Source organism: Natronocella acetinitrilica (assembly GCF_024170285.1).
Lineage (GTDB): Bacteria > Pseudomonadota > Gammaproteobacteria > Nitrococcales > Aquisalimonadaceae > Natronocella > Natronocella acetinitrilica.
The window spans coordinates 1-54,685 of record NZ_JALJXV010000003.1 but is presented as its reverse complement, the minus strand read 5'-3'; the positions used below and the strand labels follow the sequence as shown (position 1 = coordinate 54,685).

The following is a 54,685-nucleotide window of genomic DNA, read 5'->3' as shown; positions in this document are numbered from 1 at the left end:
CGGAGGCTGCGGCGGGCGGGCGTGCGCTCGAGGCCGGCATCGCACACCTCCGGGAGGGTGATCTTGTGCAGGCAAGGGCCGCCTTCGAGCGCGCAACGGGCGACGCTGATCCGACGGTGCAGGCGAAGGCCTGGGTGAACCTTGGCACGCTGGCGCGGGGCGAGGGTGGGCTTGACGCGGCGCGCGCAGCCTACATGCGGGCTGTCGACTGCGACCCGGCGCTCACCCCCGCCTACATGAACCTCGCAAGCCTCGCGCTTGCCGCCGGGCGCATGGGTGAGGCGGAGACGCGCTTCCACCAGGTGCTTGCGATCGATCCGGTTGCCGAGTCGGCGATTGCCGGTCTTGCCCGCCTGCTTTCGCTTCGCGGTGCGCGCGCGGAGGCGCTCGAGATGCTGACGCGCGCCCAGGCCGCCCACCCCGGGAGTGCGCGCATTGCCGCACAGCTCGCCGGTGAGCGCTTCCGTGCCGGGGACACGGCGGGGGCCTTCGCGGCGATCGCACCGATGCTTGAAGCGCCCGAGACGGCGCCAGAGGTGCTGGATGCCTACGCGCACCTGGCGGAGTCGCTTGGCGAAGTCGACCAGGCGGTTGCGCGGCTCGAGTCCCATCTTGCCAGCATCGCTGACAGTGCGCTCGCCCCGATGCCCGTCGCGGAGCATTTCCGGGCGCATATCGCGCGGCTTCGCGGGCTGTCCACTGGGGAGGGGGTCTGATGGGCAAGCGACGCAAGCAAACGCCCGGGCAGCGCATGCTCTTTACCGGTGTCACGGTGGTGGGCTCGATGCTCGCACTCGTCGGCGCCCTGCAGCTCTTCGGCTCGATCGGCGCTGGCGCCGAGCGCCTCCCCGAGGGCGCGGGCAGTGTGGTGATGACGGCCGAGGAGGGCGCCGAGTGGGTGCGCAGCACGCGTGGCGTGCCACTCCACGGGCCGCGCCGGGCCGCGGTCACCGTGCATGTCTTCAGCGACATCGAGTGCCCCGTCTGTCAGCGCTACGCGGGCATTCCGGAGCAGGCGGTCGATGGCCTGGGGGGCGTTGCCAACCTCGCCCACCGGCACTTCCCGCTGCCAGGCTTCGGCGAGCGCGCCAAGCGCCAGCATGTTGCCGCCTACTGCGTCGGCGAAACCGCGGGGGAGGAGGCGTACTTTGTGTTTCTTGAGCGGATGTTCGATGAGAGCCGGGGCGGTGGCCGCGGCCCGTCGCGCTCGCTCTTCGCCATCGCTGATCTCGCCGGCGCCGATCGCCCGTCACTGACGGCGTGCATGGAGGACCCGGCGAGTGTGCGCCAGGTTGAGAGCGATGTCGCGGCGGGACGGGCGATTGGTGTTCGCGGTACGCCGACCACCGTGATCGTCAACAACCGCAGCGGTGCCATGCGCGGGCTTGGGGGGCTTCAGGATGCCGCGGCCCTCTCGGCGGCCATCGAGGCGATCGCAACGGAGTAGGGCGTGCGGGGCGGCGGGTGACGCTGCCCCTTGAGAGCACACGGCACGACAAACGCGCACCGCCTCCGAGCGGTGCGCGTCCTTTTGCGCAGGCCTCAGGCGGCCGAGCTGCTTTCGGCTGCCTCTCCAGCGAGCGGCAGCGTCGCGCAAAGCGACAGCCAGTCACTGTCCTCGAGCTTGCTGAAAACCGTGGGCGCGCGCTCGGGTTCTGCGGCCAATGCCGCGTTCTCCGCCTCGATCGCCCGCAGTGCGGCAAAGGCGGCGAGCAGCGCCGGCTCGTCCTGGGCGAGGGCGCTCCAGGCCTCCCGAACGGGCGCGCGTGCGTCAATCGCAAGGCCGCTCTCCACCAACAGCCGCCAGGCCTTCAGCGCGAGTCCAAGGCGTCGCACGTGGGCGGCGACGAAGGCCGGCAGCACGGCCCCGGCATTGCCCTGGCCGTCTGCGACCAGCTTGAGCGGCCGGCCATTTTTCCTTGAGACCTGGTCGATGCCGCTCGCGGTGGCCTCGATCAGCCGGCGCGGCGCAGACTCCGGAGCCAGGAAGACGTTGCGGATCTGCGCGTGGCGGCCAAAGAGCTGTTTGTAGGTGTAGGCGCAGAGCGCCATCACCTGTGCGCGCTCACCACCATCGAGGGCAAGGATCTCGTCGCGAAGCGCGATGGCCTCGTTGGTGATTCGCACCATGGCGCGAGCCTGCTTGCTGTTCTTGTTGTTCTTTCTGCGGAGCATGGCGACCTCTCTTTAGTTTGAGTTTTATATAGTACCAGACTGGCCCTGCAAGGCCAGTGTCAGATTGCTTGACTTGTCTTTATATTGAAAGTATAATAAATCCATCATTCAATGGAGATCCGGCATGTCACAACAGAAGGTTGCCTACGCGGCCAGCACCGAGGCAGACGTCAAGACCCCCGAGCTCACAGTCGCCTGGCGGCGCGGCGGCAAGGCCCGCTACGAGTTCGCGAGCCCGGACAGCGAGAAGAAAACCGGGCTGACCCGGGCGGAGGACCCGCGGGTTCGCATTGCCGATATCGATGATGATGCGGCTGCGCGCATCGCCAACGCCGGCGTGCAGCGACGCTGCGCCGATGGCCGCTGCGCCCGGGTATTCGTCGCCGTAGAGAAGGGCGGTTGCGCGCCGAAGTACTGCCCGGATTGCCGCGGTCGCGTGCGCCGCGAGAAGAAAAGCCGTTTTCTGCGCCGCACCTAGTTCCCGCGTCGCTCCCCCTACTGGGCGAGCGCTTCCATGAAGTCCTGGTAGGTCTTGTAGGCGGCCACCACCGCATTGCCGGTCTGCTCGGCGTGCAGCTGATAGAGTGCCAGTGTCTCCGGGAGTTGCGGTACGAAGGCCGCACCCTCATCGAGGCTAAGGGCTGCGGGGTCGCTGATCAGCACCTGCTCCTCGGTGATGAAGTTATAGAGCACCAGCGCCTCGTCACCGTCAGCGACTGCCGGTGCTGCCACGAGGAAGAGGGCGAAGGCTGCCGCCAAGGCAAGGGGTCGGGTCAGTGCAGAAAATCCCATGATGCTCTCCTGGCTGTCATCGCCGCATCCGCGGCGAAGCGTTGTTTAATTGGATACCAACTATTGTCAGTGACGGCGCCCGGAAAGGCAAGGCTCGCGGGACTCGACGATCGCAAGCCCGGCGCCTCGCGCCTGCTCGACCAGCTGCCGCTCCCGGCAGACCGCGCGCGGGCAGAGCACCGCGGTGATCCCCGCCTGATCACCCCGCTCGCGCTGCCAGGCAAGCCGCCGCGAGAGTGCCTCGGGTGAATCGGCGCGCACGATCCGCAATCGATCAAATACGATACGAAAGCCCTGTCTCGCGAGCGGGCCGAGGACGTGCTCGACAAGACGTCGATCACCGGCAAGTGCCGCATCACTGATGTGCACCTCGCAGACGCCACCGGCGAGCATCGGGGATGCGCCCGCGAGCAGCCGCCTGACCAGGGCAGGGCAGTCCAGTCGCAGCACCGCGGCGGTTGCAGCGCTCATGTGCGTGCGGTGGTGGCGGGTGAGGCGCCACGCAGTGTCAGCGTCATCACACTTGCCGCTGCCGTGCAGGCCATGATCGCGAGCACGCCCGGGCCGGGCACACCGGCCTCGGCGAGCGCTGCGGCGATCATGCCGGGCAGGATCACCAGGGTGAGTCCGATGGCGCTCGCGGTCAGCGCAACCGGGACCTGCGCGCAGCCAACAAGGGCGCGCCGATGCCAGCGAACCAGGGGGGCTCGCCTGACACGCAGCGGCGCGCTGACCAGGTGCGCGTAGAGTGCCGCGGCGGCAAGCAGCAGCAGCGGCGAGGCGAGCAGCATGGCGATTGAGCCGTCGGTTGCCGCGCCTGCGCTCAGTGTCGCCTGCGCGCCTGCAACAAGCGCCATGGCGCCGAGCATGCCGGCGGCGGCCTTCAGCCAGCCGAGTGTGTGGGTCCGCATGGTCTCTCCCGGTTGTCTCCCCCCTCCGTCGTGGCCTGATTGCGTGCAGCCGGTGTCGACACGAGCCTGCGTCCCTGCAGTCACCGACCTATAAATAATATAGCATTATTTAATGTTTTCGTCAACCTCGCCGCTCTAGGCGTTGCTGACCAGCATGAGCGTGTCCCGGCGCAGGTAGTGGCGCAGGAAGGGCTGCCAGTAGTCCTCCCAGAACGCGAGTATCTCATGGGGGTAGGTGCTGACGGCAACCGGCCGTGAGAACACCTCCTCGATTCGCTCGATGTCGGCGGCCGTGGCGCTGAGGCCGTCGAAGCGCGTCATGTCGAAGAGTGTCGTGGCAAGGCGGCGCCAGCCGCGCTGCTGGAAGTCCTCGGCGCTCTCGAAGCGCTCGCCGCGCCAGTGGGCGATCAGCACGCGGGCAAGGCGCGCTTGCACGGGTGTGAAGCCCCACTCCGGGTCGTCATTGAGTGCGTCCTCGATCTGTCTCTCGTAGAAGGCAAGAGTCTGCTCGTAGTCGAGCGCGTCGGGCTCGCCATGGAGTATTTCAAGGAGCGTGTCCCGATCGAGGCATCTAAGCGCCGCGTCGAGGCATTCGCCATCCAGGGTGATGTCACCCTGGGCGTGGGGCGTGGCAAAGACAAGGCGCCTGGCGGCCTCGTGGATGAAGAACAGGCCGGATCCGGCAGCTGCGGTGACCTCAAAGCAGCTGGCGGCCACGGGCCGCGCGGTGGGTGATTGTCGCATGGTGGCTCCTCATGGTTTAAATAATTATACTGTTATGAAAGCCACACGTCAACCGACGGTGACGTCCGATGCCTGTCTCTGGGCTTCAAATATTAATAAAAAGAATATAAAATAATGTGCGTCCCGACGATGGAGCCCCCGATGCAACAGGACCAGCGCCCTGCAATACGCTACACGGCAAGGATCGGCGGCATGCTGCTCGCCGCGGCCAACCGCACAGCGCTCTATCCGGCAGAGCTCGCCGGCTGGGAGGCGGTCTCTGACACCGTGCTCACAGCCGCGCTTGAGTCGCTCGGCGAGGCGGCCTCCTCCCGGGTGTGCAGTCGCTTGCGTGCGCACTGGGCGCGCCACCAGCGCCGCCATCCGCGTGCTTTTGGACGCGCTTTTGGGCGCGTTGCCGGGGCGCTAGGCGGCCGTGATGGCCTCGCAGAAGTCGATGATGTGCTCTGCCAGGTCGGGGCCCTCGGCCGCGGAGAGGATCACCTGGCGGCCGTCGTCGCTGATCGCGAGGGTTTCGTCGCGCTCGATCATCGTGAACAAGGTGGCAAGGCGCACGCTTCGGAATGAGCGGAAGTCGAGGGTCACCGCCCCGTCATCGGCGATCACCTTGTGCACGCCTGCCCGGCGCAGCGCGGCACGCAGGTTGCTGATGCGAAGTAGCGCCTGGAGTGCCTTCGGTGGCTCGCCGAAGCGATCAGCGATCTCCTCAGCCAGGCGATCGACCTCATCCCGGTCCGCCACCGAGACCAGGCGCTTGTAGTAGCCAAGGCGAAGCCCGGGCTCGTCGATCAGCTCCGGGGGGATGTGCCCCCCGAGTCCGATCTCGATGGTGGCGGCATTGGTCAGGGACAGCCCCTCATCGATCTCCTCGCCGGCCTTCAGCGCCTCGATGGCGCGCTCAAGCAGCCGCATGTAGAGCTGGAAGCCGATCGCCTGAATGCTCCCGCTCTGCTCCTCGCCGAGGAGCTCCCCGGCGCCGCGAATCTCAAGGTCATGGGCGGCGAGCATGTAGCCCTGGCCAAGCTTGGTGGCCTCGCTCAGTGCCCGCAGTCGCCGCTCGGCCGTCTCGCTCAGGGCATCCGCACGGGTGAGCATGTAGGCGTAGGCCTGGCGGTGGGAGCGCCCGACGCGGCCACGCAGCTGATGGAGCTGCGCGAGGCCGAAGTTCTCCGCCTGGTCGATGATGATGGTGTTCGCATTGGGAATGTCGATCCCGGTCTCGATGATGGTGGTACAGAGCAGAACGTCGAACTCGTGGCGATAGAAGGCGCTCATGACCGCCTCGAGCTCGGCCTCGGCCATCTTGCCGTGGGCAATGCGGATGTCGGCGTCCGGGAGTAGCCTCGTGAGCTCCTCTGCCACCGCGTCGATGCTCTCCACACGGTTGTGGACATAGAAGACCTGGCCCTCGCGCTGGCGCTCACGGGAGACCGCCTCGCTCACAAGCGTTGCCGACCAGCGCTGTGCGGTTGTGCGGATTGACAGGCGCTTCGCCGGCGGTGTGGCAATGATGGAGAGATCGCGAATGCCATGCATGGCGAGCGAGAGGGTGCGCGGGATGGGTGTTGCCGTGAGCGCCAGCGCATCGACCTCGCCGCGCAGCTCGCGCAGTCGTGCCTTCTGCTGGACGCCGAAGCGGTGCTCCTCGTCGACCACCAGAAGCCCCAGGCGGGGAAGGCTGATATCGCCCTGCAGCAACCGGTGCGTGCCGATCAGAATATCCACCTCGCCCGCATTGGCCGCGCGCACGATGTGCCGGTCGGCACTGCGCTCGTCACTGCGCGCCAGCAGCTCGATCCGATACTCAAAGGAGGCGAAGCGCCGGCGGAAGGACTCGAAGTGCTGCGAGGCAAGCAGGGTGGTCGGCACCATCACCGCGACCTGGTAGCCGCTCGCCGCGGCGACGAACGCCGCCCGCATGGCCACCTCGGTCTTGCCGAAACCAACATCCCCGCAGACCACGCGGTCCATGGGCGTTGGCGCAATCATGTCGTCGATGATGTCGCTGATCGCCTGGGCCTGGTCGCGGGTTTCCTGGAACGGGAACTCATTGGCGAAGCGCTCGTACTCACCGCCCGGCTCATCGAAGGCAATGCCCGGTGTTGCGCGCCTGCGCTCATCGAGGCGGATGAGGTCCCGGGCGATCTCGCGCACGTGCTTCTGCGCCTCGGCCAGTCCCTTGATCCAGCGCTTGCTCTTCGCCGCATCGAATGGCGCCATTTCGCTGTTGGTGCCCGCGTAGGGCATCACCAGGTCAAGATCCTCCATCTTGACGAAGACCCGCGTTTCCGCGTCGTAGGCAATGGTCAGGAAGTCGCGCTCAACACCGCCGAAGGTGAGCGGCTCGATGGTATCAAGCCGCCCGACTCCGTTCTGGACGTGCACGATCGGGTCGCCGGGGGAGAGCATGTCGAGCTGGTCGTCGCCGATGGCGGCCTGGCCCTCGCTGCGATCGGCGTCCTTCTGGTAGATCGGCTGCCCGAAGATCTCCTTCTCGGTCATCACCAGAAGCCCCTGCCGCGGCAGGTAAAAGCCTGCCTCCATCGCGCCAATGCCGATGCCAACGCGCATGCTGCCATCCATGAAGTCATCCCAGCCATTCACCCATTCGGCTTTCTGGCGGAGCATCTTGCAGAGGATATCCATCTGCTGGCGGCGGGCTTCTGAGCGCATCACGAAGAAGATCCGCTCCGCCATGGAGAACCAGGGGCGGAGTGCCGCAATGGCGGCGCGCAGGTTCTCCTGGCGGGTCATCTCGGTCGGCAGGCTGCCGACGTCGACGCGCGCGCCCTCGGCGCCGGGTCCGGCCACCGCCTCGGTCATGATCACGCTCTCGCGCGCCCTGACGGCCGCGATGATCTCGCCGGGCTCGACCCAGAGCTCCTCGGGGCGGAGGAGCTGGCGAGCGCCGTGGCTGGTGAGGTCGATGTAGCGCTCGCCCACACTGCGCCAATGCGCATGGCTCTCGCTGATCGCGCCCTCGGCGAGGAAGAGCTGGCCGTCGTCGGGCAGGAAGTCGAGCAGGGTCGCCGTTTCGGTGAAAAAGGGCAGGTAGTACTCGATGCCGCTTGGTATCGCGCCGCCGGCGATCGCATCATAGGTCTCATCGCCCATGGTGCGGGTAAAGCGCCGGCGCCAGGCGTTTCTGAAGCGCTCGATGGCGGCCGCGGTGACCGGCATTTCACGCGCCGGGAGAAATACGAGCGTCCCCTTGTCATCGGCCGCGGCGCGCTGCGTGTCGATATTGAGGCTGTCGATGGCACGCACATGCCCGTCGCTGACACGCACGCGCACCGGGCTGTCCGGGCCAACCGGCCAGGCGTCGATCACGCCCTGGGGGCGCACGGCAAACTCGCCAATCTCCTCGACCACGCTGACCCGCCGGTAGCCGCGCTCAAGCAGACCATCGGTCAGCGCCTGGGGGCTCAGGGCCTCGCCGAGCGCCAGGCGAATGCCGCTGTCGATCCAGTGCTCTCGCCCGGCGATGCGACGCATCAGGTTGGAGATCGAAGCAATGATGATGATCGGCCGTCCGGCCTGCGCGGCCTGACTGAGGTGGTAGAGCGTGCTTGAGCGATCGGAAATCAGCCCGGGGTGTGGCGACTCCTGGTCGTAGGGCAGGGTCTCGGTGTCAGGGATGTAGTAGAGCTCTGGACAGTCGGCGCCAAGGAAAAGACGCAGCTCGCCGATCGCGTTCTCAGCCTGGCGGTCGTTGCGGGTGACAAGCATCCCCGTTCTGAAGCCATTGGCCCGGTAGGTTTTTGCGATCTCAAGACTACCTGCCGACCCGTAGACCCCGTTCCAGGTCGTGCTCTCGCCGATTGCAACCAGCTCCTCTGTGTCATCCATTGCTTCAGGTGTCTCGCGCAATAGCAATTCGTCAGTGATGGTGTCCTCCTTCACCGAACGCTTCCTTATCTTTTTGGTTGTTAGTGCGTCTTGGAGCGACGCGGCTCAAGTCCCGCCGGGGAGTATAGCGGTTTTGGGCCACACTGCCAGCTTTTGCCGCTTCAGGCACGCCGCTGGTAGGCATGAACGCGCAGGCTTGGCAGCAGTGGCTCGGGGTCGATGATCCGGTCAGAGCGCACCAGCCGGGCCTCGCTGCCGGGCGGCTCGGCGGGCAGCGCCTGCTCCGGGTGGCGGGGCAGGGGACTCCCCCTGTCGCAGCGCACCAGAAAGGGCAGCGCCGCGCGCACGGTGCGGCTCACGGTGGTGCCGTCCGCCTCCTGCCAGGTCAGGTTCGCTCGGATCGCCGGGCGCAGCCGCTGGACGCGGGCGAGCGGCGTGTCGGCGCGCAGCGCGCCAAGCGTTGCAAGCTGGGCGTCGATGTGTGGACCACCGCCCTTGCGGGCCAGGCGAAGGAGCGCATCCTCGGCCTCGGCCGCGGTGACGCGCTTGATGCTGCTGCCGCGATACCAGGAGAACCCAACCTGCTGCGGGGGCGCATCGAAGCGGTGGATGTGGCGGTAGATGTGATTTAAGTGCAGGCGGCTGTGCCCGCTCCAGCGCAGCCACCCGCGGGCACTCGACTCGATCTCCGTTGCGATCGCCTCGCGCAGCGCGCGACGCAATCCGCGTGCACGCTGATAGGCGCGCATGGCCGCGGCGAATCGTGTCTTCTCATCGTTGACCAGCCGCACCCTCTCAAGCGCCGCCTCCGAGGCGCCGAGCATCCCGTAGGCGCGCCGGGTCTCGCGGCCATCCTCGCTGCCGGCATGGAAGTAGGCGGCGTAGAGTGCGCACGCATGCTCGCGTGCCGCCGCCCCCTCGATCACCGCGCCGTCCTCGCAGACCCAGGCAGGGCGCTGCTCCCCCATAAGCGTCTCGGTAAGCCGCCCGGTGGCCTCAACCAGGCGGCGGAAGGCAAGGAGCACGTCGCCAAGGGCTACTTCCGCTGACATGGCCTGCTCTCGCCGCTGGGAGGGCCCTCAGCATAGCTGCCGGTGCGCCGGGCAGGCAAGCAGCGCTAGTGGATTCTGGGGGCGGGCAGGGCGTAGTGGGAAAAGACAAGGAGCCCGCTGGGGTAGAGCCTGGCGAGCGACTCCAGTCGAGCGGCGATTGCGAGTAGCCTCTCGCGTGGCGCGATCAACTCGATGGTGAGCGCATCGCCCCGGCGAGTGAAGGCGGCGGGCTCGACGCCCTCGCAGGCCGACTCCATCGCATTGATGAGGGCTGCGAGCTCGGCGCGCGGCAGCCGCCGGCCCCGAAGCCCGGAGAGCGCCGCGCGGATCCGCAGTCCGTGTCGCGTCACCTCGCTTCCCGATGCGCCTGCAACCGCCGCATAGCACTCGAGCGCCCGCCGCGCGGCACCGGCCGTCAATGGCCTGCTGTTCATCCCTGATCATCCGGTTCTTGTTATTGTTCTTTGGTAATTAATATACACAAAAATATTCAATAACGGAAGCCGCTGGGGTATACTGGCCACCATGACAACGGCAATCGTGTTCGCCTTTGGCGCCTTTCTCCTCTATCGCCTGGTCAGTGCGTTTCGCGCCTTGATCGCGCTGGATCGCGCGCTCGCCGAGGCGAAGGGCTGGGAGGCCGTCGAGGCGGAGCTTCGCTATGCCCGGGTTGAGAGCGTGTCGCTCCTGCGGCTCGTCCTGCGCCGTCGTGTGGAAACCGACTTCTACGCCTACTTCAAGCGCGACGGGCGGGCCTTTGGTATCGATCGACTGAGCCTGCATGCGCGCCCCAATGTCGCTGCACGCAACTTCCTGCGAAGCCTCGAGGGTGCGCGCAGCGTGGTCGTCCATGTCGACCCAGGGCGCCCGCACGTCGGCTGCGCACTCGCGCCAGGCGCGCACAGCCTGCGCGGTGAGTACCTGCGCGTGGCCGGCCTTTTGCTCGTCTTCGCCGGCTACCTGCTGGTCCTCCCCGGGGTGCTCGCATGGTAGCGGAGCTTGTGTTTGCCGCGGTGCTGGTCTTTCTTCTCGCCGGCGGGCTTGCCGCCGGCATCCGCGAGAGTGGCGCGCGGGTCGAAGCGCTGATCGTGGAGCTCCTCGCCCGCGCCGAGGCGATGCCGGGCTGGCGCCAGGTTCGGGGCGTGGTGCTTGAGCTTGGCATCAACTGCGAGCGGCCTGCTGCGGCGACGCTGCTCCCGGACATCGCCTATCACGGCGAGATCGACGAGGAGGCGGCGCTTGCCGCAGCACAGGCAGCGCATCGTGAGGCGCTCGATGAGATGGCGCACCACCATGGCGTGCTGATCCGCTACCGCTACGAGGTTGACGGGGTGGCCTATGTCGGCCGCGCCGTCTCGCCGTTCATGACCGATGCCTGTGCCGAGCTGGTCTACCGCCTTGCCCCCGGCCAGCGGCTGCGGGTGCTGGTCGACCCCGAACGTCCCGAGATCGCCTTCCTGCGCCGCCCGCGGGCGGCGGATGTCGAGCGCCACCGCCGCGCCCTGCACGCCCGGCTGCTGCGCCAGTGGTGCGTGGTCGGCGCGCTGCTGGCAGGGGGCATCCTCGCCCTCGGGATGGGGCTTTCCGGCAACTGATCCGCCCGCCGCTCGGCAATTGGCACTTGTGTCGCCGCGCGGCTGTGGCTACCGTCTAGCCTGGATCGAGCCAACCGCGAGGATACACCGACCATGAACAAGTCCGAACTGATCAGTTCCATTGCTGAGTCCGCTGGCATGAGCCAGGCGGAGGCCGGGCGTGCGCTCGACGCGCTCACCGATGCGGTCACCAGGACGCTTGCCAAGGGTGATGACGTCACCCTGGTCGGCTTCGGCACCTTCCGGGTCACCGAGCGCGCCGCGCGCGAGGGGCGCAATCCGCGCACCGGGGAGAGCATCAAGATTGCCGCGAGCAAGCAGCCCACCTTCAAGGCCGGCGCGGGGCTCAAGGCCGCGGTCAACTAAGGGCAGGGCGCAAGCACCGGCGGCAGGTCACCGGTGCTTGCGCAGGCAGTTCATTACGGCCGGTGCTCGCCATCCTCGGCAAGGCAGCGCGCGGCGACACGGGCCTGGCGGCGCTCGGCGCGCTCGACCATCCCGGTCAGCAGGGCCCTTGCGCGGCGAAAGCCCGGGGTGAGGAGCTTGGCGCCGGCGGCGGTTGTGAGGATGCCGGCGGTGAGCTGTTTCAGCACGCTCTCCGCCCGGGTCTCATGCTCCGGGCTGTAGGTGAGCGCGGCCTGCGTTGCCCGTGCGGCGTCGCCGATGGCCGCGCCGATGGCCCGGCGGGCCTGGTTGGCGCCCTCGATGAAGTCGAGTGCGCGCAGCCCGCCCGGGCTCATCTCAAGGCGCTCCCGTGCCCGCGTGGTCGCACCGTCGTAGGCCGCTTCGCCCGCCGACAGGAAGTTATCAAGGCCCTCGACGAAGTTCGGCACATGGGTGGCGATCTGTTGCGCGGCGACCTCGCGGAGCTCGCCACTGATTGCAGCCACATCCTGCACGGACGCCCCGCTCACCCAGGCGGCGAGTCCGACGCAGGCGAGCGCGCCGGCTGCGGCGAAGCCGCTCAGCTTGACGGCCTTGCCGGCCAGGCGCTCACCGAGGCGGCGATGCGCCTTCAGCTCCCGCCTGTTTTGCTCGCGAATGGCCCTGGGGCTGTAGCCGATCGCCTCAAGGTGACAGTCAACGGCACCGCGCCAGCGGTGATGGGCGATGCCGATCGCCTCGATCCCGCAGCCCTCGCTTACCATCGACTGGACGAAGCCGCCAGCGGCGAGCAGGCGGTTGTCACACTGCTCCTGGGGCATGAGCGAGTGGGAGGCGAGCAGTACGTCGCTCACCGCCTGTGCGGGGTGCTCGGCGCTCGCCGCGCGAATGATGCCCGCGCGGGCGATGTTGGCGCGAATGGCGAGCCCGCCGTTGCTCGGGCCGTTCAGCGACTCGAAGGCGGCCTCGGCGCGCAGCGCCCGGCGAATCGCCGGGTGCGTGGCGACCGCCTCCGGCAGGTCGGCATAGATGACGGCGCACTCCACCGGCGCGCTCTCGAGGAGCGCCATGGTGGCCTCGTGCACCGATGGGGCGGCGCGGGAGACGAGTGGCAGCAGCGTTGGTGTCGCAAAGGCGCGATCAAGCGCATGGCGCTGCTCGACGAGCGGCTTGTCGGCGAGGCGCAGCGCCTTTCGGGCGCGCGTGATGAAGGCCTCGATCTCCTCCTTGTGGGCGATGGGGTCGCTCATCATCACCTCCATCGCCACGGCATACTCCATGGCCTCCGTGAGCGTGACGCGATGCTTGGCAAGGGTCTGTGCGGCCATCACTGGCTCCTTTCTTTTTTCTTGAATTATACCACGAGTCTGCTCAGCGCCGCTTGCGTGGCGGACGTCCCGATCGTGGCGTCTTTTTCGGCCTGTAGGACTCGCGGATCTCGATGCCGTGAACGGCGCGCATGAGCTTCTTTTTAAGCCGGTACATCGGCGTCAGGTAGCCCTTTGCATCCTCGACCACCGCCTCGCCGTCGGCGTCCAGGTATGCGAAGTCGCAGACGTAGTCACAGACATGCATGTCGTTGATGATGATCGCAAAGGCGACCTGGGTGCGCAGGTCGGTGATGAGCCCGCTTGCCTCGTCGGCCCTGAGCTGGAGGTAGCGCTCGGCCTCCCAGCCGGAGTCAAACACCTGGCCGTTGATGGTGGTCTTGCGGTTGCCCATCTTCGAGGGACGCGGCTTCACGCCTTCCGCGCCCGGCTGCTTCTGCGCGGCCGGTGGCTGCGCGACGGGGCTGCTCGCCTCTGGCGCGCCGGCGCCTGGCGGGCGTTGCCGGGTGCCTGCGCGAAGCGCCCCACGAACAAGGAGTTCGCGGTAGTGCGAGGCGGAGAGTCGCCCGCCATCGATTGCCGCGCGATCCTCCGCGCTCAGCAGTTCGCGGCGCAGTTGCATGATTCCCCCGCCTGCCATCCTCATCCCCCTCTGGTGACATTTTATTTCTATGTTATTATAGCCGAATTCATGGCCCCGACCACCCGGACAGAGCAGCCACGATCATGGTGATCCCCTTTATTCTCTGCGCCCACCGCCTGGCACTGCTGGCGGGCGGCGAGCAGTGCGACATCAGTGACAGCCGGGAGCGGTGCTACCGTGACCAGCACATCGACGTGAGTGCAACGCTTGGCAGCGCCAGGCTTCGCGTGAAGCAGTGGGCGCAGGGGCGCTGGACGCCGCTCCTCGAGCTCGATGATGCGGGCGAGCTCGTCTACTTCACCGGCCTCGAGGACGCGCTTGAGTCGCATGTGCTGGCCCGCTACGCGGCGGCCGTTGCGGGTGACTCGCCCTAGCAGGACCACGACATCCCCCCGTCGCCTGTCTTTTGTTATAGAATGGAAATAAAAAAGACAGGAGGTCTGACCCGATGGCGCAGGGACGCACCACGAGTTATGCAGCACACACCGGTTCGGCGGATCACCTGCCGCCGCTCGCCCTCGCCCGGCAGATCAGTGCCGTTAGCGACGCGCAGATCCTGCGCGCCTGCTCGGCGCGCTGGGAGGCGCGCGACCCGGCGGCGGCGGACGAGCCCTCTCCGATGACCTGCACGCTGCGCGTGCATCTTGGCTCTCTGCCCTATGAGGCGGCGGCGCGGTTCAGGAGCATGGTGGATGATGGGCGTGCGCCGCGCTACATGCGCCTCTCCGAGGACAGCGCCCTGATCGAGGTCAGCAACACGGTGGATCACGCGCACTACCGCAGCAGCGCACTCGATGTCGAGGAGATGATCGAGGGCCGGCTGCTGCGCGCCTGGCAGCGCGAGCGCGACCATGTGGTGGGTCTCTCGACGGCGGCATTGAATGACACGGCCGATGGTGCCGAGCGCACTGCGCGCACGCTCGGCGTGCTTGAGCGCCTCGGGCTCTCCCGCACCAGGCAGCGGGCGGTACCGGCCGCGGAGAGCGGTCCCGGCCGTTAGCTCGCCGCCCGGCTAGGGCAGGGCATTGCGCGGTCGCGGCGGGCGCCGCCGCAGACTGAGCTCATCCATCGACAGCGCCTCGGCGATCGGCAGGGGCTTGCCGACAAAGTCGCCCTGGGCGTAATCAATGCCCATTGCCCGCAGCACCGCGGCGTCCGCCTCGGTCTCCACGAATTCGGCAACCGTGCGCTTGTCAAAGCCCTGGGCGATCGCGCTGATGGCGCTCACGATCGCCTGGCGCTCGCGGCTCGCCGCGAGCCCGCGGATGAACGAGCCGTCGATCTTGATCAGCGCGGCGGGGAGTTGTGCGAGGTAGTGGAAGCTGCTGAAGCCGACCCCGAAGTCGTCCAGCGCGAACTGACAGCCGAGCGCGCTGACAGCCTCCATCACCCGCCGGGTGGCCGCGAAGTCGGTGACGGCCACCGTCTCGGTGATCTCAAGCGTCAGTCGCGCCGGGTCGGCGCCGCTCTCGCGCAGCCGCTCGGCAAGCTCGGCCACGAAGTCGTCGTCGCGCAGGGTCTGCGCGGAGAGATTGACCGCCAGGCTGACCGGTGCGCTGCGCCGTCCCTCGTCGCCGATCTCGCGCAGCGCGGCGGCGAGCACGTGCAGGTCGATCTGGCTGATCTGGCCGCTGCGCTCGGCGACGGGGATAAAGCTCGACGGCGGGTGCAGGACGCCCGTTTGGTCGCGCAGCCGAACCAGGACCTCGAAGTGGCCGATGCGCCCGCTCTCCAGGTGCATGATCGGCTGGGCGTGAAGCTCAAGGCGGTCCTCGCGCAGGGCCTCGCGCAGCGCATCCGACCAGTACACGCGCTGGCGCACGGCCGCCTTCGCCTCGCTCCCGGACTCATCGAGCAGGACGTGCCAGGACTTGCCCGCCTCCTTGGCGCGGTACATGGCGAGATCGGCATTGGCGAGAAGCTCCTGGCAGGTCTCGCCGTGGCGAGGGAAGCAGACGATGCCGATGCTCGCCTGGATGCGATGGCGCCGGCCCTGATCGACGAAAACGAGCTCATCGAGGGTGCGGGTGATTCGCTCGGCACAGTCCACCGCCTGCGACTCGTCGGCGCCCTCAACAAGTAGCGCGAACTCATCCCCGCCCATCCGCGCCAGGACGCCGCGCTCGGAGAACTCGCGCTCCAGGGTGCTGGCAATGAGCCGCAGCAGCTCGTCCCCGGCGTGGTGTCCGCTCGAGTCGTTGACGTCGCGAAAACTGTCGAGGTCGAAGTGGATCACCGCGCCGCCCTCATCGCGGGCGAGGGCGGCCTCGAGTCCGGCCTGGAGCTGGCGTCGGTTGTAGAGCCCGGTGAGGGTGTCGTGGCTCGCGAGCCAGCCGAGGTGCTGCTCGGCGCCCTTGCGCGCGGTGACATCGAGGCCCACGGACACCACCGCCGCCCCCCCGTCGCCTGAGTCGTGGAGGTTCGCGTGATACCAGGCAATGGTGACGGGCCCGCCGTCGATGGCGCCGAACACCCCTTCCTCCATCGCTGGCGCATCGGCGGCCTTGCGGCTCGCGGCCGGATCGCCGCCCAGGAACACGCTCGAGAACGATCGCCCGACCAGCGACTCCGCGGGCTCTCCCACCAGCGTTTCGCCAAAGTGATTGATGCGGGCAATGCGCCCGTTCGCCTCCTGGGTGAGAATCACCACGCGCGCGGTGTCGAGCAGCCGCGAGGCGAAGTCCTTCTCGCGGCGCAGCGCCGCCATCTGCGTCTCGAGCTGATCGGCATGGCGCCCGACCTCGCCCTCCAGGTGCTCGAGCTGCGCGGCAAGATCGAGCGCGGCGCCATCGAGGACGTCGATCTCATCGCGCAGCCGCTCGCTGCCCGGGCCGACCGCGCGGCGGAGCTTTGTGTACTCGCCAAGGGCAAGCGCGGGCAGGGCGTCCGCCAGGCGGCGGATGCGCGCCATCGGCCCCCAGAGAATCGCAAGCAGGATCAGCGCGGCGACCGCCCAGCCGCCGATCGTCGCATAGAGCAGGGCGCGGGTGTCGGCACCGATGGCGCGGACACCGGCCGTGACATCGCGCACCAGGATAAACTCGCCACCCGTCCCGCCCGGGACAGGGACTGCGCCGATGCTGTAGGTGCGCCCGTCAACGCGAAGGCGCATTGGCTCCTCGCGCAGCGCCTCGCGCTGCGCCCGGGCGCTTGCCTCCATCAGCAGCGGGAAACTCTCCTCGGCGCGCGTGAGGATCGGCATCTGTCCGCCCCAGGCCGGGACCGGGCGGGCGATGGGCCAGCCGTCCGCCATCTCCGGGGGCACTTCGGGCACCTCGCCTTCGACAAAAAGCCCGACATTCGCACCGCTGATCTGCGCCACGTCGGTTGCGATGTCGGCCAGTCCGCGCTCGAGGATGACGATGGCGGCAATCTCCCCACCGCCAAGGGCCGGTGCCGCCACGTACTGCCGGCATGTGGCCGCGCAGACGATGCCGCTCGCGGGCCGCTCGCCCCCCAGCACCTCGGCGAGGAGCGCGCCCTCGGCGTCCCTGCCGATCAACGGCTCCGGGCCCCAGCGGCCGAGCGGCAGCCCCGATGGCAGCAGGACCTGCATCGTATCCACGCCGGCCGAGAGCTCGATGCTGAGCCACTCGGCCTGCAGCAACCGGTAGCCTTCGCTACCGCCGAGCAGACCGCGCACCTCCACCGCGGCAATCCCCAGCACGCTCGCGAGGTTCAGGAGCTCGGCGGAGGACTGGCCCAGGGCAAGATCGATCTCGCGCGTCTTGCGCTCGAAGAGCTCCTCCTGGTGGGCCTCGAAGCGGGCGGTCATGCTGGCATTGCCGAGCATGCTGATGACAATGGCGAGGGCGAGCAGCACCAGGCTTGTCAGCGTGAGCGCGCGCCATGTGAGGCTGACCTGCGCTGTTTGTCTGGACGTGTCGGACACCGTCACCCCCGGTCAGAACCGAAGCGAGGCCTGGAGGAGGAAGAGATCCCAGCGCCGATCGATCTCGCCGGGCTCGTTATCGGCGAGCGGCAGCCAGCCCGTGCCGTCGACGCGATGCACCTCGCCTGCGAGCAGCACCTGGGGGTGGACGCGCCAGCGCACCCCAAGGGTCAGGTCCTTGGCGAAGCGGCTGTGCGCCGGCCCCTGGCCCGCGCCCTCGAAGTCGCGGCCCGAGCGGTCGCTGCGGTCGGTGTAGAGCACGTCGTAGCGCACAAAGGCGCTCCATGCCGGGCCCAGGCGACGCTCGTACTGCACATAGCCGCTCTCGCCGGTGACATCGAAGTTGCGCGGCGCCTGATCGAAGCCGCTGACCTCGAAGGGGCGCAGCGCGTATTCCCCGGTGAGGCTCCAGTCCTCGCTGTTGTACTGCAAGGAGAGGATGACCGGGCGAAAATCGGTCTTGCCATCTCCCGGCCCGCCGCTGCCGCCGTCGAAGTCGATGCGAACGCGCGCCGCGCTCAGCGCCGCGACGATGCGCCCACCATCGTGCTCGTAGCGCAGCTGGCCGATGATCGAGTCCCTGGCGTTCAGTGACCCGGGCTGATCGTCGAGGCGCAGTGTGGCGGCGAGATCCTCGCCGGTCTGCGGCCTGCCGGCACCGATCTGCAAGCGCAGGTCGCCCCGGCCAACGCGCTCATCCCAGTAGACGCTAGCACCATCGGCGGCGAGTGCGACCGAGCGGGTGCGGTCAAAGTAGATCGACTGTGGGAGCAGGATGCCCGGCCGCGTAAAGGGCACGTCCCGGGTCTGGTTGTAGAGGCCGAAGGGGTTCTTGAAGCGCCCGAGCTGGACGCCGGCGGTGCCGCCCGTGGCAAGCGAGCGCTGGTAGTCAGCGACACCATGATCGAGCGCCGGGCGCGCGGCGCGGCCATCGCTGCCGGCGCGCCGGCTGAGCACCTGTGCCGAGAGCAGGAGCTGGGGGGTCGGGCGCACCGAGGCGTTGACGCCGAGCTCGGTGAGCTGCGTGCTGCCCCCGCCGCTTGTGCTCGATCCGTAGAGGTTGTTCTCATTGGTGTAGACCAGCCCCTGGCTCACGAAGCCGCTCACCTGCAGCGACTCCAGGCGCTCGCCGGCGATGCCCGGTGCGCTGAAGAGGGCAGCCGCCAGCGCCGCAACCGCGGCTCTACTCGATGACAATGATCTGGACCTGCCCATCGACAAGCTCTCGTCTGACATAACCGATTGCCCCGCGCGTCGTCGCGACGCGCGCGAGCATCTCCTGCTCACTTGAAACGGTGACCGGGGAGCGCCCGGAGCCTGAGAACACCTGGCGGTCCCAGGCGCTTCGCAGCTGATAGGGGAGTGCGCGCAGTGTCTCCTTGACGAACTGATCATGCTCGGCGGCGGCATCGGGCAGCACGAAGACGCTGACCGGCGTGCCGTCCTGGAGGGTGCGCTGGCGCATCGAGAACAGTGCCCGGGCCATGCCCACACTCATCGGGCCGACCACACTGGGGTGTGCGATCATCACGACCTCCGTGCGCGAGGTCTCGGACGCGCCTGCACCACCCGCAGCGGCGAGAGAAACACAACAGGCCATCATCAATCGCAGCACAGCCAGCACCGGCGACGCTCCACGCTCTCCTGTTCGGACTGGGGCGGTGCGCGCGTGACCAGACGCTGCGCGCGTCATCGCGCAACCGGCCAACGGGCACAAGCCCCCTAACTTCCAGACTTCCGAAAGCCTAGACCATCCGCTGGCCCGTGGCAACCAACGGCCGGGGTGCTAGTCCCTGGCAAGCAGCGGGCAGACCAGCACCGGGACTGCCACCAGCACAAGGAGCGCCCAGCCTGGGTAGGGGACGCCGAGGAGACGATCGACATCGGCGCACTGCCCGCTTGCCAGGAAAACGCTGCCAAGCGTTGCGCCAAGCCAGTCGGCCAGCGCCGAGGTAGCGGGTTGTGCCGCGCAGCCCGCCGCGCCGTCGCCTGCGAGCGCGATGCGCAGGTGCTCAAGCGCCATCGCCCCCCCGAGCACGGCCGGCGCGATCACCGCGCCCGCCGCCAGGCGCGGGTGACGTGGCGCCACCGCGGCCGCCGCAAGGCAGCCAAGTGCGAGTGCCAGCAGGGCAGCGCGCTGCAGGATGCATAGCGGGCAGGGCTCAAGGCCAAGCGCCGCCTGCAGGGCGAACGCAGTCGCCACCGCCAGCAGGCAGAGGGCTGCCGCGGCGAGCGGGGCGGCGCGCTGCATGGTTTTCATCGGCTTGTGCATCGCTGGATAATACCAGCTAAAATAAAGAGGCAAAACCATTCTCGGCGCGCGTCGGCCAAATTGAGACTTGCGTCACAAAACGGAATGGTTTTAAATAGACGAAATAATAACAAGAGCAACCTGTCAGGTGCCCCCATGTCCACTGCCATTCTGCTGACCCTGCACGAGCGATCCTGGCTCTACACGGTGCCTGTTGAGTTGATACGGGGCCGCGGCGAGCACGTCTGCGAGGTGTCGGTCAGTGCCGATCGGCTCTGCCCGATGGATCTTGCCGAGGAGGCGCGGGCGGCGGGCGCCGCCTTTCTGCCCGCTGACGCGACCCTGCGCGCCCGCCCCTGGCAGCCGGAGCGCCTCTACCGTGCGGCGCTCGACGCCTGGCGTGGGGCATTGCCCGGTGGCCAGCGCCTGACGCTGCCGGCGTCAGCCGACGCGGCGGCACTGGAGACCATGGTCTGCGCCACCGAGCGGGCCTTTGCCGCGCTTGGCCTGCGCGCCGCCCACCATCTCGCTGACGGCGGCGCCTAGCCCTGTCCGAGCAGTGCGTCGACGGCGGCGGCGGTTGCGCCGCGCGCTCCCTGCGGCGGCGTCGCCTGGCCGCCCGTGGCCTGGCTCGCCTGACGGGCCTCGGGGGTTGCCAGCGGCAGTGATTCACCGGCAACGCCGATCGCCGCGCAGGCGGGTTCACAGAGGCTGATGTCGAGGGTGCGCATGCCGCGGGTGGCCGCGACATAGAGCAGGTTCGCGCGGGCGGTGAGCTCGGCCGGGTCGGCCTCCTCGTCATGGCCCTTGAAGTCGGCGTCGAGCAGCACGCTGTCCCACTCAAGCCCCTTGGACTTGTGGGCCGTGGAGACGATGAGATCGGCCCGCGACTCGGGCAGGCCCTCCAGGGGCTCGATGCGCTTGATGAGCAGTCGCGCGCCGTACTCGTCGACCATCTTCACCAGCGGCTGGAGATCGCGTCCGAGCTCGCTCTCGCTGTACTCCACCAGGCTCTCCCAGTCGCGGAAGCCTGCCAGGTCGCCGCTCACCACGGGGACCCCGTGCATCAGCTTCTCGGCGCTCTCAAGCAGGCGCAGGAGCTCGCGCACGCCACCGGCGACCATCGGCTTGCGGTTGTCCTGGAGGCAGTCGAGCACCTGCCCGATCACCCCGAGGTTGGTCCGCGAGAGGATCGCCCGCGGGCGCTCGAGGCGCGCGATGCGGCTGTCGATCGTCGGCGTCCCGCGCAGCGTGCCCTCGGCGCCGGCAATCGACTTCAGGATGGCGTTGGCAAGCCCGGCAACCGCCTCGCCGAAGCGAAACGACTGGGTCAGTGGCGCGGTGTGCTCGGTTGCGATCGCCGCCATGGCGTTGACCGCACCGCGCCACTGGTAGATCGACTGGAAGGTGTCGCCGACCCAGATGTGCTGGGCGTGCTGCTGGTTTCTGACCAGCTCGAGCATGATGGGGTTGGCGTCCTGCGCCTCATCGAAGAGGATGAAGTCACCCGGGATGTGCGGGCGCTCGAGCGCCCAGAGCTTGAGGTAGACGTCATGGGTGATCGGCAGCCGCCCGCGGGGGTCGATGAGCGCGGCCCAGAGGCTGTTTGCCTGCGGCAGCAGCTCCCGGCCAAGTGCGCGGGCGCGATCGCGCATGACGCTGCGCTCGAGCACGCCGCGCTCTGGCTTGACCGCGCGCAGGAGCTCCTGGGCGGGCGCGTGACGAAGCCCAATGGCGCGCTCCGCCGACTGGCAGAAGCGGGTGATGAAGCCAAGCAGGAGCTGCGCCTGAAAGGCCGGGTCGAGATTGAACGCGGTGCGCGGCAGGTGCAGTGCCTCGCTCACCACCCAGGGTGTCAGGCGCTGGTCGAGCCGGGCCTTGTAGTAGTGGCCGACGGCGCGAAAGGCGAGTGCGTGGGCGGTGCTGCTGCGCACGTTCTGCGGAAAACGCCGGCGTGCCTCATCGGCGATGGCGCGGTTGAATGCAATGTAGGTGCCGCGCCGCGCCTTGAGCGCCCTGGCGATGTCAACGAGGGTCGAGGTCTTGCCGGTGCCGGCACCGGCCTCGACCTTGAGCGAGCCACCGCTCGCGGCAAGGCTCACGATATGCACCTGCTCGTCGGTTGGCTGGTAGGCCTTGGCCATGTCGCGCTTCCCCCTGCTTGCAGTGGCGCTCAGGGCGCCATGCCGGTGATATGTGCCGTCAGCGCCTCGCGCTGCCTTGCCTTGCGGGCATCGGTGAAGATCTCGGCGAAGAGATCAAAGTCGAAGGCGCCGGGGCGCTCGGCATCGCCGATCAGCGTTGCCCGGAGCTTCTCGCTCGCCTGCGCGGCGAAGCCCTCGATCAGCGCACGCTCGGCGGCAACCGCCTCGCGCTCGCTGCGCCCGTCGGCCATGGCCACCTCGACACGCATGCGGAAGTAGCGCAGCGCCGTTCGCTTGTCGTTGATCTGGTAGAGCGGCGCGAGCCCCTCGCTCAGATGCGACAGGCCGCGGCGCTCACCCTGGCCGGAGACTAGCGAAACCTGCTCAGTGCTCATTTATTATGCCCTTTTTTTATTTTGCTGTCAATGGTATCCCGCGCACTTGCCGGGCCGCGCGCCATAACTTATTATAGCATTAAATAAATAAACTCCTGGAGCGACCCGATGCCGATGCGCTTTCCCCTGGTGGCCGTGCTGGCTACGCTGCTTTGCACCGCCTCTCCGCTTGTCGCCAAGGCCTCGGAGGAGGGTGGTGCGGCTGCGGATGCCTGCTTCCGGATTGCCATCGATGATGGCGTCGATCCGACGCTCTCCTTCTCCGGGCAAGGCTGCCTGGAGGGCGATCGCGTCGCGGTGGTGAGCTCGCTCGCCGAGCGCCACCTGCGTGGCCGGGATCTCGCCCCCCACGGTGCTGGCAATGCGCGCTTTGTCCACGAGTACTTCAGCGAGGGCCATCGGGTGGAGGTTGCCGCGCTCCCGGAGGAGGGTGCCGATGCCTTCCTGGTGCGCTGGCGGGTCATGAGCCGGGCGGCGACCCCGCGGGTGCGCCAGATCGAGTCCGGACGGATGACGCAGTGGAGTCACCGCCCGGTGCAGCGCGAGGAGGTCTACCGCCACCTGCTCCGCCTTGAGCGTGGCAGCGCGATCACGCTTGCCGTGGGTGATGCCTCCTCGGGCGGGGAGCGGCGCATCCGCATCGAGCGCCGCTAGTCCGGCGCTCGCCTCACCCCGGGCGCGGCGCTACACTGTGCGGGTTTCCCGAGAGATGAGCCCGCATGCCCCTCGCCACACGACCCCACACCGCGCGTCCTCCCGCCACCGCGGCACGCCTTGCGCTTCGTCATGCCCGCCAGCTAAGCGCCTTGTCAGGGCGGGGCTTCGCGGGGCTGCCACGGGGCTGGCATGGCCTTTCTGACCGGCTGCTTTGCGCGACCGAGGCGGCCGGTGGTGCACGCTTCACGCGGCTCGATGCGGCCTACGGGTGCCTGCGGGTCGCCTTTGAGGCCGGGGAGCGGGATCTGGTGGGTGCGCTGGTCACGGCTGCGCAGGCCGAGGCGGCGGTTACCTGCGAGCGCTGTGGCGGTGCCGGGCTCCACCGGCGCCTGGCGCGCCGCGCGGCGGTGCTCTGCATGCCGCACTTCGTGCACCTCGCGCTCACTGAGAGTCTGCCGCCCTGGGCGGTGCGGACCTGGCTGCGTGCCCCGCTTGCGTCTGGCGCCCCGGCAGTGAGCCGTGCCGCGGCGCTAGGCAGCGATCGCGCGCCGCAGGTGCTTGAGCAGGCCCTCGCCCGCCTCCTGCCCCCTGCCCCCCGGATCGAGGCGCTACGCGCCGATGCGCCGCGGATAGCGGGCGTGTGCGCGCATCTGCGGCGCGCCTTCGGTGCGCGGCTTCACGGCCTGCGCCTGCTGCCTGGCAGTGGGCCGGCCGAGCGCCATCTGGGGCTGGTGCTTGAGCTCTCGCCGGGCGAAGCGGAGTGGGACGCGATGATCGCGGTGGAGGCGCTGCCGCTTGATTTTGACTGGAGCTGCCGGATCGAGTGCCTGTCGCCGCAGGCGCTTGCCTGGCCGGGCCGCTCGGCCGACCCCTGGCTCGCGCTTCTTGCCCGCGACCGGGGGCTGCCGGTGGCAAGGCTTCTCGCCGCCTGCGGCCTACACGGGCCGGCAGCCACCGCGGGGCCTTCGGGCGCGCCCCGGGCCGCCGGTGGCGACCCGGGTGCGCCGGCGGGCTAGGCCTCGCTGGCCTTGCCCGCCACGCCTTCGGGGCCTGGCGCAGCGATGCTGATCCGCCGCGGCCGCTCGCTCTCCGGGATCTCCCGGGTGAGGGCGACGCTGAGGATGCCAAGCGCAAGGCTCGCACCTGTCACCTGGACGTGGCGGCCGAGACGGAAGTCGAGGATGAAGTCGCGCCGGGCGATGCCCTGGTGCTGGCGGGAGAGCTCCTGGCCCTTCTGTCCGCGGCCGCTCACCCGCAGCCGGGCGCCGCTTACCTCGATCTCGAGATCCTCTTCTCGGAAGCCCGCCACCGCGATGTCGATGCGGTAGGCCGACTCCTCGCGGATGATGTCATAGGGCGGATAGGTGCCGGCCTTGCCGAGGCCACCGAAGGCGTCCTCGATGTCGTCGGCAAAGCCGATCGCCGAGCGCAGCATCATCGGCACCAGGCGGCCGCCGTCAAGCAGTACGCCGCCAGCACGGGAGGCCGGGGTGGGGATTGTGGTTGTCATGGTAGAGACTCCTTATTGGTTGCAAGCAAGTCATGGTGTCATCGCCACTTCTCCATCGAGCAAGGGCGACATTTAAATAATAAAAAGGTTATTATTATCGGTCAAGCGGGGAGGTGGCATGGGCGGCTCGGTACGGGTGGGGAACAGGCATCGGGGGGATGTTGGGGACTACATCGGGCGCCCTGGGGCGCTTGGCAATCCGTTTGTGATTGGCCGGGATGGCTGCCGCTCGGCGGTGATCTGGCGCTATGCCGAGTGGCTGGAGGCGGCGGTTACGCGCCCGGGCCCGGTGCGCTCTGCGATGGTGGGTCTTTTCAGGCGGCTTCGCGCCGGCGAGGACCTGGTGCTCGTCTGCCACTGCCACCCGCGGCCCTGCCATGGCGATGTCATCGCCGCCTTCCTGCGCCGCCACCTGCCGGGCGCCCCTGCCGGGTCAGGCACCCGCCTCGAGCCCCCTGCCGAACAAAAAAATCCGGGGAGCTTGCGCCCCCCGGAAACTTAATCTAAACTATGACTAAAGTCCTGTAAGTCATTGTGTCAGAATGGTATATCGTCAGTGTAATCGGCGGCTGGCGGCAGGTTGTTGTCGTAGCCAGCCGGGGCTGCGGCCGGTGCGGCAGCGGGTGCCTGCTGCGGATAACCCTGGGCCGGAGCCTGCTGCGGGTAGCCCTGGGCCGGAGCCTGCTGCGGGTAGCCCTGGGCAGGTGCCTGCGGGGCAGGCTGCTGGTACTGCGCCGGCGGCTGCTGCGGCTGCTGGCCCTGGTTCTGCGGGGCAGCGGCCTGCGGACGCGGTGCGGCGTTCTCGTTACGGCCGTCGAGCATCTGCATGTCGTTGCCGACGATCTCGGTGGTGTAGCGGTCCTGACCGTCCTGACCCTGCCACTTGCGGGTCTGCAACCGGCCCTCGACGTAGATCTTCGAGCCCTTCACAAGGTACTGCGAGACCACCTCGGCGGTCTTGCCGAAGAACACCACGCGGTGCCATTCGGTGCGCTCCTGCTGCTCGCCGGACTGCTTGTCGCGCCAGCTGTCGGTGGTCGCCAGGCGAACATTGGCAATCATGTTGTTGTTGGTGCCATGACGCACTTCCGGATCGGCGCCCAGGTTTCCTACCAAAATGACCTTGTTGATTCCACGTGCCATAGTGCTCTATCTCCAAAGATGATGATGCCGCCGCGGAATGCTGCGGACACCGTGGGCTCGCTCGACCGGCCAGTGAAGACAGCCGTCCCGATTGCCTAAAGTCTACCAGCGCAGGCCGTACAAGTCAACAATAAAATAGAAACAATTAAATAATGTCGTGGCGGGTCTTTTAAATAATGACAAATCAAATTGATTATGCTATAGTCAGGGCTTGCTGGAGGGACTCATGGTACTGTCAAACGATCTGCATTTCGTCCTGCTGCCCGATCCGCCGTCGGCCCGCCGCGGCCGGCGCTATCTCGCCGAGCGCGGTGGCGGGGTCGGCCTTGTGGCCGGGAGCTGGATGGAGCTCCTGGAGCTTGCCCGGCGCGCCTACGGCGTTGACCTGCCGCCGGAGTCGGCCTGGCGGGAGCGGCTGCTCCAGGCGCTGCTCGCCGATGATGCGGCGTTCTGGGCGCAGAGCGTGCACGCCGCGCCCGAGGAGGTCGCGCGGGTGGTCGAGCAGGCGCTGCGCTGGATGCTCGCCGCCCACAGTCCTGACACCGTGTGGCCGCAGCCAGCCCCCGAGGGGCTCGCGTCGCGGGTCACAAGGCACTTTAATGAGTTGTCGCAGCTCCTTGCAGATCTTGGGGAATTCCTGCCAGTCGATTACCGCAGTATTCGCGGTGTGCTGGCGAGCACGCTGCCGCCGTCGCGCAGAATCCGGGTCTACGCCATGGACGCCTATCCGGAGATCGACGGCTGGCAGCGGGCGCTGATCGCTCGCCTGAACGCGGACGCCGGCGAGTCGATGTCGCCCTCGGCACTCGCGGTGATGATGCTCTCTGAGTTCGCCGGCGCCCCGGCGCTTGCCGAGGAGGGCAGTGCACTTGCCCATGTCCAGCGCTCGCTCTACCACCCCGGCGCGCAGGCGGCACCGAGTGATGGCAGCGTGCGCTGCGTTGGCGTTCGCGACAGCCGCGAGGAGGCGGAGGTTGCCGCCGGCATGGCGCAGCGCCTGCTCTCGGTGAACCCGCTGCTGAAGCGCTCGGAGATCGGGCTGCTGCTGCCACCGCTTGGCGAGTACGTCGAGGTGGTGCGTGAGGTATTCTCCGACGCCGGGCTGCCCCTCTCCGGTCTGCCGCGGGCAACCGACGCCCGGGACCTTGGCCGCGAGGCGCTCTCGCTCTTTCTCTCCTGTCGCGATGCGCCGGCACCGCGCATGGCGCTCGCCGCCCTCTACGCCTCGCCGCTCATGCCCTGGGGGGCTGCCCGCGGGCGGGATCTGGCGCAGTCGGTGATGGCCGGGCGGCTTCGCTATCCGGAACTGGCCGAGCTTGACGTGAAAAGTGCCGAGGTGGTGCGCATGCTCTCAAGCGCCGAGCGCACCAACGGCGGCCTGGCCGGCATGCTCGAGCGCTTCGTGGCGCTGCTCGCCCCGGGTGATTACCAGGCCGTGCACATCGAGCGCGCCCGGGAGACGGCGAACATGCTGATCAGTGCGCTTGGCGATGCGGACGAATTCGCCGCGCCGGACTTCCCCGCGCTCCAGGCCCTGACCCGCCCGGGGGTGGTGGCGCTTGAGGCCGACTATGACTACAACCTCGAGGGCATCACCGTCTCGCTCGAGGGCTACGAGCCCTGGCGCGGCGTGCGCCACCTCTTCGTGCTCGGCTTCTCCCAGACCCACTACCCCGTGGAGGTGCCGCAGTCGCCGGTCTTCCACCCCGAGGAGCTGGCCGCGCTTGAGCGCGTCGGGGGTCTCGACATGCCAACGCCGCGGGTCTTCGTCGAGCAGCACCGCCGGCGCTTCCTGCGCCACCTGCGGCTTTGCCGCGATACGCTGACCTGCCTGATGCCGCGGCTCTCTCGCACCGGCGAGACACTCTCGCCGTCGGCCTCGCTCGATTTTCTCAAGGACCTGATCGACCCGGCCGGCGAGCCCCTGGTGCTCGACATCGATGCCGCCGAGGACCGGGCGCGTCTTGCCATGTTGCCGCTTGCCGGGGCCGCCGAGGTGCGCGCCCCGGTGCTTGCGCGCGAGTCCTTTGTCTCGCTCGGCGTCGATCTGCTGGATCCGTCCCTGCCCGGGCGGCGCGGGCCGAAGAACGAAACACCGACCAGTGCCGAGACCCTGATCGTCTCGCCGCTCGCCTGGACGCTCCGCCGCCTGGGTGCGCTGCCGATTCTCTGGGAGGCCGAGGGGCTTGCCGGGCGCGAGCGCGGCACGCTCGCCCACGCGGTCTTCGATCGGCTCTTCCGCCCGGGTCTCGCGCTGCCGACAGCCTCGGAGATCCCCGATCTGGTGCGTCTTTATCTCACCGCGGCGATCGGTGCCGAGGCGCCGTTCATCGCGAGCGACCACTGGGAGGTCGAGCGCCGCCACATGGTCACCGAGCTCACCCGTGCCGCGCTCGCCTGGCGGCGCATGCTGGAGAGCCTGGGCGCGACGGTGGTCGGTGCCGAGGCGCGGCTTCGTGGCGAGTTCGACGGCGTGCCGATGCTCGGCGACGCCGACTGCCTGCTTGCCCTGCCCGGCGCGGGGGTCTTTGTCGTTGACTACAAGCGCTCGCGGCAGCGCTCCTGGGAGGATCGCATGACCCGTGGCTATGACATCCAGACGCCGCTCTACCGCCGGCTGCTTGGCCAGATGGCGGAGGCTGACCGCCCGGAGGGGCTTCGCGGCATCGACCCCGGCGCGGTGGGGGTTGCCTACTACACGCTCGAGGACGAGCGCCTGATCTCCGATCGCCCCGCGCCCCCTGGCAGCAACCTTGCCGAGTGGACGGGTGTCGAGGAGGACGTCAGCGCAGCCGCCATTCAGGCGCTGCTCGAGCGCTTTGACGCCCTTCGCAGCGGCACGCTGGCGATGAATGTCGAGGGCGACGCCGAGGCGATCGAGCGGGCCACGGGCATCAAGCCCTACGCCCTTGGCGCCTCGCCACTGATTGAACTCTTCTCGCAGCCCGCCCAGACGGAGGACGCATGAGCATCGAGAGCAGACTACGCGTGGTGCCCGCCGGCGCCGGGTCGGGCAAGACCTACACCATCCAGCAGACGCTCGGCGCCTGGCTCGAGTCGGGCGCGGTGGCGCCGGACAGGATTATCGCGGTGACCTTCACCGAGGCGGCCGCCGCCGAGCTTCGCGAGCGCATCCGCTCCCAGCTCCTTGGTGCCGGGCGCCTGGAGGACGCGCTACGCCTGGAGGAGTCGTGCATCACCACCATCCACGGCTTTGGCCTTCGGGTGATCAAGGAGTACGCCTTCGAGGCGGGTATCTCGCCGCTGCCAAGGCTGCTCACCAACGACGAGGCGGACGTCCTGATCCGCCGCTCGCTCGCCCGCACCGACCGGGCGCGGGAGATCACCGACAATCTCTCCGCCTTTGGCTACACCTACAACCCGGGCACGGGCAAGGGGCCTGAGGAGATCTTCCGCGATCACCTGCGCACCGTCATCACGCGCCTTCGCTACATCGGCGCGCGGGGCCGCGATGCGGCCGTGCAGGGCGATGCCGCCAACTGGATCACCGCGCGCTACGGCGCGGCGGCCGATGGCGAGGCGCTGACCGGGGCGCTGCGCGCGGCGGTCAGCGCGCTGCTTGCCGAGTTCCCCGAGAGTCTTGAGTCGCTCGGCAACAGCCCCACCGCCGAGCGGGAGTTGCGCCGCGACTACCAGGGCCTGCGCCGCGCGGCCGAGCCCGGTGTGCTTGCGCGCGATTTCCGCCTCTGGAAGGGCCTCCAGTCGCTGCGAAAGAGCAAGCGCGGCAATCCCATGCCGGAGGGCTATGATGCGCTCGCAGAGGCGGTCGAGGCGGCCGCGGCGCGGCTTGGCGAGCACCCCGGGCCGCTTGCCCATGCGCTCACCCAGTGCGCGGGACTCATTGGCGCGAGCCAGGAGGCGCTCGATCACTACGCCCACGACAAGCAGCAGACGGGGCTGATCGACTACGCCGACATGATCGTGCTTGCCAACACCCTGCTCGCCGAGCGCGAGGACATCCGCGAGGCGATCCGCGCGCGCTACGATTGTCTGATCATCGATGAGTTCCAGGACACGAGCCCGATTCAGTTCTCGCTCCTCTGGCAGCTTGCCCAGGTGGGCCTGCCGGCGCTGATCGTCGGCGACATCAAGCAGGCGATCATGGGCTTCCAGGGCGGGGATGCGCGGCTTTTCGATGCGCTCATCAAGAACGCCGGCGCCGAGGTGACACCGCTCACCAACAACTGGCGCTCCCAGCCTCGGATCATGGACTTCGTCAACGCGGTTGGCGCCTCGCTCTTCGGCGAGGACTACCAGGCGCTCACCCCGAAGGCCTCGACCAGCCATCTCGGTGCGCTCGACGTCATCTGCTTCAGCGGCAAGCTCGCCCGCGGCGTGAGCGCCGATGTCTGCCATGCGCGCAACACCGCCGAGCGCCTAAAGGAGCTGCTCGACGACCCCGATGCCCGCGTGGTTGACCGCAAGAGCGGGGTGGAGCGGCGGCTGCGTGGCTCCGACATTGCCGTGCTCTGCCCGCGCCACCGCCAGCTCCAGGTCTACGCCGAGGTGCTGCGCGCGTTTGGCATTCGCGTGCGCCTGCCCCAGCAGCACTGGTTCGAGTCGCGGGTGGTGCAGATCATCGACCACGCGCTCGCCTACCTCGCCGAGCCCGGCGACCGCCACGCCGCACTCTACCTGGCGGTGACCGAGCTCGGCTCGCTCACCCTCGAGGAGGGGCTTGCGGCGCTCGCGACAAGCGGGGGCGTGAGGAGCCCGGTGCTTGAGCGGCTCGATGCGGTGCGCGAGCGCATCAGTCGCGATGCCACGGTGGAGGCGGTGGTCAGTGCGGCGATCGGCGCACTCGCGCTCTACCGCGCCGTGCTGCTCTGGCCCGACGCCGAGCAGGCGCGCGCGAACATCGTGCGCTTCGAGGGCGAGGCGTTCGAGTACCGCCGCCAGGCCCGCGAGGCGCTTTCAAGCGCCGGCTTCTTCGGCGATGGCGTGCAGAGCTTCCGCGGCTGGCTTCGCACCCGCATCGAGAGCGATCTTGCCTCGAACCGCCAGCCCGACGCGCGCTTCATCGACGAGGAGGCGGTGGAGCTCACCACCTGGCATAGCGCCAAGGGCCGCGAGTGGCCGGTGGTGGCCGTGTGCGGGCTTGCCAACAAGGTCGAGGCCGACGCGCCGAGCTTTGATCTTGGCTACGCTGATTTCTCCGATCTCTCCGGCCTGCTCGAGCAGGCGGTGCTCGAGTTCTCGCCGCGCTTTGAGGACAAGGGCGCGCAGGCGCGCTTCACCGAGCCGCTCCAGGTGGCGCGGGAGGCGGAGACCGCAAGGCTCCTCTACGTGGCGCTCACCCGCGCGCGGGACAAGCTTGTGCTCGAGTGGCCGGCCTACAAGGCCGGGCATAGCGGCGTGTCGCTCTGGTCGCTGCTCGCCGAGCGCGGCGGCATCGAGATCGCTGACAGCGCGGTGGTGATCGGCGAGACCCGCTGCCCGGCGCACGTGATCGACGCGACGATGGACGATGCGCTACCCGATGAGGCGCCGGCGCCGCGACTGAAGGACTTCGGCCTGCGCGCTATCGAGCGCTTCGAGGCGCCGGCGGCGCTCACCCCCGATGCGGTGACCCCGAGCAGCGTGCATGCAGCACCCCGTCGCGGCGGCGTGGCGGCGGTGCGTACCGCGCGCTACCCGATGCCGAGCGAGGCGTCGGCGCTCGAGGGCGAGGGGGCTGCGCTCGGAACGCTCCTCCACGCCGCCCACGAGCTGATCGCACCGCGCCTCGCCGATCCCGCCCAGGCCCGCGCCGAGGCCGTGCGGATCGCCGGCGAGGAGGCGGCCGACGCCCTGGTGCGCCGTGTCGAGGCGTTCGAGCGCTGGCTGCGCGAGGCGCTCGCCCCCCAGGCGATTGCCCGGGAGATTCCAGTGATCGGGCTCACCCAGGCCGGCAGCGTGGTGCATGGCAAGTCGGATCTGCTCGCCGAGACCGCGGCCGGCATCTGGGTGCTCGATCACAAGTCGGATGTCTGCGAGGATCTCGCCGCCGGCCACCAGGCCCATGCCGGGCAGCTGCGCGCCTACTGCGAGGTGCTCGAGCGCGCCGGCCACCGGGTGCTTGGCACCGGCATCCACTGGATGCGCTACGCGGCGGTGACGCTAAGCCAGCGGGATGTGGACTGAGCGGACGGGGCGCCAGTGTCTCGGCGCCCCGTCCCGGCCTTCTCAGCGCGACTGCGCGGCTCAGAAGGCGAAGGCGAGCTGACTGTCGTCGACACGGCTTGCACCGCGCGCCCGGTCACCGCGCTGTTTCGCAGGCGCTGTGCTCTTCTCGGCGGCGGGCTCCTCGCGCGCGACGCCGAGCGCTGCCACTGCCGGGCTCGCGGGTGTGGCAGCGCGGACCACGGGCTCTGGCTGCCCGAGTCGCTCCGGATCAAAGGCGCCGAGGCGGGTTCGAATCAGCGCGTAGAGTGCACCCTCGTTGAATGCGACCTTGAGACCCACTTCCTCGAGCAGCGCCTGGTCATAGTCGCCGATCCAGGGCGTGTGGCTGCCACGGGCGGTGCACTTGGCGAGGAAGTCCGCCTCCGCGGCAACCCCGTCGATGTCGACATAGAGCGTCTCGGCACCGTCGCGCTCAATTGCGACCGCCACGTGCTCAAGGGCGAGCGGGTCACCGCCGTTGCCGACCTGGATGATCCGCGCACTCTCCCCGATCCAGCGGCGCAGCACCCGCGCCATCTCCCAGGAGCCCTCCCGGTAGAAATCGCCGATGTCATCGATGCAGTCGTAGGCCGCGTCGCTGCCAAGCGCCTCGGCGATGGCCGCGGAGTAGCCGTGGTGGTGCTCGACCCGGCCGCTCGCCTGGTCAACGCTCTGGTAGCGGTGCATGTCTGCCTCCTTTATTATTCTCCCGATATTATACCAGACAATGCCGCTCGCCTGGTGATGCTTGACAATTGATAATATCACCGTTATAATAAATGAAACGTGCAGCCGTGGCCTGTGCAGGAGCGGGCAGGGCGGGGGCCGACAAGCGGCCTGGCACAGTGACCAGAGGAACCCATCGTGCGAGGAGGGGTGCGTGTTGTCGACCTGATTGACTGGAACTTCAGCCTGCTCTTTATCACCGCGATCACGGTGATCTACTGGGCGGGGCTAACGCCCTATGGCTTTTTGCTGAACACCCAGTCCGAGTCGCCGATTGCGCTTGCGCTCGGCGTGCTGCTCTACCCGCTGGGGCACGCGGAGTTCAGCCACTGGTTTGTCAACGCGGCGGCGCTCTGCGCCTTTGCGCCGCGGGCGGAGGTGCGCTTTGGCACCCGCCTTGTGCTGCGCTATGCGCTCGCCACAAGCGTTATCTGCGGCCTGCTGGTGCTGGTGCTGCGCGACGGGATGCTGATGGGGGCGAGCGGTGTCGCCTACTTCTTCTTTGGCCTGATGCTCGCCTATTATTTCTGCCTCGGCAGCCGGATCTGGGCGTTCTTCGTGCCGTTCATCGTCTCCTTCTTCGTGATGGCGGAGATCTGGGCGATCGGCCTTGAGGGCAACTACGCGACCGAGGTGCATCTGGTCTCGCTCGCAGCCGGCCTGGTGCTCGGCTATCTCTGGCAGGACGAGGCGCTCGATCGGCAGTTCTCGCGCTAGGCGGGCACCGCCACACACGCGCCGACCCCTCCGGATAGTCCGGAGCAATCAATAAAACCCCCGCCCGGCCTGCGCCCGGCGGGGGTTTTTTGCTGCCGTCATGGGCGGGGGCGGGGTGCTGGTTCGCCGTAGTCGATGCGCTCCCCACGAGACTGCGCGCGGTGCATGCGCTGGATGCCGACGGCGAGCGCGGCCAGCGTGAAGAGTGTGGCGAGGGCGAGGGTGAGCGAGCCGATCGCAAGCGCGTAGCCGAGATAGAGCAGGTTGCCGAGGACAAAGCTCGCCCGGAAGGGGATGCCACGGGTGAAGAGATGGATCCAGGTGATGAGCAGCAGCGCTGCCACCGGCAGGGCATCGACCAGGCTGCCCACCGTGTAGGCTGCCGCGCCGAGTATCATGAGCGTGCAGGTCGCCGCGATCAGAAGCCGCGTTCGGCGACAGGCGCCAAGGGCGCGGGCCTGCTCGGTCAGGATCTGCCGGGGGATCGCGATCAGCGCCATCAGCGCCCCACTGAATGCCCCGAGCGCCCCGAGGTGCATCGCCCAGAGCAGTGATGCCGCCGCCATCCACCAGAGCAGGCCGCGATTATCTGACCGGGAGAGGGCCACGAGACTGACAATGAGGGCGATGATGCCAACGCCATGGGCAAGTGGTTCCATGCTGGACTCCTTTGGCCGGGGCTTGCCACCGGCATTTAATTAACGCTATATTAACCCAATCGATCAGGAAAGGCACGGCCGGCGGCGAACCGCCGGTGGTCTTTCTGCCATTGCCGCTGCCAGGGAGGGCAGTCATGGAGTGTGTAATAGCAGAGGGTGGGGCAGGGGCTTTGCCCGCGGTACGCGGCTTCGAGGCGACCCACGTCTTTCACCAGGGGGCGATCGATCAGGCCCGCGCCGGCGGGCGCGATGACAACCCGTTGCATGACCCGCGTCGCCACCAGGCGGTGCCGGGTGGGGGGTTTGGCGCGCCGGTGGCACTCGGCTTCCAGGCCGCACTCCTCTGTGAGCAGCTCTGCGCGGAACAGGGCAGGGTCATCCCCACCGGGCTCTGGCGCTATCAGTTCTCCTATGTGCAGCCGATTCTCGCCGGCGCGCGCTTCTCGGTGACGGCGAAGCCTGCCCCCGGCGGTCATGGCCATCGATTGTGCGTACGTGGCGCGGGTGGGCTGCTGCTTCGCGGTGGGATCACTGCGCTGACAGCTGACGCCGCGCTCTGGGAGGAGGGGGTCGCGCTCGCCGCTGGCGGGGAGGCGCGCTGGCAAGGCGCCACCACGCTCTGCCAGCCGCGGCTTCGCCAGATCCTTGCCGGCAGTGGGCGAGCCGCCCAGCGACCGGCCGGCGCGCGGGTTGCGCGGGTCCCGGCCATGGCGCTCGCCGCGCTTTTCTCGCGGGCGCTGATCGAGCAGGCCCGGGGGGAGGGGCTTGAGCATACGCGCACCCCCCAGGTCTACGTCGCACATGACTGCATTGCTGATCACGGCGCCCTCGCGCGCCTCGCCGGCGGCACCACGCTGTCGATCGTGCTCGCGACGGCGAGTCTGCGCCCTGGTGCTGACGGCCGGCGCCGTGCTCTTGGCGCCATCCTCGGCCCCGACGGCGCTGTTCTTCTCGTCGCCAGGCTCTCGCTGACGCCTTTGACAAACGACTAATAGACCGTTATCTATTGTTCCCGATACCCCGACCGGACGCCGTGCCAATCGGCGAGGCCCCGGGTGACCAGGGGGGGAGGCTTCGCACAGGCCAGCAATTCGGACACGGGGCGGCGAGGGCCGCGGCCGCAAGGCGGCAGGGCTGCCCTGTTGCTGGCGCGAAGGCGCTTTCTCAAGTTACTGATAAGCCGTTGTTTTTGTAATTATTGCAAGCAAGTGATGATTTTTTGGCCAATCCAATACGCCGTGCCGGAGCGTCATGGAGTTAGGGGCCCCCGGTGGCAGTTATCCACAGGCTTTCCCACAGGTTCTGTGGATAGGTGCTCAGGACTTTTGCTTGAGCGCCTTGGCGCGGCGGGAGACGGCTGCGAAGACCTCTCGGTCGAGAGTATGGATGTAGCGCATGGAGGTGCGCACGTCGTTGTGGCGCCCGAAGCGCTGGACGACGCGCAGATCCCCGGTGGCCTGTGCGAGTTCGGTGATGGAGGTGTGGCGCATCCAGTGGGTGGAGGCGCTCTCGAGCTGCTCGGCAAGCTCGGGGCGCGCGGCGCGGACGGCGGTCGCGGTGTCACGGAAGATGTCCTTGACGATCCGGAAGAGGGCTGCGCGCGTCAATGACTGGCGCATGCGGCCTGCGCCGCGCAGCCGGCAGATGAGCGGCGTGCGCTCGCCTGGCTGGGGCAGGGCGGGGAGTCCGAGGTGGGCGCGGTAGGCGCCGAGCGCCTCCATGGTCTGCGCGGCGAGTGGCACCTGGGCCTCCTTGTCGCCCTTGCCGCGGACCTGCCAGGTCCAGAACTCGCCGCCGCTCTCGCGATCGGGCTGGATACTGCCCATGGTGTGGCTGACCGCCTCGGACGCGCGGGCGCCGGCATCGCGCAGGAAGGTGAAGATCCAGCGGGCGCGCTCGCGACGGTCCTCTTCCAGGACACGCCCGGTGGGCATGGCATCGATGTGGCGGAGTACGGCATCGATGGCATCGGGCCCGAGGAAGCGCTCGATGCGGCTTGCGGTGCGCCGGCTGCTCGCGCGGCTCTTGCCCCTGGCGCTTGCCAGCGGGTTGGTGCGCAGGTAGGAGACGCTCACCAGGTAGGAGAGCAGGCCATTGATGATGGCCCTCGCCTGGGCGCGGCTCGCCTCGCTGAGTGGCCCGAGGAATGGGCGCCAGTCCGGATGGCTTCTCGAGACCCGGCGCTGCGCCACCCAGCGCGCCCGGGGCCTGGGGTCGAGGACGAAATCGAAGTAGTCGCTGTAGTCGTTGGCGAGAAGTGCTGAGAGCGCCTTGCCGCGGGTCTCCGCCGCCCAGAGCAGTAGCCGCTCGGCCTCCTTTCGGTAGGCGGCATGGGTGTTGCGGTTCTCGCGCACCTCGTTCAGCCAGCTGGCGACGGCCTCGAGATCGTTGTCGGCGGCGATGGTCGGCGCATCCCGGGAGCGAAGCGCCCCGTCACCTCCAAGGGGGAGGGGAGGGATCACCCGTTCATGATCCCAGGGGCAGTGTCCCAGCGCGCTGTCCTGTTGCTCTGCCACCCGTTTTGCTGCCCGTCGCCGAAGTTGAGTGCCCAGTCTACCCCCGGTGGGTGGCTTGTCCACCAGGAGGCCACCGCCCGCGGGACGATCGGGGGGTGTCTGGGCGCAACTCCCCCCCATTTGAGGGTGGCGCGAGCGCACGCCTTGCAGCGACAGTGGCGAAGGGTGTGCAGCGAATAACAAGACTGGGTGGGTGTGATGGGCAATTCTCCGGGCAGAGGTGGTGGTGGTTTGCTGGCGCGGATCGCCGTGATTGGCCTCGGTGCGCTTGTGCTTGCTGGCTGCGCCTCGTCTGGCAAGGCGCCTGTCATCCATACACCGCACCCCGAGGTCACGCGCACCATGGACCGCCAGCTTTCGGTGTTCTGGCAGGCGTACCGCAACGCCGAGGCGCTGGAGGCCTGGCGGATGGCCTACTATGACCTCATGTCCCCGTGGAGTGACAATTACCGGATTGCCAAGAGCTTCGGCTGGGACAGCAGAAAGCGGCTGGTGCCGGATGATCTCCCCGCGGAGGACTACGCGAACGCCTATCTCGACTCCCGCCAGTATGCCTTTACCTCGTGGGGAGCGATGAGCTTTGCCTACCTGGGGCTGGTGCGTGGCCCGGGGTACGAGGGTGATGAGTACGCCCTGCGGGCGCGGGACATGTACGCATACAACCTGCAGGTGCTCGCGGGCAGTGAGCGTGACCATGTCAGGCTGCGTGAGCGCGCCGACCGACAGGCCAATCGCGGCCGGGAGATCGCCGCTGGCGCTTTCGCACTCGGTGGGGTCGCGCTCGCCATTGTCGGCGAGCAGCGCGGCTATCTGGAGCCGGAGCAGGCGCGTGAGGCCGTCAGCAACGTCGGCCAACTCGCCAACTCCATTGCCCGCTCCGGGTCGCGCAGCGCCGATCAGGTCGCCCGGGTGGTCGGGGAGAACACCGTCAGTGGGGATGGCACGCGCATGGTGATCATTCCCTCCGTTGGGCTTTTTACGACCACGGCGCGGTTTGTCACCGCCGACGGCCACTGCACGGCGAGCCTGATCGAGACGCAGATCGTCGTCACCAATGCGCACTGCGTGACCGACGAGCGCGGCAATCTGCGTGGAGGGCTTGGCAGCGCCAGGGTTGTCTTCAATGACCTGCACACCATGGTCTCGGTGCCGGTGACCCAGGTGATTCTCTCCGGAGGCGATCGCTCGGAGTGGTGGCGCGCGCAGTATGCGAGCCCGCCGGAGTTCGAGCGCTGGGCGGACGACTGGGCGGTGCTGCGCCTCGCCTACCACCCGCGCCTGCCGCGCAGTGCGGGCTGGCGCTACCGGGCGTTTGACTGGCAGCGCCGGCCGCTCACCGCAATGCCGAGCGTGCGGGATTTTCTCGGCGATGACTATCTCGAGACCGGTGATGGCTTTGAAGGCGAGATTGCGCTCTCCGGTCATTCCGGGGACTTGAACGACGGCCGCTTTCAGTCGTTGCACTGGGGCTGTCGCGGTGAGAGCGTGCGCCACCCGACCCATGTCCAGCATGGCTGTCGCGGCGCGCCGGGCGCCTCGGGCTCACCGGTCTTTGGCATCATCAACAACTTCGACGGTGCTGATCGGGCGCGCCGCGAGGGCACGTTGCTCGAGACCCAGCGCTTTCGGCTGATCGGCCTCAAGGCCTACGGATTCGCCGGCGGCAATGGTGGTGGCGGGCCGAGCGTGTCGCAGTTCCGCGAGGCCGTGCTCCAGATGCGCCGGCGTGTCGGGGCAGGGGAGTTCCGCGATCCGTTTGAGGTGATCGACTACAATGCCGTCGCGGGCGCCAACTAGGTCGTTTGTCAATCGCCGCCCCGCAGGTGGAGGGCACTGGCCGTGAGCCGATTGCCCCGTCGGACGCCGATCTTGCACCCAACAACGCGCAGAAGGCGACAGCTCTGCGGACTGCGGTTGCCATCCTTGAAAAATGGGGGGCATCCACGGAACAGACGCTGGCAATCCTTCGCATCGCAAGAATCACGTATTCGCGTGTCAAACGCGGTGAGGTGGTGAGTCTCGAGGACGATCATCTCACCCGCGTCAGCATCGTTCTGAACATTCACGCGGGGCTCGCCACGGTCTTCGACAACCCCGAAAACGTGTACGGCTTCATGGGAATGCGCAACCACAACGCCTTCTTCCTGGGCCGTAGTCCGCTTGAAATCATGGAGCAGGGCGACTTCATGTCGGCCCTCGAAACGTACCGACGCATTGCCGCGCGATGCGGCGGCGCTACCCCGGCTGCTGGCCGGGCCGCGCCAGGCTCGGCGGCTGGTGAGCTCGAAGTTTCCGCCGACCCCTCTCCTTGAGGGTGTGGCGCAGGATGACTTCGACACCTTGTCCGCAGTTCAGGCGATCGCCAATCCCCGCTTGCTGAACGAGACCGGAGAGGTGGGGCGCACTCCGAAAGGCGGCATCCCCTTCGTGGCGCGGGCTTGCCTGCGCGCTCAGGGGCGCTATTCTCTGTCGCCGGAGTGCCGTTGTAATGCGATGACACGGGGTGTGGCGTATGGGGAGTTTTCGCGACGCGATGGGGCCTGTTGCAGCGCGGCTGCGCCAGGGGAGGCCGAGCGCCCAGCCGGTCAGCCAGGTGGCGCTGCGTATCCCCGGTCATGGTTGCGGTGATCTGCTGACGGCGGTTCGCGGCTGTCTTCTGCACTGGATCGAGCGGCGAGCCGGCGCGACTCTCCCGGCGCGCGCCTGGGAGGGCGAGGCATTCACGCTTGATCACATCGCCGCACAGCGCACGGAGACCGTCGCGTTGCCTGACAACGGCTTCTGGGCAGCGCGAATCGATGATGTCGACAAGTCGATCGCCAATCGCCGCTGGATCACCGAGGTCAGCATGGCGGTTGTGGATGACGCTGTGCTGCTTGGCTGCCGCCTGCACTGTGTCTCACACGGTGTTGATGCCCCGTTCGCCCGATCAATCCCCGGCTTCGTGAAAGCGTTGATCGATGCCTTCCCGGTCGAGATCGACGGGCTCCCCGCTTCACTCTCCCCCTGGGTGGTCGCCGAGCCCGCCGCTGTCGAGCGCCTGGTGCGGCTGATCGAGGCCCCCGGGCGTGTCGCGCCGGTGATCGTCCTCGCCCTGCCGGAGGGCTCGGAGGATCCAGCGAAGACCGCCTGCTCGGCCGACGCCCTCTGCCGCGGGCTGGCGGGGGTGGCGCATGTGGCGGTCATCACCGCAAGCGCCTCGTTCCGCCTGAGTGATGCGCTTGGCAAGCCGCTGTCGGTGTTTCGCCAGGCGGTGAGAACCTACCGCCCTGGTTTTGATCGCGAAAACGACGACCCCCTGCGCCATCCGCTCGCGCTGCCGCACCGCATCGAGCAGTGGCCCGATGGGGGAGCGGGCACCTACGAGCGCTTTCTGATCGATCTGCACCTGCGCGGCTCGGTGTCCGCGCCGGACTCCGAGCGGCGGGTGCCGTCTTTTGCGCGGGTCCGTGCCTACGTCAGGGAGGCCGAGCGTGCCGCCTCCAAGCAGGCAGCTGCGCCCGACGCCGAGCTCCTCGCACTGGCGGAGGCGGAGATCGAGGCGCTGCAAAGCGCCCGGAACGAGGAGGTGGATGCGCTGACGCTGCTGCTGGTAGAGGCGGAGCGCGAGCGCGATGCGGCGAGCGAGGAAGTCGGTCGCCTGACTGCCAAGAATCACGCGCTGCGCGAGCGTATCATTGCCCTTGAGCGCGCCTCCGCAGCCGGGGAGGCGGTGGCCGACACGCCGATCCCGCAGACCCTTGAGGACTTCCCCGAGTGGTGCCGGCGTCATCTGGCCGGTGCCGTGGAGGTCCTGCCCCGGGCGCTCCACGGGGTCAAGAAGTCGCGGTATGGGGATGTGGCGCTGCACTACCAGGCGCTGCTGCTCCTGAAGGAGCACTACGTGCCGATGCGTCGGGAAGGCGGTGGCGAGCGCAAGGACGCCTTCGAGGCGGCCTGTCGGGAGCTCGGGCTGGTCGAGCAGAGCGCCTTTACCGGGCCCTCCATGGGTGAGTTTGCGGAGCAGTACACCGTGACGTACGAGGGCCGCAAGTGCGTGCTCGATCGCCACCTCAAGAAGGGCTCGACCAAGGATGATCGCCTGTGCTTTCGCCTCTACTACTTCTGGGATGCGGTCTCGGAGGAGGTTGTGGTTGGCTCCATGCCCGCCCATCTCGACACCCGTGCGAGTTGAGTCGGGCCCGCGAGCCGGCTCCCCGGCGGGGATGACTCGCGTTTGGGACTCGTCCTCGCCGGGGCAACGCGTCATGGGAAGATCCGGTCCAGGCGCTATTTTTTGCCCTTGTGCTACCTTACATTATGTAAGGAATATTATTGGAGGTAAGGCGAGGCATGGCCACAGCGACGGTAACGAGTAAAGGTCAAATAACAATTCCCGCCAGCGTGCGGTCTGAGTTAAAGGTTGGTCCAGGTGATCGCGTAGAGTTTGTGAAGATGTCTGAAGGCCATTGGGAGGTCGTCGCAGCTGTTAAGGACGTCAGTCGACTGCGGGGTATTGTTGCAGCGAGGCGAGTCGTGAGTGTCGAGGAAATGGATGCAGCCATTCGGAAGAAGGCGGGACAGTGATTGGCCTTGATACCAATGTTCTGGTGCGCTATCTGACTCAGGACGACCCGGAGCAGTCCATGCAGGCCAATCAAATCATCGATGAGCAGCTGACGCCGCGTAATCCCGGCTTCATCGGGTTCCAGCCTCTGTGGCCCGGTTTCGGCGATTTATTATCCTCTTAATCAGCGTCTCGCTGCCGGCACCATCGGATTTGATTTCGCCGAACATGTGATGAAGACGCGGAGCGAGTATTCCGGACAGGAGATCCAGCAGATGCTCTCTGCGGGCGTCATGAGCCTGGGGCAGAAATAGCCGCGCTTCATGCAGGTGCACGACGGCGAGATCCGGCTGCGCGACCTGGTCAATCCGTACAGCCACTTGGCCGGCTCGCATGTGCGCATTGCGCCGTAGCCCATCGATCGTCGGTCGCTGCCTGCCCCTGGCGAGCCCGATGCCCATGAGCCGATTAGCGGACGTATTCGGCTCACGGCAGGCTGCTTTCTGAGCCGATTACCCCCATTTTGGGGGATGGCGCCAGCGCCCTTGCGTGCTATACCGGGCGTACTGATACTGGAGGAGCCATTGATGCGCGCACGCACCGCCCGAGCCTTCCTGCTGACCGCCTGCCTGCTTGTCGGCGGCGCGCTTGCGTCGACAGCGCCCGCCTCGGCAGAGGAGCGCGCGCAAAGCAGCGCTGCGATCGCCTGGGAGTATGTCCAGAGCCTCCCCCGGGGTGAGGCGCAGCGCCAGGCCGCCGAGGCCTTTCTGGAGGGCTATGCAGAGAGCCCGCAGGCCGGCGCGGCCAGTATCATGCTGCGCACCTACCAGGCGGAGGCGCCGGTGCCAGCGCCTGGGCAGCAGCCAGAGCCCTCAGAGCGGACGATGGGGGAGGTCGAGGCACCCCCCGGCGAGCGCCAGCGGGTTGCATCGGCGAGCAGGGCGGTCAGCGCGCCGGAGCTCCTGACGATTCCGGGCGGGACCATGCGTCTTGGCCGGCCTGGGTACGATACCTCCGATGGGCGACGGGCCCCGGATGACTACGTTGAGGTTACCCTCTCTGACTTCCGCATCATGGCGGCACCGGTGACATTTGATGAGTTCAACCAGCGGGCGCGCTTCGTCGACGGTGTCTCCGAGATGCCGGATTTTCATGGCTGGGGTCGTGGCGATCGGCCGGTCCTGGTGCGGCGCTTCACGGAAGCGGACGCGTACGCCCGCTGGTTGAGCGAGCAAACCGGCCAGCGCTTTCGCCTGCCCACCATGGCCGAGCTTGAGTACGCGGCGCGCTACGACGATCCGGAGCGGATCGATGACATCTACCTCAGCGTTCTTGATCGCCCGACGGACCGGCTGGAGGAAACGCTGCCGGTTTCCCGGATGCCGGCGAGTGCCAGCGGCCTGCGCGGCCTGGATATCCTCGACATGAACGAAATGTCCTGCACGCTTGCGCATGGCTCGCAACCGTATGCCGATCCCCATCGCTGTGAGGCAATCGACAACTTCATGGCTCCGGTGTACGGGTGGCGCTCGGGAGGGCGCATCATTATCGGCAACATAGTCGGTGCGCGTGTTCCGAAGTCATTTCGGCTAGTCGCCGAATAGCGAGCGGGCTCGCCGCACCGCCCAGGGCGGATTCCAGGACGAAGTTCTGGGCCTCCTCAGGGGGATGGTGTGGCCTCGGCATGCGTGGCGCGCGCAATCCAGCCGGACGCCTCCGGCGCCGGCAGCACGGCGGCGATAGCGTCTGTCGGGATGTCGCCGCAATAAGCGATGCTGCCGCCATCGCGTGCGCCGAGATACCACCAGGTGAGTGGCGCGCAGATGGCCGCGACCTCGGCCTCCGTCACTGCCGCATCGAGCGCGGCGACCAGTTCGGCCTTGTTGACGGGTATGGCGTCGGGCACCTCGCTTTCGCACGAGAAGCGATCCTCCTGGAGGATCTCCCAGATCAGGCTGTCGTCGACGCGAAGGCGCCTGGCGTCGAGTCGCGAGAGATCCACGATCACGGCGACAAGCCCCCGGTCCGGTGGCGGCAAGCTGATTGGCAGCGGTGCGCTCTCATAGTCACGGGCGAGATAGACCGCAGGGGCGATCATCGGCCAGCCGGACTCGCTCCCGGCGCGCTTTTGCTCAAGGCCGCGTGCGGTAATCGCGTCGCGGTGCTCGGGGCGGGTGAAGTGGACAAGGTAGCGCGGCCGTCGCATGGCGGTGGGTCATAGTCCCTGTGGCCCGGTTTGGGCGCTTTATTATTGTTCTATTTTACCAGAGCCAGCTTCTCGGGCGGCGGTACGACGCTGTGAGACCCCTCCAATAATCGACATTATGGTAATAATGTCAAAAGTCATGGATCTGCCCATGGGGTACCCACTCCCGATACATCCCTGCCGACTGACGCCGGGATACTGCTCTCCTGGGGCACCGCTCCAACGCCCCTGCACGCAGCCGGATCAATAATGTTACCGCGAGATTCTGCGGTGCCTGGTCTGGCGCCTGCGCAGCCCCAGCATCAGGAGAATGCCGGCGCCGACAAGACCGAGCGTTCCCGGCTCGGGGACGGCGACGCTCGGTGTGTCGGTGACGTAGACCCGATACATGTGTTGCCAGGACGTGGAAATGTGGCCGTCTGGATTGTCGTCGGTCGCTTGATACCGTCCGCCGAGATCAGTGGTGCGGAACCAGTATGAAGCCGCCCTGAAGTCGTCGAGCGACAAGCCAGCGGTCCCGATCAGCCAATAGGTGGTGCCCTCCTCGAGCAGCGTGTTGCCGCTGGCAGTGACATTGGTCAGGCTCGCCGGTTGCCCGGACGGCTGGGTGACATCGAACTCGAACACCTCGAGAAGATCCCCGAGTGCTGAGGTCGTGCCGCTGTATAGGCGGAACGTATGCTCAAGCGAGGTGTAGGCTGGTGTTGCGATCTGTAGGGGAATCTCGAGGCGGTCCAGGTACCCGCTTTCGCTTGCGGTAAACAGGGAGCCTCCCCAGGTCTGGTTGTGTGCTCCAAGAATACTCACGAGCGCCGTCTCTGCCCGGTCGAACGTCTCCGCCCCGCCGGTGTTGTCAAAAATAAGCCCTGCATGGGCCGGTCCGGCCAGTCCGAGACCCAGTGCAGCCGATAGGACGAGGTGCGAGCAGCGATTCGGCAGACCGTTCATGGCGGCTCCCCTGCTTTTATGATCCATTGCTGGCTCTACTCACTAAAGCACGGCTATGGCAGTCGTGCACCCCCCAAATGGGGGTATCTTGACGTTTGGGTGAATGTCATAAGTCAGAGATCCATGGTCGGGTCCGGACAGCGGGTTTACTTATCAGCACGAAAGTGGCTCTCAGGGCCGCTTTGGTTGCACTGTTTTAAACGACATGCCACGGCCGCTTGACCCGGGTGGTTCCCTGGCCTCTGCGCTCATGCTCACGAAATGGCTGGCGCAATGGCTTTCGGTGCTCGAGTGCGGTGAGTGCTTCGTACTCCGCATCCTCGCATTGCGCGAGATAGGCTTGTGCCTGGCGCTGCCACAGTGGCAGGAGTCTCGGCGTATAGAGCCGCGGTCGCAGATCTTCCGCCTCGCGCTCTGCCAGGCTGTGCACGTGCGCCTGCGCCTCGGGTGTGAAGGCCTCGAGGCAGGCATTGAAGGCGTTCGAGAAGAGAGCCCGCTGCACCACGGCCGCATGAATCGCCGCGGTGGCACGCGCCGCCTGCGTGGTGCTGCGCGAGATCTGAATCACGCCCGCATCGCTGAGGCGTGGCACCTCGGTCACGGCGTTGTAGCGCACGGAGCCCGACGGCAGTGTCGTGCACTCAAGGGCGATGGTAGTAAACCCCGAGCGCGCGGTGTGGCAGCGCGCCGGCAGGCTGAACGGCTCGGGGATGAGAAAGCGTTGCGGCAGCCCGTGGTAGCGGAAGGCGTCATTGCGAAACTGGAGCGCAAGACGGAGCGCCTCCTCCTCCCCGTAGGTCGCGACAGCGAAGGCGCCGCGGTCATGTTGCTGGACCCCATCGCGGGCAGTGACAGCCGCCACCACGGATACCCATCCGTTCGAGGTGCTCACGGAGAGCCCGCGAAATTGCCGCACTCGGCTCTTCAGATCCACCTTGCGTCTATCGCCCACCGCGCTCTCCTGTCTTGTCCCGGCTGCGGGCCGGCACCCCGCTTCGTTCGGTGAATAAGCATAGCCTGATCCCCTGCGGGTGCATGGCATGGTGGTGGCCGCGATGGTCGGCGGTCAAAACTGTGACGGACAGCCGTGATGGACGTGAAGCGGCGCACAACTCCAGGTGCAGTGCATGGGTAATCTGGCGGCGTTGGACATTGTTTGAACCTCCTCCATCCTGATCATTTATCGGGACTTCAGGGGCGCCCTCCAGGGCGCCCCATTTTTTCCGCTGCACGGCACCCACCGTCAGTCGGCGAGCGCGATGCGCTGACCCGGGCGCAGCGCGCCGAGGGGGTGCGCGGGATGGATCTCAAGGGCAAAGAGAATCGGGGCGCGTGCGTGGACAGGTGCATCGCCCGGGTGCATGTGCTCGACCTGGAAGATGATCCCGTCGGCGTCAATGAAGCCGATGACCAGGGGGCCGTGGACGTTCCGCATGTGAAAGGCGGCCGCGATCGGCTGCTCGAAGACGAACAGCATGGGATTCTCGAGCACGACCTCGGGACAAAGCCGCTGCATGCCGGCCATGCGCTGGGTGTCCGTGATCGCAAGCCTCGCGTCGAGCGCGATCGGCTCGACCGCCTCCCCGGGGGGATGGAGCAGCAGTGCGGCCCTTGGCATGCTCTCTAGGGCGGGCGTCGAAGGCAGGCACGCGGCGAGCACACTGCCCGCGCCGCCAAAAAGGAGCGCTGTTGCTAGCGCCATGCGCCGAATCTGCCCCATCACGGTTTTGCCTGTCACGCCCATCACCCCGCCACCTCTGCCCCCGCCATCAATCAATGCTGGCGCGCCTGCTGTTCAGCCATTATAATAAAGCTGTTATATTAAATCGAGCACTGCATGTTCTTTACATCAACACTGCGCACCCGCCCGGGTGCTACCCGTGAGGCCGCCGCTGCGCGCCCGACAACCACCCTGATCGAGTTCTGGGCGCCCTGGGCGGCGCCCGCGGTTGCCATGGCAGGGGATCTCGCAGATGTGCTGGCCGACGCCGACCTGGCCCTCTCCCATGTCCGCTTTGATATCGAGGAGGACCCGGAGGCCGCCGCGCGCCACCAGGTCCGCGCCGTACCAACACTGATCGTGCTTCGCGATGGCGAGGAGGTCTGCCGCCACACCGGGCAGCTCGGCACGGCCGCCATCCAGGCATTCCTGCACCGCGCCGGCGTGGCCTGCTGACTATATTTTACAGATACTATTTGACGGTTGACCGGATATTTAATATAGTTCTGAAAAAATGCCCCTTGCGGGCCATCCAGGTTGGTCAGATTCCATGTTCAAGTCAGACCGAAGTGCGCTTGGCGCCCTGCTCCTCCTCGCCTGCACGGCCACCGTGCTGCCGGTTGCTGGCATGGCGCCGGCGGGACTGCTGCCTGACCTTGCCCTCGGCCCCTGGTACTGGCTTTTCCTGGGCGCACTCTGGAGCGTGCTGCTTGCCGGCCCCCTTCGCGCACTCCAGGGCCTCGTTGCGCGCCTGGTGCTCGCCCAACGGGTCCGTCGCGACGCAAAATCGGCCGTGGGCTCACTCCACCAGGCGCTCATTGGCGCGGCGGTTGCCGCCTCCAGTGATGCGTTCATGGTAGTGAGCCCGGCCCGGGAAGTGGTCTATGCCAATGCGGCCTTTCGCAGTGGCCGCGAGGCGACTGGGCCGGCGCGGTTACCGGCGATTCTGCTTGAGGACCCGCCAGGTCGTGGCACCCAGCGCTCGCTCTGGGACTATCTCGACGATGGCCTCGCACAGTGGAGCGGTGAGGCGCTGGTGGAGATGGGCAGCGGGGTGTTTGCCGAGCGGCGGGTGTCTGCGACACGGGTCGCCGGCGGCTATCTCGTGGTCGGCATCCTCGATAACGTCACCGCGCGGGCCTATCGCGAGCGCCTTGAGTTCATGGCAAGCCATGATGCACTCACCGAGCTCTTGAACCGACCCGGATTTGAGATGCGCCTGGCTGCCCGGATGGCCGAGCAGGCGCCTGGGCGGCGGCGCGGCTTTGGTGTGATCCAGCTCGATCTTGATCATTTCTCCGCAATTAATGACTCCCTGGGGCACGAGATCGGCGACCGGCTGCTCCAGGCCGTCGGCGCGCGGATTGCCCGGCGCCTGCGCGGTGGGGACTGCCTGGCGCGCTTCGGTGGGGATGAGTTCTGCATGCTGATCGATGCGGCCGAGGATGGTGATGCGCTCGAGTCTGCCGCCCGTGAGATCCAGTCGGTCTTCGATGCGCCCTTCATGCTCGACGGCGTCGAGGTCTTCTGCCGGGCGAGCCTCGGGCTTGTGCATGCGCCGCTTGACGGGGCGAGCGCCCAGGACCTCATCAAGTACGCCGACTCCGCCATGAATCGGGTGAAGCGCGGCGGGCGCGGCGGGCTTGAGCGCTTCAGCCGCGAGATCAACGAGCAGGCCGTGCGCCGCCTGCGCCTTGCCACCGAGCTTCGCCTGGCGCTGCGCGACCAGCAGTTCTGCCTGCACTTCCAGCCGGCGATTGATGCGCGCACCGGTTCGATCTGCGCCTTCGAGGCGCTGGTGCGCTGGAATCACCCCGTCGACGGCATGATCTCCCCGGCGGAGTTCATCCCGATTGCCGAGGAGACCGGTGTCATCAACGAGCTCGGCGACTGGGTGTTCCGCGAGGCGGCGGCCGCACTGGGCCGCTGGGACGCTGCGGGCGGGGCGCGGGTTGGCGTCTCGGTCAATCTCTCCGCACGCCAGCTCCTCCAGCCCGATATCGCCATGCGCCTCGCCGAGTCGGCCCGGGCGGCCGGGATTGCGCCGCGGCGCCTGACCCTTGAGATCACCGAGACCGCGCTGATGCGCGATCCGGAATTCGCCGCAAGCCAGGTGCGCCGGCTGAAGCGCCGCGGCTTCCCCATCGCGCTCGATGACTTTGGCACCGGCTACAGCTCGCTCTCCTACTTGAAGCACTTCCGCATCGATCAGCTGAAGATCGACCGCTCGTTCGTGCGTGGCCTGCCCGGTGACCGGGACGACATTGCCATCACCCGCACCATCGTCGCCATGGCACGCCATCTCGGGCTTGCCATCGTCGCCGAGGGGGTGGAGACGGCGGCCCAGGCGGCCTACCTGCGGGAGCTTGGCTGCGAGATGCTCCAGGGCTTTCACTTCAGCCGCCCACTGCCCGAGGCCGCGGCGCTTGCGTGCCTGCGCGAGGACGCGCTCGCGCTCGCCGGCTGACCCGGGTCGATCGCTGTCGCCTATCAAATAACCTTCTGGTTTAAGTGTGGCCCGTAGGTGTCTATTTAAAAGGCATATCAATGACGGCCACAGGCCGGCGCCCGCCCTGTCCGTCAAACAACGATCAAACAAGTCCGCCCCCAGCAGCTCCGGTCTGCTCGCGGCTTCGCCGCTGGTGGGTCTGGTGGCGATCCGCTAGAGTCGGTGGGCTGGGCTGGGGCACCGGGTGGTGAAGAGGGGGTTATGCCGAGGGATTCCAGTGAGCGATCGATGGGGTCTTACGCGCGTTTTGCGCAGGCGGACCTGTGCGATCTCGCAGCGCTGCTCGATGCGCATTTCGACGTCGTCAAGGTCCGCCGTCTCTGGCGGCGCCACGCTGCCCGGAATCTGGCGGGGTTCGAGGCGGACAACAGTGAGTTTGTTGCCGATCTGCTAAAGCGCACGCCCGCGCAGCGGCCCGCGCTGGTGCGTCGTCTGATCAAGCAATCCACTCCCGCGACGGCGGCGGTGATCATTGTGATGGCGGTTCTTGCCTGCCAGCGGGCGATCGAGACGATCGAGCTGCGTGACGCCTACGCCGGCGTGCTGTCGCCGGGCGGCTCGAACCGCGGCACGGTCGCGGGGCTGTATCGCTTTACGCGGGCCATGGCGGCGATCCAGGCGGAGTTCGCCGAGTACCGCTGGCCGCACGACGCGTTCCAGATCATCGGCCTCGCCTCGGATAAGGAGGATGAGGAGGATGAGGAGGATGAGCAGGACTAGCGCGGCCACGTGGATCCGCCGCTCCCAGGGTCCCCGCGCACCCTGTTCGGGGGCTGGCAGCGACCTGTGGCTGGCACCAGAGGTTGGTCGCTAGGGCTGATCGGCGCGGGTGATCTCGAAGACGGCCCGGACCTGTGCCGATCGGCTCTGCTCGCCTGGCGCGTAGTGGGGTGTTGCGCTCTCGGCCTGGGCGGCCAGCGCCATGGTGCGCGGTGCGCTTGCGCCGTGCTCGCCGAGATCGATTGATACAAGCCGCGCGCGGCCATCGCCTGCGAGCGCGCGGGCGCGGGCGATCGCCTCGTTGCGGGCGGCAAGCAACACGGCCTCGCCACCGGTGCTGTCGCTGTAGCTGATACCGCTCACCACTTCCACGCCGGCGTTGTTCAGCGCCGCGATGATCTCGCCCAGTCCTGAGAGCTCGGTCACGGTGACGCGAACGCCGCGACGGGCCTCAAAGCGCGCCTGATCGCCACGGTCCATGCGGTGCAGGGCGTGGCTTTGCAGAGAGCCGATGTCAATGTGCCGAGGCTCGATGCCGAGTGCCTCGAGCGCCTCGCTGAGTGCTGTCGCGCGCTGATCGAGCTCGGCGCGGATCGCCGCCGCGTCACTGCCCCTTGAGACCAGTGCCGCGCGCACCTCGGCGCGATCGGGCGTGACCGCGATCGTCTGGGTGAAATTGAGCGTGTACTCCGCACTCTCCGCCGCCCGCTCGGCCCCGGGGGCGAACACTACCACGATGAAGGCAAGTGCGAACGTGGCGAAGATCGCAAGCCTGATTTTCAGTTTCATGGGTTGATCACTCTCGTCTTTTCAGGGTTGTCGGCGCCCCAAAGGCGCCGAGCGGAATCACTCGGCGTACTGCCGCACACAGGCGACCAGTGCCACCGTAGCTTTGTCACTGCCGCCGCCAGAGGTTGCACCGCCCGTCGAGGAGAGCGCTCTCCGTGTGGCCTGCGTCGCGCTGCGCTCATGGGATGTCCAGTAGAGCGTGGACCGCTGCGCCCCATGGTCTCTGAGTGCGAACAGGACCGCGCTCACATTACCTGGCAGCATCCAGTCGCCATGGCCGTGTGCGCTCAGGGTGGCGCAATAGAGGGCGGCAGGAAAGTCGCCGCCATGGGCGATCTTCGCTGCAAGATTCTCCCTTGAAGCATCAAGGCTGCCCACCGTGCCGAGTTCGCCCTCGCCGTCCCGGGTGGGCGACCAGGCGCGCGAGACCGTGTGTGCGGCACTTGCGGCAACAAACTGTGAGCTGACGTAGATGCTGCCGTCATCGCACACATCCCCCCGCGATGAGCACCCGGTTGGCGGCGGGCCGAAATCCTGCGGCACCAGGCCTGGCGCTTCCGCTGCCGCGGGCTTGAGCCCCTTGACGGGCACGAGCAACGTAAAGCCCCCGCTCGCAGCCGATAGCACCGGTGTTGCCAGCAGCGCCAGCACGAGTGCGCCGATGAGGTGATGCGTCTTTTTCATAGCAAGTATCCTTTTTTATTTAAATTAAATTAACACCTGCCCCCGCATGATGTCCAGTGTGTCTTGATGCGTCTGCCTCTCAGACTGCCTCGCCGACGTCCGTATGGACCTGTCCCCGCGCATGCGGCGGGAACGCTTGCTGTCGGCGCCCCCTGGCGCCGCGCGTCATCACTCGGCGTGCTGCCGCACACAGGCGACCAGCAACGTCTCCCTTGCAGCCAGCCGCAGGACGCTGCCCGCGGACAACACGCGCTAGAACATCGGCACGGTGCTGCCCTCAAGGCTCAGCCCATAGGTGCCGTATTGCGTCGTCACCGCTCGATCGGCCCCTTCCATGCGCACGCTGAGCGAGAAAGTCCGCCGGTTGCTCTCGCTTTGAAAGCGGATCCAGGGGTAGGTGGGCAGCTCGGCCGCCTCCTTGCCGAAGCGCCGCATTCTGGACTCCCTGCGTCGGTCCCGCACGAAGCGGACTTCGGCAGCGTCCTCGGGGACGGGGCGCACCGGGAGGACGCGAAGCTCCCCGCCCTCCTCCATCCGGCTGATGATGGGGTGGCGGGAGAAGAGCACCAGCGAGAGGCGCTCGCCCACCAGGCGTAGCGTGCGCCCAAGGGTGGTGTGCTGCGGGTGACCCGGGTGGTGCTGCCAGCCCGGGAAGGCAAGCGCGATGCGCCGCTGCGCGGGGGCGTTGGTGTTCATTCCGTGCAACAGCTGGATCACCCCGCGATGCAGCTCTTCGACCGAACAGAGCGGGACCAGCGGCTCAAGATCGAGGTAGAACCGCTCGCCCATCACTTCGCCCCCTTCTTCCCGGAGTAGACGCCACCGCGCACCAGGCAGGCGGCCACGAAGTGCATGTCGCCGGTGATGTCACTCCCCGCCTCGAGAGCTGCGATATAGTCGGTCAGGTTGTTCTCCACCAGGGTGTAGAAGTCGTTCTTCGGCTTGCCCTCGACGCGGTAGGCGCGGCTGAAGGTCTGGTCAATGCCAAAGGGCTCGACCGGCAGGGGATAGTCCTCCGCACCGTCCCGATACCAGGTGTCGATACGGCGGATGGCGTTGCCGATCTTCTGGCTGTGGAAGATGGCCTGGCGAGTCCCGTCAGCGGTCGTTATCGCGGCGAGCACCCGGGAAATCTTCTCGCCCTTCTCCTCGGCACCAAACTCCTGGGAGGGGAAGACCTCGGCACCGGCGCCGAGATAGCCGACCGCCTCGACATGCATGACAGCGGGCTTGCGACGGTTGGTGAGCGCCTCTGCGATCCGGGCGACGAACTGCTCGATCACGTCCTGCTGCTCGGCAAACTGCTCGAGGCTGTAGTCGTAGAGTGCTGGTGCAAAGGTCGCCTTGAGCTCATCGATGCGCAGCGTGATCGCCTTGTCCTGCGCCGACTCGTTGCGCCACAGGAAGCGCCCGGTGGCGAGGTTCGCGAAGTAGCGCCGGGCGAGCTCGGTGAAGCCACCCCGGGCGGCGTAGGCGGACGAGAAGCGATCAAGCGTTGCCAGCACGGACTCATCATTACAGGAGTAGGCGCGCATGGCGTTTGCCAGGAACTGGACGGAGAATCGCAGCACAACCTCGGCGCAGTCACCCGGTAGAATCGCCATCTCGATGGTCTGGAGGTTGGCGCGGCCGGCGCTCTTGGCGTCCCCCGACTCCTTCTCGGCCTGGTCGCGCTCGCTGAAATTCGAGAGCGTTGCCCGCAGGCGCTGGCGGATGACCGGTACCGGCGCGAGCGCCGCCTCATCGCCGCCACGGGCGTAGAAATAGCCGATGGTCGGCTGGATAGAGCGCTTGAAGCTCAGCAGTGATGGGAGAGTCAGGGATTGGTTTGGCACGGTGCGCCTCCTTTGATGATGTAGGAATTCGGGGTGTCCTGGTCAGGCATCCAGGAGATGGCCGGACTGCCCCTCTCTGGGTCACTCAGTGCGGCGCGCACCGATGCGGCGGTGCGTGCCCGGGCAAGCCCGATCACGGGCTCTGCGTAGGCGTGGGGGTAGCCACCGCGCACGCCGCGCCGGTGCCGCGGGTGCTCAAGCAGCACGAAGCCAACGGCAAGCGGCAGCAGTAGCCCGAGATAGTCCTGATCGGCTGCGCTCGCCTGCTCATGCTCACCTTCGGTGGCCGCGGGCTTGCGTCTTGGCCTTGAGATAAGGCGAAGTAGCGTGTCGAGTCGGTCGCGGTCGCCGGGCTGCTGCTTGGCGAGGAGCTCGGAGCGGTCCTCGAGCAGGAAGGCCGATGCGGGCACGCGGGCCAGGGCCTCCGCCAGGCTCGCCTCGATGCGAATGCGCCTTGGTCGGACCGTCAGGGTGCCGCCTGCATAGCGCAGGTTGCCGAGGAGCGCGGCGAGCTCGCCGCCGATCAGCAGCCGATCGAGCGCATCCCGGCCCTCGTCGTTGCACTCGATCTCGAGGATCAGTGTCTGGCGGATGCGGGCCGTGCGTTCATCGACGATGGGCGCACCCTTGGTGGCGGCGCCTGCGGCCTGGGCCGTATAGACCACGTGTCGGGCATGACCGGCATCGCGCTCGAGCTCCTCGATGGCGAGCGTGACACTCATCACCTCTGCGCGTGCCGTGTTGCGGCCCTGCTCATCGAGGAGATCGCGGATCTCCCGCTCAAGGGCGTGGGCAAAGCCGTAGACAGCACTCATGCCGGGCAGTCCGGCAACGAAGCCGTTGCCGATGACATTCGCACCGTACACCTGCATGGGCAGGACGAGATGGCAGCTTGCCATGATCAGGCCCCCTGGTTGGCGCGGAGAAAGCGCGCGGTGGTGGTGCGGAAGAGATTGAGCTGCTCGTCGGTGAGTGCCCGCGCGGCCTTGTCCCTGCTGCCCTTGGTGAGGAGCAGCTGGAGTGTGTTGGCAAGCGCTGTCGCCTCGGCCCTGGCGGCGTCATGGCTGACGGTTCCGGCGAGGAAACCCGCAGTGAACCCCTGTGGCAGATTGCCGATGGCCGCAATCTCTGCGGCGCCGAGTCGCTCCTCGGCGATTGCATCGCGCAGTGCAAGGAGGTCCCTGTAGGTGTCTACCAGGACTTCCTCGACCAGGGCCTGGTAATGGGTGTGTTGCACGTGGTGCAGTGTCTGCCAGGCAAGGCGCTTGGCCTGCCTGCGATCGATGCGCGAGAGCGCCCCGCCTCTCGCCGCACGAGCGATCAGGCGCTCGATAGAAGCGCCGCGGATGCGCGGCAGGGCAGCGGTCAGAAAGCGATTATTGCCCTTGGTCGACGCGTTGAAATCGGAGATGTTCTGCGGGTTGTTGCTTCCAAAGGTGACCGACTCCCAGGGGACGAAGCGCTCTGGGTGGTGCTCAGCGAACTGTGCGATGGCGGCGGCGAGTTGCACCTGCATGGCGGCTGACGGTACCGGGGAGACGGCAAAGTAGTCGTGCGCTGGCTCCTCGTCTTGGACGTTGAGAAGGAGGAGCTGCTTGTCGAGTGGTGCCTCAGGCAGCGGCGCTGCAATCGCGCTTTGCGCGGCGGCGCTCAGGGCCTCGATGGTCGCATCGCTCGCGCCGATGTCGCGCAGCGCACGCAGGGCCATGTCGGCGGCTTCCGTTGTTGCGAGGCCCGCGAAGACCTCGAAGAGGCAACTGGGCTGCCCGTTTATCGAGAAGAGTGCGAGCCAGAAGTCCTTGGCGCGCAGTGCGGCCGCGCTGCCCGAGAAGATCCAGCGGCGGTCGACAGGCAGGCACCCGCTATGGACAACCGGGGCCCCGGTGGTTGTCGGGCTGGTGCTAGCAAGCCGAGTTTTTGCGTTGGCATCCAGGGTCTTGACTGGGTGGCTGCTGATCGCACCTGCGCAGTTGGCAAGGCCTTTCAGTGCATCTGCCTGATTGATGAGTTCTGCCGCGCTCTTCGGATCCGTGAACCAGGCGCTGCCCAGCTCCACCTTCTCCTCGCTTTTTGCTAACAGTGAGCCGCAAATGAGGAGCGTGAGGAATTCCCGGCATTCCTCGTCGCTGGTGATGGTGGGGTAGCAGGCAGAAACCCGGACCTTGAAGATGTCGTGATTGCGCAGGACCAGACAACTCAGGGCGCGCTTCTCGCTCTCCAGTGCGCGAATCTCGCCCATCATGTCCCGATGGGGCTTTGATCGAAGACGCATCAAGGCTCCTCTTGCCAGTGACTGCAATGCCGTTATGAAACCACGCTGCGCCGCACATGGCAACATTAATTTAGCATTTATGTTTTATGCAGGAGGATTTGGCACTCTCTCAACCGCCTATGTGGCGGGTAACCAAGCGCCCTTCACCTGGCACACCGGCATTATTCTCTCAGCCGCCTATGTGGCGGGTAACTCGAACGGAGCGAGA

56 protein-coding genes (1 of these 56 cut by a window edge) are annotated in these 54,685 nt (G+C 67.5%); 25 read left to right on the top strand and 31 right to left on the bottom strand.

The annotated features are described in order from the left end of the window. Both J2T57_RS06210 and J2T57_RS06205 read left to right on the top strand, forming a co-directional pair. A protein-coding gene (locus J2T57_RS06210; protein WP_253475873.1) for a tetratricopeptide repeat protein crosses the window boundary here: on the top strand, nt 1-716 show its 3' portion. 52 nt of this gene lie to the left of the window's left edge; 716 of the gene's 768 nt are visible here — the last part of the coding sequence; the start codon falls outside the window, past its left edge; its stop codon occupies nt 714-716. Further along, on the top strand, nt 716-1,447 hold the full coding sequence (locus J2T57_RS06205; RefSeq protein WP_253475870.1) for a DsbA family protein: 732 nt from the start codon (nt 716-718) through the stop codon (nt 1,445-1,447). Before J2T57_RS06210 ends, J2T57_RS06205 begins: the two co-directional genes overlap by 1 nt. Before the next feature lie 95 nt (nt 1,448-1,542). On the opposite strand, the gene J2T57_RS06200 is transcribed toward J2T57_RS06205, so the two are convergent. Next, nucleotides 1,543-2,175: a hypothetical protein gene (locus tag J2T57_RS06200; RefSeq protein WP_253475867.1), complete on the bottom strand. Its 633-nt coding sequence runs from the start codon at nt 2,173-2,175 to the stop codon at nt 1,543-1,545. Nucleotides 2,176-2,299: 124 nt separating this feature from the next. Here J2T57_RS06200 and J2T57_RS06195 point away from each other — a divergent pair, with 124 nt between their 5' ends. Beyond that, nucleotides 2,300-2,653, top strand: coding sequence for a hypothetical protein (locus J2T57_RS06195; protein ID WP_253475863.1), 354 nt, complete (start codon nt 2,300-2,302; stop codon nt 2,651-2,653). A gap of 17 nt (nt 2,654-2,670) precedes the next feature. Here J2T57_RS06195 and J2T57_RS06190 read toward each other — a convergent pair whose 3' ends face one another. The 7 genes from J2T57_RS06190 to J2T57_RS06160 form a co-directional block, all read right to left on the bottom strand. Beyond that, entirely contained in the window at nt 2,671-2,967 is a 297-nt protein-coding gene (locus tag J2T57_RS06190) for a hypothetical protein (RefSeq protein ID WP_253475860.1), read from the bottom strand. Between the two features lie 66 nt (nt 2,968-3,033). After that, nucleotides 3,034-3,438 carry a hypothetical protein gene (locus tag J2T57_RS06185; protein WP_253475856.1) on the bottom strand — a complete coding sequence of 135 codons (405 nt, stop codon included), beginning with the start codon at nt 3,436-3,438 and terminating at the stop codon, nt 3,034-3,036. After that, nucleotides 3,435-3,878, bottom strand: a complete 444-nt coding sequence (locus J2T57_RS06180; RefSeq protein WP_253475853.1) for a hypothetical protein — start codon at nt 3,876-3,878, stop codon at nt 3,435-3,437. Before J2T57_RS06180 ends, J2T57_RS06185 begins: the two co-directional genes overlap by 4 nt. A gap of 135 nt (nt 3,879-4,013) precedes the next feature. Beyond that, nucleotides 4,014-4,622 carry a hypothetical protein gene (locus tag J2T57_RS06175; RefSeq protein WP_253475850.1) on the bottom strand — a complete coding sequence of 203 codons (609 nt, stop codon included), beginning with the start codon at nt 4,620-4,622 and terminating at the stop codon, nt 4,014-4,016. Nucleotides 4,623-5,027: 405 nt separating this feature from the next. Next, nucleotides 5,028-8,525: a transcription-repair coupling factor gene (mfd, locus tag J2T57_RS06170; RefSeq protein ID WP_253475848.1), complete on the bottom strand. Its 3,498-nt coding sequence runs from the start codon at nt 8,523-8,525 to the stop codon at nt 5,028-5,030. A 107-nt stretch (nt 8,526-8,632) separates the two neighbouring features. Further along, nucleotides 8,633-9,523, bottom strand: a complete 891-nt coding sequence (locus tag J2T57_RS06165; RefSeq protein ID WP_253475846.1) for a hypothetical protein — start codon at nt 9,521-9,523, stop codon at nt 8,633-8,635. Nucleotides 9,524-9,588: 65 nt separating this feature from the next. Continuing rightward, nucleotides 9,589-9,957: a hypothetical protein gene (locus J2T57_RS06160; RefSeq protein WP_253475844.1), complete on the bottom strand. Its 369-nt coding sequence runs from the start codon at nt 9,955-9,957 to the stop codon at nt 9,589-9,591. 91 nt (nt 9,958-10,048) lie between these two features. On the opposite strand from J2T57_RS06160, the gene J2T57_RS06155 reads away from it, so the two are divergent. The 3 genes from J2T57_RS06155 (at nt 10,049) to J2T57_RS06145 (ending at nt 11,484) form a co-directional block, all read left to right on the top strand. Beyond that, nucleotides 10,049-10,516 carry a hypothetical protein gene (locus J2T57_RS06155; RefSeq protein WP_253475842.1) on the top strand — a complete coding sequence of 156 codons (468 nt, stop codon included), beginning with the start codon at nt 10,049-10,051 and terminating at the stop codon, nt 10,514-10,516. Continuing rightward, the gene (locus J2T57_RS06150) at nt 10,510-11,118 is read left to right on the top strand and encodes a DUF3592 domain-containing protein (RefSeq protein ID WP_253475840.1); all 609 of its coding nucleotides are present in this window, start codon (nt 10,510-10,512) and stop codon (nt 11,116-11,118) included. The genes J2T57_RS06155 and J2T57_RS06150 overlap by 7 nt, the downstream gene beginning before the upstream one ends. 93 nt (nt 11,119-11,211) lie before the next feature. Further along, nucleotides 11,212-11,484: an HU family DNA-binding protein gene (locus J2T57_RS06145; RefSeq protein WP_253475838.1), complete on the top strand. Its 273-nt coding sequence runs from the start codon at nt 11,212-11,214 to the stop codon at nt 11,482-11,484. Nucleotides 11,485-11,537: 53 nt separating this feature from the next. On the opposite strand, the gene J2T57_RS06140 is transcribed toward J2T57_RS06145, so the two are convergent. Both J2T57_RS06140 and J2T57_RS06135 read right to left on the bottom strand, forming a co-directional pair. Beyond that, nucleotides 11,538-12,830, bottom strand: a complete 1,293-nt coding sequence (locus J2T57_RS06140) for a hypothetical protein (RefSeq protein ID WP_253475836.1) — start codon at nt 12,828-12,830, stop codon at nt 11,538-11,540. A 43-nt stretch (nt 12,831-12,873) separates the two neighbouring features. After that, nucleotides 12,874-13,452 (bottom strand): DUF1064 domain-containing protein, encoded by a 579-nt coding sequence (locus J2T57_RS06135; protein WP_253475834.1) that lies wholly within the window; start codon nt 13,450-13,452, stop codon nt 12,874-12,876. A gap of 104 nt (nt 13,453-13,556) precedes the next feature. Here J2T57_RS06135 and J2T57_RS06130 point away from each other — a divergent pair, with 104 nt between their 5' ends. Together J2T57_RS06130 and J2T57_RS06125 are read left to right on the top strand one after the other, a co-directional pair. Next, nucleotides 13,557-13,847, top strand: a complete 291-nt coding sequence (locus J2T57_RS06130; protein WP_253475831.1) for a hypothetical protein — start codon at nt 13,557-13,559, stop codon at nt 13,845-13,847. Between the two features lie 74 nt (nt 13,848-13,921). After that, nucleotides 13,922-14,473 (top strand): hypothetical protein, encoded by a 552-nt coding sequence (locus J2T57_RS06125; protein WP_253475829.1) that lies wholly within the window; start codon nt 13,922-13,924, stop codon nt 14,471-14,473. A 12-nt stretch (nt 14,474-14,485) separates the two neighbouring features. Here J2T57_RS06125 and J2T57_RS22385 read toward each other — a convergent pair whose 3' ends face one another. From J2T57_RS22385 to J2T57_RS06105, 4 genes are all read right to left on the bottom strand, one after another. Then, complete coding sequence (locus J2T57_RS22385; RefSeq protein ID WP_253475826.1) at nt 14,486-17,365, bottom strand: bifunctional diguanylate cyclase/phosphodiesterase; 2,880 nt, start codon at nt 17,363-17,365, stop codon at nt 14,486-14,488. 12 nt (nt 17,366-17,377) lie between these two features. Further along, complete coding sequence (locus tag J2T57_RS06115; RefSeq protein ID WP_253475823.1) at nt 17,378-18,562, bottom strand: hypothetical protein; 1,185 nt, start codon at nt 18,560-18,562, stop codon at nt 17,378-17,380. Then, on the bottom strand, nt 18,549-18,893 hold the full coding sequence (locus tag J2T57_RS06110) for a hypothetical protein (protein WP_253475820.1): 345 nt from the start codon (nt 18,891-18,893) through the stop codon (nt 18,549-18,551). The genes J2T57_RS06115 and J2T57_RS06110 overlap by 14 nt, the downstream gene beginning before the upstream one ends. 258 nt (nt 18,894-19,151) lie before the next feature. Continuing rightward, complete coding sequence (locus J2T57_RS06105) at nt 19,152-19,616, bottom strand: disulfide bond formation protein B (protein WP_253475817.1); 465 nt, start codon at nt 19,614-19,616, stop codon at nt 19,152-19,154. 156 nt (nt 19,617-19,772) lie between these two features. Here J2T57_RS06105 and J2T57_RS06100 point away from each other — a divergent pair, with 156 nt between their 5' ends. Beyond that, on the top strand, nt 19,773-20,162 hold the full coding sequence (locus J2T57_RS06100; protein ID WP_253475815.1) for a hypothetical protein: 390 nt from the start codon (nt 19,773-19,775) through the stop codon (nt 20,160-20,162). On the opposite strand, the gene J2T57_RS06095 is transcribed toward J2T57_RS06100, so the two are convergent. Together J2T57_RS06095 and J2T57_RS06090 are read right to left on the bottom strand one after the other, a co-directional pair. Continuing rightward, nucleotides 20,159-21,727: a UvrD-helicase domain-containing protein gene (locus tag J2T57_RS06095; RefSeq protein ID WP_253475812.1), complete on the bottom strand. Its 1,569-nt coding sequence runs from the start codon at nt 21,725-21,727 to the stop codon at nt 20,159-20,161. The two genes, J2T57_RS06100 and J2T57_RS06095, sit on opposite strands and share 4 nt — an antisense overlap. Nucleotides 21,728-21,789: 62 nt before the next feature. Continuing rightward, nucleotides 21,790-22,155, bottom strand: coding sequence for a hypothetical protein (locus J2T57_RS06090; protein WP_253475810.1), 366 nt, complete (start codon nt 22,153-22,155; stop codon nt 21,790-21,792). Between the two features lie 108 nt (nt 22,156-22,263). Between J2T57_RS06090 and J2T57_RS06085 the strand changes: the two genes are divergently transcribed. Together J2T57_RS06085 and J2T57_RS06080 are read left to right on the top strand one after the other, a co-directional pair. Next, nucleotides 22,264-22,809: a hypothetical protein gene (locus tag J2T57_RS06085; RefSeq protein WP_253475808.1), complete on the top strand. Its 546-nt coding sequence runs from the start codon at nt 22,264-22,266 to the stop codon at nt 22,807-22,809. Nucleotides 22,810-22,874: 65 nt separating this feature from the next. After that, entirely contained in the window at nt 22,875-23,828 is a 954-nt protein-coding gene (locus tag J2T57_RS06080; protein ID WP_253475806.1) for a hypothetical protein, read from the top strand. Here J2T57_RS06080 and J2T57_RS06075 read toward each other — a convergent pair. Then, on the bottom strand, nt 23,825-24,322 hold the full coding sequence (locus J2T57_RS06075) for an Hsp20 family protein (protein WP_253475804.1): 498 nt from the start codon (nt 24,320-24,322) through the stop codon (nt 23,825-23,827). The two genes, J2T57_RS06080 and J2T57_RS06075, sit on opposite strands and share 4 nt — an antisense overlap. A gap of 118 nt (nt 24,323-24,440) precedes the next feature. Here J2T57_RS06075 and J2T57_RS06070 point away from each other — a divergent pair, with 118 nt between their 5' ends. Further along, the gene (locus J2T57_RS06070; RefSeq protein ID WP_253475803.1) at nt 24,441-24,824 is read left to right on the top strand and encodes a DUF4326 domain-containing protein; all 384 of its coding nucleotides are present in this window, start codon (nt 24,441-24,443) and stop codon (nt 24,822-24,824) included. A 35-nt stretch (nt 24,825-24,859) separates the two neighbouring features. On the opposite strand, the gene ssb is transcribed toward J2T57_RS06070, so the two are convergent. Further along, nucleotides 24,860-25,465: a single-stranded DNA-binding protein gene (ssb, locus tag J2T57_RS06065; protein WP_253475802.1), complete on the bottom strand. Its 606-nt coding sequence runs from the start codon at nt 25,463-25,465 to the stop codon at nt 24,860-24,862. A 226-nt stretch (nt 25,466-25,691) separates the two neighbouring features. Here ssb and J2T57_RS06060 point away from each other — a divergent pair, with 226 nt between their 5' ends. Beyond that, nucleotides 25,692-28,433: a PD-(D/E)XK nuclease family protein gene (locus J2T57_RS06060; RefSeq protein ID WP_253475801.1), complete on the top strand. Its 2,742-nt coding sequence runs from the start codon at nt 25,692-25,694 to the stop codon at nt 28,431-28,433. Next, a complete protein-coding gene (locus tag J2T57_RS06055; protein WP_253475800.1) occupies nt 28,430-31,609 on the top strand; it encodes a UvrD-helicase domain-containing protein in 3,180 nt (1,059 codons plus the stop codon). Before J2T57_RS06060 ends, J2T57_RS06055 begins: the two co-directional genes overlap by 4 nt. Nucleotides 31,610-31,669: 60 nt before the next feature. On the opposite strand, the gene J2T57_RS06050 is transcribed toward J2T57_RS06055, so the two are convergent. Next, nucleotides 31,670-32,317: a hypothetical protein gene (locus J2T57_RS06050; protein WP_253475799.1), complete on the bottom strand. Its 648-nt coding sequence runs from the start codon at nt 32,315-32,317 to the stop codon at nt 31,670-31,672. 177 nt (nt 32,318-32,494) lie between these two features. Between J2T57_RS06050 and J2T57_RS06045 the strand changes: the two genes are divergently transcribed. Beyond that, nucleotides 32,495-33,073, top strand: a complete 579-nt coding sequence (locus tag J2T57_RS06045; RefSeq protein WP_253475798.1) for a rhomboid family intramembrane serine protease — start codon at nt 32,495-32,497, stop codon at nt 33,071-33,073. 98 nt (nt 33,074-33,171) lie between these two features. Here J2T57_RS06045 and J2T57_RS06040 read toward each other — a convergent pair whose 3' ends face one another. Then, complete coding sequence (locus tag J2T57_RS06040; protein WP_253475796.1) at nt 33,172-33,732, bottom strand: YgjV family protein; 561 nt, start codon at nt 33,730-33,732, stop codon at nt 33,172-33,174. A 134-nt stretch (nt 33,733-33,866) separates the two neighbouring features. Between J2T57_RS06040 and J2T57_RS06035 the strand changes: the two genes are divergently transcribed. Continuing rightward, nucleotides 33,867-34,724, top strand: coding sequence for a hypothetical protein (locus tag J2T57_RS06035; protein WP_253475794.1), 858 nt, complete (start codon nt 33,867-33,869; stop codon nt 34,722-34,724). A gap of 324 nt (nt 34,725-35,048) precedes the next feature. Here J2T57_RS06035 and J2T57_RS22380 read toward each other — a convergent pair whose 3' ends face one another. Further along, on the bottom strand, nt 35,049-36,248 hold the full coding sequence (locus J2T57_RS22380) for a tyrosine-type recombinase/integrase (RefSeq protein ID WP_253475792.1): 1,200 nt from the start codon (nt 36,246-36,248) through the stop codon (nt 35,049-35,051). Nucleotides 36,249-36,446: 198 nt separating this feature from the next. Between J2T57_RS22380 and J2T57_RS06025 the strand changes: the two genes are divergently transcribed. The 6 genes from J2T57_RS06025 (at nt 36,447) to J2T57_RS06005 (ending at nt 42,398) form a co-directional block, all read left to right on the top strand. Continuing rightward, nucleotides 36,447-38,045: a trypsin-like serine peptidase gene (locus J2T57_RS06025; RefSeq protein ID WP_253475790.1), complete on the top strand. Its 1,599-nt coding sequence runs from the start codon at nt 36,447-36,449 to the stop codon at nt 38,043-38,045. Nucleotides 38,046-38,050: 5 nt separating this feature from the next. Further along, nucleotides 38,051-38,560: a hypothetical protein gene (locus J2T57_RS06020; RefSeq protein WP_253475788.1), complete on the top strand. Its 510-nt coding sequence runs from the start codon at nt 38,051-38,053 to the stop codon at nt 38,558-38,560. A gap of 200 nt (nt 38,561-38,760) precedes the next feature. Beyond that, the gene (locus tag J2T57_RS06015) at nt 38,761-40,422 is read left to right on the top strand and encodes a hypothetical protein (RefSeq protein ID WP_253475786.1); all 1,662 of its coding nucleotides are present in this window, start codon (nt 38,761-38,763) and stop codon (nt 40,420-40,422) included. Between the two features lie 158 nt (nt 40,423-40,580). Continuing rightward, nucleotides 40,581-40,814 (top strand): AbrB/MazE/SpoVT family DNA-binding domain-containing protein, encoded by a 234-nt coding sequence (locus J2T57_RS22375; RefSeq protein ID WP_366519076.1) that lies wholly within the window; start codon nt 40,581-40,583, stop codon nt 40,812-40,814. Continuing rightward, nucleotides 40,811-40,978: a PIN domain-containing protein gene (locus J2T57_RS06010; RefSeq protein ID WP_253475784.1), complete on the top strand. Its 168-nt coding sequence runs from the start codon at nt 40,811-40,813 to the stop codon at nt 40,976-40,978. Before J2T57_RS22375 ends, J2T57_RS06010 begins: the two co-directional genes overlap by 4 nt. Before the next feature lie 403 nt (nt 40,979-41,381). Beyond that, nucleotides 41,382-42,398 (top strand): formylglycine-generating enzyme family protein, encoded by a 1,017-nt coding sequence (locus J2T57_RS06005; RefSeq protein WP_253475782.1) that lies wholly within the window; start codon nt 41,382-41,384, stop codon nt 42,396-42,398. Nucleotides 42,399-42,454: 56 nt separating this feature from the next. On the opposite strand, the gene J2T57_RS06000 is transcribed toward J2T57_RS06005, so the two are convergent. The 4 genes from J2T57_RS06000 to J2T57_RS05985 all read right to left on the bottom strand — a co-directional run bounded on the left by J2T57_RS06000 (nt 42,455) and on the right by J2T57_RS05985 (nt 45,692). Further along, a complete protein-coding gene (locus tag J2T57_RS06000) occupies nt 42,455-43,000 on the bottom strand; it encodes a hypothetical protein (protein WP_253475780.1) in 546 nt (181 codons plus the stop codon). Between the two features lie 252 nt (nt 43,001-43,252). Continuing rightward, entirely contained in the window at nt 43,253-43,948 is a 696-nt protein-coding gene (locus J2T57_RS05995) for a PEP-CTERM sorting domain-containing protein (RefSeq protein WP_253475777.1), read from the bottom strand. Between the two features lie 196 nt (nt 43,949-44,144). Then, a complete protein-coding gene (locus J2T57_RS05990; RefSeq protein ID WP_253475774.1) occupies nt 44,145-44,900 on the bottom strand; it encodes a hypothetical protein in 756 nt (251 codons plus the stop codon). 291 nt (nt 44,901-45,191) lie between these two features. Further along, nucleotides 45,192-45,692 carry a DUF192 domain-containing protein gene (locus J2T57_RS05985; protein ID WP_253475771.1) on the bottom strand — a complete coding sequence of 167 codons (501 nt, stop codon included), beginning with the start codon at nt 45,690-45,692 and terminating at the stop codon, nt 45,192-45,194. A gap of 93 nt (nt 45,693-45,785) precedes the next feature. On the opposite strand from J2T57_RS05985, the gene J2T57_RS05980 reads away from it, so the two are divergent. The 3 genes from J2T57_RS05980 to J2T57_RS05970 all read left to right on the top strand — a co-directional run bounded on the left by J2T57_RS05980 (nt 45,786) and on the right by J2T57_RS05970 (nt 48,897). After that, nucleotides 45,786-46,124 (top strand): thioredoxin family protein, encoded by a 339-nt coding sequence (locus J2T57_RS05980; RefSeq protein ID WP_253475768.1) that lies wholly within the window; start codon nt 45,786-45,788, stop codon nt 46,122-46,124. A gap of 94 nt (nt 46,125-46,218) precedes the next feature. Then, entirely contained in the window at nt 46,219-48,135 is a 1,917-nt protein-coding gene (locus J2T57_RS05975) for a putative bifunctional diguanylate cyclase/phosphodiesterase (RefSeq protein ID WP_253475765.1), read from the top strand. Between the two features lie 270 nt (nt 48,136-48,405). Further along, complete coding sequence (locus J2T57_RS05970; protein ID WP_253475762.1) at nt 48,406-48,897, top strand: hypothetical protein; 492 nt, start codon at nt 48,406-48,408, stop codon at nt 48,895-48,897. Between the two features lie 90 nt (nt 48,898-48,987). On the opposite strand, the gene J2T57_RS05965 is transcribed toward J2T57_RS05970, so the two are convergent. The 6 genes from J2T57_RS05965 to J2T57_RS05940 form a co-directional block, all read right to left on the bottom strand. Beyond that, nucleotides 48,988-49,686, bottom strand: coding sequence for an SIMPL domain-containing protein (locus J2T57_RS05965; RefSeq protein WP_253475759.1), 699 nt, complete (start codon nt 49,684-49,686; stop codon nt 48,988-48,990). Between the two features lie 57 nt (nt 49,687-49,743). After that, nucleotides 49,744-50,370 (bottom strand): hypothetical protein, encoded by a 627-nt coding sequence (locus tag J2T57_RS05960; RefSeq protein WP_253475756.1) that lies wholly within the window; start codon nt 50,368-50,370, stop codon nt 49,744-49,746. A gap of 252 nt (nt 50,371-50,622) precedes the next feature. After that, entirely contained in the window at nt 50,623-51,159 is a 537-nt protein-coding gene (gene cas6f / locus J2T57_RS05955; protein WP_253475753.1) for a type I-F CRISPR-associated endoribonuclease Cas6/Csy4, read from the bottom strand. Next, nucleotides 51,159-52,205, bottom strand: a complete 1,047-nt coding sequence (gene csy3 / locus J2T57_RS05950) for a type I-F CRISPR-associated protein Csy3 (protein ID WP_253475750.1) — start codon at nt 52,203-52,205, stop codon at nt 51,159-51,161. The genes cas6f and csy3 overlap by 1 nt, the downstream gene beginning before the upstream one ends. Next, the gene (locus J2T57_RS05945) at nt 52,187-53,104 is read right to left on the bottom strand and encodes a type I-F CRISPR-associated protein Csy2 (protein ID WP_253475747.1); all 918 of its coding nucleotides are present in this window, start codon (nt 53,102-53,104) and stop codon (nt 52,187-52,189) included. The genes csy3 and J2T57_RS05945 overlap by 19 nt, the downstream gene beginning before the upstream one ends. 2 nt (nt 53,105-53,106) lie before the next feature. Next, complete coding sequence (locus J2T57_RS05940; RefSeq protein ID WP_253475744.1) at nt 53,107-54,477, bottom strand: hypothetical protein; 1,371 nt, start codon at nt 54,475-54,477, stop codon at nt 53,107-53,109. Between the last annotated feature and the right edge of the window lie 208 nt (nt 54,478-54,685).

Bases quoted from the DNA above. Each gene is read 5' to 3' on its own strand.
- J2T57_RS06205 (WP_253475870.1), top strand. From the start codon at position 716: ATGGGCAAGCGACGCAAGCAAACGCCCGGGCAGCGCATGCTCTTTACC.
- J2T57_RS06200 (WP_253475867.1), bottom strand. From the start codon at position 2,175: ATGCTCCGCAGAAAGAACAACAAGAACAGCAAGCAGGCTCGCGCCATG.
- J2T57_RS06195 (WP_253475863.1), top strand. From the start codon at position 2,300: ATGTCACAACAGAAGGTTGCCTACGCGGCCAGCACCGAGGCAGACGTC.
- J2T57_RS06190 (WP_253475860.1), bottom strand. From the start codon at position 2,967: ATGGGATTTTCTGCACTGACCCGACCCCTTGCCTTGGCGGCAGCCTTC.
- J2T57_RS06185 (WP_253475856.1), bottom strand. From the start codon at position 3,438: ATGAGCGCTGCAACCGCCGCGGTGCTGCGACTGGACTGCCCTGCCCTG.
- J2T57_RS06180 (WP_253475853.1), bottom strand. From the start codon at position 3,878: ATGCGGACCCACACACTCGGCTGGCTGAAGGCCGCCGCCGGCATGCTC.
- J2T57_RS06175 (WP_253475850.1), bottom strand. From the start codon at position 4,622: ATGCGACAATCACCCACCGCGCGGCCCGTGGCCGCCAGCTGCTTTGAG.
- J2T57_RS06165 (WP_253475846.1), bottom strand. From the start codon at position 9,523: ATGTCAGCGGAAGTAGCCCTTGGCGACGTGCTCCTTGCCTTCCGCCGC.
- J2T57_RS06160 (WP_253475844.1), bottom strand. From the start codon at position 9,957: ATGAACAGCAGGCCATTGACGGCCGGTGCCGCGCGGCGGGCGCTCGAG.
- J2T57_RS06155 (WP_253475842.1), top strand. From the start codon at position 10,049: ATGACAACGGCAATCGTGTTCGCCTTTGGCGCCTTTCTCCTCTATCGC.
- J2T57_RS06150 (WP_253475840.1), top strand. From the start codon at position 10,510: ATGGTAGCGGAGCTTGTGTTTGCCGCGGTGCTGGTCTTTCTTCTCGCC.
- J2T57_RS06145 (WP_253475838.1), top strand. From the start codon at position 11,212: ATGAACAAGTCCGAACTGATCAGTTCCATTGCTGAGTCCGCTGGCATG.
- J2T57_RS06140 (WP_253475836.1), bottom strand. From the start codon at position 12,830: ATGGCCGCACAGACCCTTGCCAAGCATCGCGTCACGCTCACGGAGGCC.
- J2T57_RS06135 (WP_253475834.1), bottom strand. From the start codon at position 13,452: ATGCAACTGCGCCGCGAACTGCTGAGCGCGGAGGATCGCGCGGCAATC.
- J2T57_RS06130 (WP_253475831.1), top strand. From the start codon at position 13,557: ATGGTGATCCCCTTTATTCTCTGCGCCCACCGCCTGGCACTGCTGGCG.
- J2T57_RS06125 (WP_253475829.1), top strand. From the start codon at position 13,922: ATGGCGCAGGGACGCACCACGAGTTATGCAGCACACACCGGTTCGGCG.
- J2T57_RS06110 (WP_253475820.1), bottom strand. From the start codon at position 18,893: ATGATCGCACACCCCAGTGTGGTCGGCCCGATGAGTGTGGGCATGGCC.
- J2T57_RS06105 (WP_253475817.1), bottom strand. From the start codon at position 19,616: ATGCAGCGCGCCGCCCCGCTCGCCGCGGCAGCCCTCTGCCTGCTGGCG.
- J2T57_RS06100 (WP_253475815.1), top strand. From the start codon at position 19,773: ATGTCCACTGCCATTCTGCTGACCCTGCACGAGCGATCCTGGCTCTAC.
- J2T57_RS06090 (WP_253475810.1), bottom strand. From the start codon at position 22,155: ATGAGCACTGAGCAGGTTTCGCTAGTCTCCGGCCAGGGTGAGCGCCGC.
- J2T57_RS06085 (WP_253475808.1), top strand. From the start codon at position 22,264: ATGCCGATGCGCTTTCCCCTGGTGGCCGTGCTGGCTACGCTGCTTTGC.
- J2T57_RS06080 (WP_253475806.1), top strand. From the start codon at position 22,875: ATGCCCCTCGCCACACGACCCCACACCGCGCGTCCTCCCGCCACCGCG.
- J2T57_RS06075 (WP_253475804.1), bottom strand. From the start codon at position 24,322: ATGACAACCACAATCCCCACCCCGGCCTCCCGTGCTGGCGGCGTACTG.
- J2T57_RS06070 (WP_253475803.1), top strand. From the start codon at position 24,441: ATGGGCGGCTCGGTACGGGTGGGGAACAGGCATCGGGGGGATGTTGGG.
- ssb (WP_253475802.1), bottom strand. From the start codon at position 25,465: ATGGCACGTGGAATCAACAAGGTCATTTTGGTAGGAAACCTGGGCGCC.
- J2T57_RS06060 (WP_253475801.1), top strand. From the start codon at position 25,692: ATGGTACTGTCAAACGATCTGCATTTCGTCCTGCTGCCCGATCCGCCG.
- J2T57_RS06055 (WP_253475800.1), top strand. From the start codon at position 28,430: ATGAGCATCGAGAGCAGACTACGCGTGGTGCCCGCCGGCGCCGGGTCG.
- J2T57_RS06050 (WP_253475799.1), bottom strand. From the start codon at position 32,317: ATGCACCGCTACCAGAGCGTTGACCAGGCGAGCGGCCGGGTCGAGCAC.
- J2T57_RS06040 (WP_253475796.1), bottom strand. From the start codon at position 33,732: ATGGAACCACTTGCCCATGGCGTTGGCATCATCGCCCTCATTGTCAGT.
- J2T57_RS06035 (WP_253475794.1), top strand. From the start codon at position 33,867: ATGGAGTGTGTAATAGCAGAGGGTGGGGCAGGGGCTTTGCCCGCGGTA.
- J2T57_RS06025 (WP_253475790.1), top strand. From the start codon at position 36,447: ATGGGCAATTCTCCGGGCAGAGGTGGTGGTGGTTTGCTGGCGCGGATC.
- J2T57_RS06015 (WP_253475786.1), top strand. From the start codon at position 38,761: ATGGGGAGTTTTCGCGACGCGATGGGGCCTGTTGCAGCGCGGCTGCGC.
- J2T57_RS22375 (WP_366519076.1), top strand. From the start codon at position 40,581: ATGGCCACAGCGACGGTAACGAGTAAAGGTCAAATAACAATTCCCGCC.
- J2T57_RS06005 (WP_253475782.1), top strand. From the start codon at position 41,382: ATGCGCGCACGCACCGCCCGAGCCTTCCTGCTGACCGCCTGCCTGCTT.
- J2T57_RS06000 (WP_253475780.1), bottom strand. From the start codon at position 43,000: ATGCGACGGCCGCGCTACCTTGTCCACTTCACCCGCCCCGAGCACCGC.
- J2T57_RS05995 (WP_253475777.1), bottom strand. From the start codon at position 43,948: ATGAACGGTCTGCCGAATCGCTGCTCGCACCTCGTCCTATCGGCTGCA.
- J2T57_RS05985 (WP_253475771.1), bottom strand. From the start codon at position 45,692: ATGGGCGTGACAGGCAAAACCGTGATGGGGCAGATTCGGCGCATGGCG.
- J2T57_RS05980 (WP_253475768.1), top strand. From the start codon at position 45,786: ATGTTCTTTACATCAACACTGCGCACCCGCCCGGGTGCTACCCGTGAG.
- J2T57_RS05975 (WP_253475765.1), top strand. From the start codon at position 46,219: ATGTTCAAGTCAGACCGAAGTGCGCTTGGCGCCCTGCTCCTCCTCGCC.
- J2T57_RS05970 (WP_253475762.1), top strand. From the start codon at position 48,406: ATGGGGTCTTACGCGCGTTTTGCGCAGGCGGACCTGTGCGATCTCGCA.
- J2T57_RS05965 (WP_253475759.1), bottom strand. From the start codon at position 49,686: ATGAAACTGAAAATCAGGCTTGCGATCTTCGCCACGTTCGCACTTGCC.
- J2T57_RS05960 (WP_253475756.1), bottom strand. From the start codon at position 50,370: ATGAAAAAGACGCATCACCTCATCGGCGCACTCGTGCTGGCGCTGCTG.
- cas6f (WP_253475753.1), bottom strand. From the start codon at position 51,159: ATGGGCGAGCGGTTCTACCTCGATCTTGAGCCGCTGGTCCCGCTCTGT.
- J2T57_RS05945 (WP_253475747.1), bottom strand. From the start codon at position 53,104: ATGGCAAGCTGCCATCTCGTCCTGCCCATGCAGGTGTACGGTGCGAAT.
- J2T57_RS05940 (WP_253475744.1), bottom strand. From the start codon at position 54,477: ATGCGTCTTCGATCAAAGCCCCATCGGGACATGATGGGCGAGATTCGC.